Source organism: Thalassospira sp. (genome assembly GCF_040218635.1).
Taxonomy (GTDB): domain Bacteria; phylum Pseudomonadota; class Alphaproteobacteria; order Rhodospirillales; family Thalassospiraceae; genus Thalassospira.
In genome coordinates, this window is sequence record NZ_JAVJRB010000012.1 from 922746 (window position 1) to 980416 (window position 57671).

Here is a 57671-nt window from a genome sequence, read left to right on the forward strand (position 1 = left end):
CATTTCAGGCGCTTCCACAGATATGGTACGGCGCCAAGGTGATCTTCGTGCGCATGGGTCAGAACAAGGCCAAGCAGCTTGTCTTTGCGGTCTTCGATGAAGGCCGGATCAGGCATGACAACATCAACGCCCGGCAAGCCTTCCTCGCCAAAGGACACGCCCATATCGACCATAAGCCACTGATCATCATAGCCATAAAGGTTCATGTTCATGCCGATCTCGCCGGAACCGCCGAGCGGTACGAACAACACTTCGTCTTTTGGCAAATACAAATCCACGGACGGTAATCCTTTATCTTCGGCATTCTGATCAGGCGCGGGACATAGCATCCCCTACCCGGCGCAAGCCCTATTGAGCCTGATTGGCAGTCTTTTGGCTGTTGCGACGATAAATCATCAACAAGCCCAGCATGGTCAAATCGCCATTCAAATATTCAATCTCATCGACAGCCTTTGTAAATAACGGCGCAAGGCCACCAGTCGCAACAACCTTGATATGGTCGACATTCTGCTGTTTGCGGATACGCGACAGCAACCCTTCGATCATGGAGACATAACCCCAATAAACACCCGACTGCATCGCCTCGACCGTGTTCTTGCCGATGACATTGCGGGGTGCTTCGATGGCAACCATCGGCAATTGGGCCGCTGCCATGTGAAGTGCCTTGATCGACAGGTTTACCCCCGGTGCAATCACACCGCCAAGATAATCGCCATTGCCATCAACCACGTCAAAGGTCGTTGCCGTCCCAAAATCAAGAACAACCAACGGCCCACCAAACAACTCGTGCGCGGCAACCGCATTCACAAGACGGTCAGCACCGACTTCGCCGGGATTGTCCATAATGATCTTCATATCAAGATCAACATCCGGATCCCCGACCACCATCGGATCAACGTTGAAATAACTACGACACAGGGTCTTCAGGCTGAATTCTGCTGCTGGTACCACGGTTGCAATGATTGCACCAGTTATCGCATCAACCGGCACCCCTGACAGGGTAAACAGGTGATGAAGCCACACACCCAATTCATCGGCGGTGCGTTCGGTGGTTGTTGAACAACGCCATTGGCCTTTGATGGTATCGCCATCAAAAACCGCAAAGACAATGTTGGTATTCCCGGCGTCAATCGCAAGCAACATGATGCTTACAGGCCTCCGCTTCAAAGCAAGACAGGGTCATGACCCTGTTCATTCACGTCAGGTGGAAAAGAACACTTCTCCAGCCCCGATACGGTGCTCAACACCGCTATCATCTCTTAGGATAAGAGAACCATCATCATCAAGTCCGATGAAGGTTCCTTCAAGTTCGCGTTCGGTCAGGCGGGCAACAACCGGGTTGCCAATGCCATAACCGCGTATAAGCCACGCTTCGCGTATCGGTGTAAAGCCTTCGGTTTCCCATATCGGCAACCAATGTGCGACCCGCGCGATATAGGTCGAAACCAGATCATCAACCGAAACCGGCGCGCCAAGAGTTGCAAGCGAAGTTGCAGGGCGTTCGGAATCTTCGGGGAAGAAAGCAACATTCACCCCGGCCCCGATCACAAGATAATCGGTCGCCGATCCCTGATTTGAGGCACTTTCAAGCAAGATACCGCAAATCTTACGGCCATTGACCATCAGATCATTGGGCCATTTACAGTCCGGTCGCACCTGTTGTCCTGTTACGGTTTCAATCGCCTCGGCCATGGCAACCGCAATCAGGAATGTCAGGCGGGCTGCCTCGGCCAATGAACAGGTCGGGCGCAGTAACAAGGATGAATACAGGTTGCCAACAGGCGATGACCAATCCCGTCCGCGGCGTCCGCGGCCGGATGTCTGGCTTCTGGCTAAAACAAGGGCGCCACTTTGGGCGCCCTTGTCCGCGAGGCGCTTGGCCTCATCATTTGTGCTGTCGATCGCTTCCAGTTCGTGAAGGTAGAAACCTTCGGGAAGACGGATCGTTCGCGCTGTCATTCTTACTGTCCGAACAGTGAGGCGGCAGCAACAGCTGCGCTATCCATCAACGGATTCGGGAAGAAGACAAAGGCCAGAATGATGATCGTGGCAAACGCCATGATGACATTCATTTCCGTACCATTGCGATCAAACCCTTCGACCGGCTCATCGAAATACATGACCTTGATGATGCGCAGATAGTAATAGGCACTGACGACCGAGGTAACCAAACCAATGACAGCCAATGTCACAAGACCCGCATCAACCGCGGCCTTAAAGACATAGAACTTACCAAAGAAACCAGCCAGCGGTGGGATACCTGCCATCGAGAACATCAGAAGCGCGGTAACAGCAGCCATCAGCGGCTTGGTTTTGGCAAGACCGGCAAGGTCGGTAATTTCCTCGTTCATGCGGTTGTTACGACGCATGCACAGGATAACCGCAAAGGTGCCCAGGTTCATCACAAGGTAGATACCAAGATAAACCAGAATACCCGTCACACCGTCCCGCGTACCTGCCGCCAGACCAACAAGGGCAAACCCGACGTGACCGATGGACGAATACGCCATCAGACGTTTGATATTTTCCTGACGAAGGGCGGCAAACGAACCAATCACCATCGACAGGATAGAGATCAGAACAATGATCTGCTGCCAGTCTTCGACAATCCCGCCAAACGGACCGATTGCAACACGAATAAACAGTGCAAGACCGGCAATTTTCGGGGCAACTGCAAAGAAGGACGTGACCGGGGTCGGCGCACCTTCGTAAACGTCCGGGGTCCACATGTGGAACGGAACAGCAGAAACCTTAAAGCACAGACCGGCAAAGATGAATGCCAGACCAACCAGCGCACCAAGCGGACGTTCGCCACCCGAAAGGGTATCGGCAAGAACGCTGAAATTGGTGGTTCCGGTGAAACCGTAAACCATCGACATGCCATAGAGCAGAATGCCCGAGGCAATCGACCCAAGGATGAAGTATTTCAGGCCTGATTCCGTCGAACGCACCGTGTCGCGGCGGATTGCAGCAACAACGTAAAGTGCAAGCGACTGAAGTTCGAGACCAAGATACAGCGACAGCATATCGGTCGCCGATACCATCGCCATCATGCCAAGCGTAGCAAGAGTGATCAGGATCGGGAACTCGAACCGTGACATATTCTCACGTTCGGCAAAGTTCATCGCCATGATGATGCCGGTCGCAGAGCCAATCAGGATCATGACCTTGCAGAACTTGGCAAAAGCATCAGCACTGAACTGACCAAAGAAGGCATCGCCCCCCTCGCCGGTCACCACAAGGATAATCGTGATGACCTGGGCGGCAACCGCCAACCAGGACACAGTGCGGAACGCTTTGTCCTTGCCTGCGAAAACCCCAAGCATCAACAGAGCCAAGGCAGAAACTGCCATAAACATTTCGGGCAGTGCGGCCCCGAGGTTGAGCATAGAAACTCCCATGTTCATTCCCCTCAATTCGCGGCCAGCTGGGCGGCATTTGCCGCTGCAGCCTGGGCCGTTTCAACATGGTTGACGAGGTTCTCAACCGAAACATGCATGATGTCGAGGAAGGAGACCGGATAGACCCCCATCCAAAGGACGACAATCACCAACGGAGCAAAGATGATCCATTCACGCGGACTTAGATCGAGGATCGATTTCAGGTTTTCCTTGGTCAGGGCCCCGAAGATGATCCGACGATAAAGATACAGCGCATATGCCGCACCAAGGATCAGTCCGGTTGCCGCAAAGAACGCGACCCAGGTGTTGGCTTCAAACGCCCCCAACAATGTCAGGATTTCGCCAACAAACCCACCCGTCCCCGGAAGACCGACAGACGCCATGGTGAAGAACATGAAGATGAATGCGTATCCCGGCATCCGGTGAACCAGACCGCCATAGGCGTCGATTTCACGGGTATGGATGCGGTCATAGACAACACCAACACACAAGAACAGCGCACCGGAAACCACACCGTGGCTGAGCATCTGGAAGATCGAACCTTCGATACCATGCTGATTAAAGGTGAAAGCACCGATGGTCACGATCCCCATATGGGCAACCGACGAATATGCAATCAGCTTTTTCATGTCCTGCTGGGCGAGTGCCACCAGAGACGTATAAATGATTGCAACAATCGACAGCGTGAAGACAAGCGGCGCAAAGGTTTCAGATGCCAGCGGCATCATCGGCAGCGAGAAACGCAGGAAACCGTAACCACCCATTTTCAACAGCACGCCAGCCAGAATAACAGAACCGGCAGTCGGTGCTTCAACGTGGGCATCGGGAAGCCAGGTATGAACCGGCCACATCGGAACTTTAACAGCAAAGGATGCGAAGAAGGCCAGCCATAGCCAAAGCTGCATATTATAGTCGAACCCGTATTCCATCAGGGTCGGGATGTCGGTCGTGCCTGCTTCGAAATACATCGCCAGCAGCGCAACCAGCATCAGAACCGAGCCAAGAAGCGTATAAAGGAACAACTTGAATGCAGCGTAAACACGACGCTGACCGCCCCAGACACCGATGATGATAAACATCGGGATCAGAACGCCTTCGAAGAACAGATAGAACAACAAACCGTCAAGCGAGCTGAACATACCGACCATCATCGTTTCAAGAACGAGGAAGGCGATCATGTATTCCTTCACGCGCTTCTGAATTGCTTCCCATGCCGACAAAATACAAATCGGTGTCAGGAAGGTCGCAAGCAGGACGAACAGAACGGAAATACCGTCAACGCCCATGTGATAGGAAATGTTCAGACCCGGCATCCAGTCCGCCTGCTCGACGAACTGGAAATCTGCGGTCGTTGTGTCGAAATTCACCCACAGCATCAAAGATACAAGGAAGGTGAACCCCGAGGTCCAAAGCGCAACCCAACGGGAATTGCGGGCGACATTCGCCTCATCGCCATTGATCAGAAGCAGCAAGGCTGCACCGACCAGCGGCAAGAAGGTGACGATCGAAAGAATTGGCCAATCACTCATCGCCCGTTAACCCATCTTCCAAATTGTGTAGGAGACCAGCGCCGCAATGCCAATCAGCATCGCGAATGCATAGTGATAAACGAAACCACTCTGAATGGCGCTGACGCGACGTGCGATGTTACGGCAAGCCGCCGCCACACCATCCGGACCGCAACCATCAATGATGGCACCATCCCCTGACTTCCATAAGCCATAGCCCAGTGAAAAGGCCGGTTTTACGAAAATCTTGTCATAGAGTTCGTCAAAGTACCATTTGTTCAGAACGAAGCGGTACAGACCGTTAAAGGTGTTCGCCAACGTCCGTGGAAGCGACGGAACCAGTTTGTACATCACAACAGCAAGTGCAAAACCAGTGATCATCGCAACAAATGGTGCCAGCTTGACCCAGCCCGGAACATGGTGTGCATTTTCAAGCGCCTGATGGCCTTCTGCCATGAAGAGCGCGCCATTCCAGAAGGACAGCATTTCTTCATAGTCACCGCCACCGAACCAGTCTTTTGCAAACCAACCGGCAAAGATCGCACCGATGGTCAGGAACAAAAGCGGTCCCGTCATGATCGCCGGGCTTTCATGGACATGCGCCATGGTGCGTTCATCGGCACGCGGGGCACCAAAGAAGGTCATAAAGACCAGACGCCAGCTATAGAACGAGGTCATCAAGGCCGCAAGGATACCTGCCCAGAAGGCATAAAGACCAACACCGGTATGTGCCGCATAGGCACTTTCGATGACAAGGTCTTTGGAATAGAAGCCGGCAAGACCCGGAACACCGGTAATGGCCAACGTACCAACCATCATCACGGCAAAGGTCACCGGAACCATTTTCCAGATGCCGCCCATTTTGCGCATGTCCTGTTCATCCGACATTGCGTGGATGACCGAACCTGCACCAAGGAACAGCAGTGCTTTGAAGAAACCGTGCGTCATCAGGTGGAACACACCTGCCGAATAGGCCGACACGCCGCAGGCAAAGAACATATAGCCAAGCTGCGAACAGGTCGAGTATGCGATCACGCGTTTAATGTCGTTCTGCACACAGCCGATGGTCGCCGCAAAGAATGCCGTCGATGCACCGACAATGGTTACGATCATCAAGGTTGTTTCAGCATATTCAAAGATCGGCGACAGACGGGCGACCATGAACACACCAGCCGTCACCATGGTTGCCGCGTGAATAAGTGCGGAAACCGGGGTTGGGCCTTCCATTGCGTCTGGAAGCCAGGTGTGCAGGCCAAGCTGTGCCGATTTACCCATCGCGCCGATAAACAGCAGGAAGCAGGTAATTTCCAAGGCCGAGAACTCATAACCAAGGAACATCAAGGTCGATCCGGCGACTTCTTCGGCATTGGCAAAGATGACGTCGAACTGAACGCTATCGAACAGCACATAGACCGCAAAGATCCCCAGCGCAAAGCCAAAGTCACCAACACGGTTCACAAGGAACGCCTTGATCGCAGCGGCAGATGCCGATGGCTTGGAATACCAGAAACCGATCAGAAGATAGGATGCCAGACCAACGCCTTCCCAACCGAAGAACAGCTGGATCAGGTTGTCTGCGGTAATCAGCATCAGCATCGCAAAGGTGAACAGGCTGAGATACGCCATAAAGCGCGGCTTGTCCGGGTCATGCGACATATAGCCGATGGAATAGATATGAACCATCGAGGAAACGCCGGTCACAACAATCAGCATCACACAGGTCAGCGTATCAATACGCAGCGCCCAGGACGCATCAAAGTTGCCCGAAGAAATCCAGGTGAACAGTTCAATCGTTACCGGGTTACCGCCAAGGGCAACATCGACAAAGGCAAAGATGGAAATAATAAAGGAAATTACAACACCGCAAACGGTGACAAGCTGTGCCACGCGATCGCCGGACGAAACACCATGATGATGATGACCATGCGCATCATGCGGAGCATCCTTCGATGTCGACATGGCGCCAACAAGCGTGATGGTCCCGGCGATGGCTGCCGCGATCAGGGGCAGGAATACAATCAGCGGATACATATCTGCCTTACCCCTTCATCATGTTGATGTCTTCGACCGCGATGGTGCCGCGGTTACGGAAATAGACGACCAGGATCGCCAGACCAATTGCCGCTTCAGCCGCCGCAACCGTCAGAACGAAGATGGTAAAGACCTGTCCAACAAGGTCGCCAAGGAATGACGAGAACGAGACAAGGTTGATATTGACTGCCAGCAGCATCAGCTCGATTGACATCATGATGATGATGACGTTCTTACGGTTCATGAAGATGCCGAAGATCCCGAGCGTGAAAAGGATCGCCGCGACGGTCAGATAATGTGCAAGACCGATTTCCATCAGATCCCCCTTCCAACCTGGACTTTTTTGATTTCAAGCGTATCAGCGCGGGTACGCTTGATCTGCTCGGAGATATTCTGACGGCGGACACCTTCACGGTGACGCAGCGTCAAGACAATTGCCCCGATCATCGCAACAAGCAGAACCAGACCAGCCGCCTGGAAGATGTATACGTAATCGGTGTAAATCAATTGGCCGAGCGCCTCTACGTTGGTCACACCGACGGGTGTCGGCTGCGCAAGTACCGCGACCGCCTCATCGGTAAGAGTCCAACCTGCGCCAACAAGTGCCAGTTCGACAAACAGAACAACTGCGATCAGAACCCCGATCGGCAAGTAGTTCAGGAAACCCTGGCGCATCTCAACAAAGTTGATGTCCAGCATCATCACAACGAACAGGAACAAGACCGCAACCGCGCCGACATAAACGACGACGAGAAGCATGGCGAGAAACTCGGCACCCAGCAGAACGAAAAGTCCCGCTGCGTTAAAGAATGTCAAGATCAGCAACAATACCGAATGCACCGGGTTGCGAACGGTCACAACCGCAGTCGCAGACAAAACCGCGACGGTAGCAAACAAGTAAAAAGCCAAAGCCTGTACGACCATAAGGTACCCCCTTGGCGAGCCGTTGACGCCCTTTTGGCAAACAACGGCCCATAACTCTCTTTCTAACGATCAGACGCGACACTTACCGGTAAGGTGCGTCTGCCTCCAATCGTGCGGCAAGCTCGGCTTCCCAGCGCTCGCCGTTTTCAAGAAGCTTGTCCTTGTCATAGAACAGCTCCTCGCGGTTTTCGGTTGCGAACTCGAAGTTCGGACCTTCGACGATGGCATCTACCGGGCAGGCTTCTTCGCAGAAACCACAATAGATGCATTTCGTCATATCAATGTCGTAGCGGGTTGTACGACGCGAACCATCGTCACGCGGCTCCACCTCGATGGTGATGGCCTGTGCCGGGCAGATTGCTTCGCACAGCTTACAGGCAATGCAGCGCTCTTCCCCGTTGGGATAGCGGCGCAGGGCGTGTTCGCCACGGAAACGCGGGCTCAGCGGACCTTTTTCATACGGGTAGTTCAGCGTCACTTTTGGCTTGAACATATATTTCAAGGTGAGCGCCATACCCGATACGAGTTCCACGAGCAGGAAGCTCCGGGCCGTCCGATCAATAAATGACATCGTTTACCTCTCTCTTTCCGATGCGCGGCGATCAGGCCGGGACCTTGTCAAATACAACGAGGAACGTGGCAACCAGCATGACCCAGGCGAACGACAGCGGCAGGAAGATTTTCCAGCCCAGACGCATCAGTTGGTCATAGCGGTAACGCGGGAATGTTGCACGCACCCACAAGAAGATGAACAGAACGAAACAGATCTTCAGAATGAACCAGATCGCCCCGGGGATGAATTCAAGGAACGGCAACGGCGCGGTCCAACCACCCAGGAACAGAATGGCACAGAGGCCACTCATCAGGATCATGTTTGCGTATTCACCCAGGAAGAACAGCGCAAAGGTCATTGCCGAATAATCGACGTTATAACCAGATACCAGTTCGGCCTCAGCTTCGGGAAGGTCAAACGGTGCGCGGTTGGTTTCTGCCAGAATGGACACGATGAAGACGATGAACATCGGGAAGTGATAAACGAAGTTCCACTCCCACATGCCGCCAACCTGACCGCGGACGATGTCGCTCAAATTCAGGGAACCGGTGGTCAACAGAACCGAAATGATGATCAGGCCAATCGAAATCTCGTACGAAACCATCTGGGCGCCGGAACGCAGCGCGCCAAGAAATGCGTATTTGGAGTTCGATGCCCAACCGGCCATCACGATGCCGTAAACACCCAGCGAAGAAATCGCAAAAATATAAAGGATACCAACGTTCAAATCCGCCAGAACCATGCCCTCGTCGAACGGAATAACCGCCCAGGCAATGATCGCCAGAATGAATGTCAGCATCGGGGCGATGATAAACACGCCCTTGTTCGCGCTGCTCGGAATGATTGTTTCTTTCAGAAACAGCTTCAGACCATCAGCAAGCGGTTGCAAAAGGCCAAACGGCCCCACAACGTTCGGGCCTTTACGGAGCTGAATAGCACCGATGACCTTACGCTCTGCGTAGGTCAGATAAGCGACAGCAACCAGCAGCGGGACCACAATCGCCAAAATCTTGGCGACGATCCAGACTACCGGTTCAATATATCCGTCCCAAAGAAGTTCCATCGGTCAAACCGTATCTTTTGCGTTTCGTCCCTGAATTGGGACACCCCCTTGCGGGATGGGCGACGATCAGATCGCCGCCCCCCTTACTCAGGCAACCTTCTCGGCAGCCGCTTCTTTAACAAAGGCCTCAGTACATTTGGCCATTGTTACCGATGCACGACTGATCGGGTCGGTCATATAGAAATTGCGAACCGGCGATACGAAGCCTTCCGGCTTCATGTCACCTGCTTTACCGAAATCGGTCCATTCGGCCTTGGATGGAACATTCAGCGACGCAAAGGTCGGGCTGATTTCCACCATGCGGGCGCGAACAGCATCGATATTATCGTACGGCAGGGTCATATCCAGTGCGCCCGAAAGTGCACGAACAATCGTCCAGTCTTCACGTGCATCACCCAGCGGGAAGATTGCGCGCCAGCCCTGCTGTGCACGGCCTTCGGTGTTGACGTAAGTCCCGTTCTTTTCGGTATAGGCAGCACCGGGCAGAATGACATCTGCGGCCTGTGCGCCGGCATCGCCCATCGCACCCTGGTAAATGACAAATGCCTTTTCCAGTTTGCTGGTGTCGACTTCATCAGCCCCCAACAGATAGACAACTTTGACATCGCCTTTTGCAGCACCATCAAGAATGTCGTTGGTTGCCAGACCGCCCTTACCCGGGACAAAGCCCAGATCAAGGCCGCCGACACGCGATGCGGCGGTGTGCAGAACGTTAAAGCCGTTCCATTCACCAGAAACCATACCGAATTTCTCGGCAATCGCACGGGTAGCCGCCAGAACAGCATCGCCATCTTCACGGTTCAAAGCGCCCATGCCGACAATGATCATCGGTTTATCAGCCGCTTTGAGAAGCTTGGCGAAGTCGTTCTTGCCATCAAGAATTTCTGCAAGGGTGTCCGGACCTGCGCCAAGATAATCGGTCTTGAAGGTCGGATCCCATTTCTCGCCAATGATCCCGAGTTTGAAATCACCAGCCGTCGCACGCCAGCGCTTACGCAGGCGGGAATTAATGATCGGCGCTTCAGCACGCACATTCGCACCAACGACCAAGCAGACATCTGCTTCATCGATGCCCGAAATCGTGCTGTTGAAGATGTAAGAACCGCGTGGGCCACCAATTTTGGAGCCATCCTGACGGCAATCAAGGTTCGGCGAACCGAGTTTCCCCATCAGGTCTTTCAACGCAGTCATGGATTCACAATCAACCGTGTCCCCGGCGATGGCTGCAATCTGTTTGCCATCCAGCCCGGAAACCTTTGCCTTGATCGCGGCAAATGCTTCGTCCCAGCTTGCAGGCTGGAGTTTGCCATTCACGCGAACATATGGACGGTCAAGACGCTGACGCTTCAGACCATCAATGGCATAACGGGTTTTGTCCGAAATCCATTCTTCGTTGATGTCTTCGTTGGTGCGCGGAAGCACACGAAGAACTTCGCCGGTACGCGCATCAATACGAATGTTCGACCCAACCGCGTCCATCACATCGACGCTGTCGGTCTTTTTCAATTCCCACGGACGTGCGGTGAACGCATACGGTTTGGACGTCAAGGCGCCAACCGGGCAAAGATCAATCAGGTTCCCCGAAAGTTCGGAGTTGATCGATGCTTCGATATACGGTCCGACCTCGGTGTCTTCGCCACGATAGACAGCACCCATGGTGCCGACACCTGCGACTTCCTCGGAGAAACGAACGCAACGTGTGCAGTGAATGCAGCGCGTCATGATCGTTTTTACGATCGGGCCAAGTTCTTTGTCTTTGACCGCACGCTTTTTCTCAGCGTAGCGCGATGAACCACACCCATAGGCCATTGCCTGGTCCTGTAGGTCACATTCACCGCCCTGATCACAGATCGGGCAATCTAGCGGGTGGTTGATCAGCAGGAATTCCATAACGCCGCTGCGTGCTTTATGCACCAGCGGGGAATCCGTTTTGATCACCATTCCATCTGCAGCAGGCATGGCACAGGACGCGACCGGCTTGGGCGCGCGTTCCATTTCAACCAGACACATACGGCAGTTACCGGCGATTGACAGGCGCTCGTGATAGCAGAAACGCGGGATTTCCTTACCGGCCTCTTCACAGGCCTGCAGAACAGTCGCCCCGGCTTCTACTTCAACTTCTATACCGTCAACTGTTAGTTTCGGCATGTCTCAATCCCTCTCAACAGGCCCCTCTCAGGCCGCGATCCGCGCGCGATATTCCTTGATCCGACGTTCCATTTCGGGACGGAAATGTCGGATAAGGCCCTGAATAGGCCATGCGGCTGCATCGCCAAGCGCACAAATGGTGTGGCCTTCGACCTGTTTGGTCACATCCCACAACATATCAATTTCATCAAGCGTGGCCTGACCGCGAACCATGCGCGACATAATACGTGCCATCCACCCCGTACCTTCACGGCACGGCGTGCACTGACCACAGCTTTCATGTTTGTAGAATTCCGACAGACGCGCGATCGCGTAAACAATGTCCGTGGACTTGTCCATGACGATCACGGCCGCCGTACCAAGACCCGACCCCACTTCACGCAGGCCATCAAAGTCCATCAATACGTTGTCGCAAACATCTTTCGGCATCAACGGAACCGAAGAACCGCCCGGAATAACCGCCAGAAGATTATCCCAGCCGCCGCGAACGCCACCACAATGCTTGTCGATCAGTTCACGCAGCGGAATGCTCATTGCTTCTTCCACGGTGCACGGCTTTTCGACGTGACCGGAAATGGCAAACAGCTTGGTCCCGTGGTTATTCTCACGGCCAAAGCTTGAGAACCATGAGCCGCCACGACGCAGAATGGTCGGAACCGCTGCGATACTTTCAACATTGTTGACCGTGGTCGGGCAACCATACAAACCGGCATTCGCCGGGAATGGTGGCTTAAGACGCGGCTGACCTTTTTTACCTTCAAGGCTTTCAATCAGGGCTGTTTCTTCGCCACAGATATAAGCACCCGCCCCAAGATGGACGTAAAGGTCAAAGTCCCAACCAGAACCACAGGCATTCTTGCCAAGGAAACCGGCTTCGTATGCCTGATCAATCGCGATCTGCAGGTTCGATGCTTCGTGATAGAACTCACCACGGATATAGATATATCCGGCATGTGCGTTCATCGCGACAGCAGCCAACAGGCAGCCTTCAATCAATGTATGCGGATCATTACGCATGATCTCGCGGTCTTTACAGGTGCCCGGCTCGCCTTCGTCAGCATTGACGACAAGATAGCTCGGACGACCATCGGATTCTTTGGGCATGAACGACCATTTAAGGCCGGTCGGGAAGCCTGCGCCCCCACGACCGCGCATCCCCGATGATTTCATTTCATCGATGATCCAGTCGCGGCCTTTTTCGATCAGCCCCTTGGTCCCGTCCCAGTTACCACGTGCCTGTGCACCTTTAAGACCGAAGTCCTGAAAACCATACAGGTTGGTAAAGATACGATCCTTATCCTGCAGCATATCAGGCGTCCCCTTTGCTTGCATCGGCATCCTGCGGGGCTGCACCGCAGCCACAGAATGCTTTCAGAACCTTCGGACCATCAATCGGCTCACACCCTTTGCGGCCGCTTTGCGGGCCAACTTTAGGTTTCTCACCTTTTTTCAAGGTATCGAGGATTGCCTTGGTCGTATCGGCGGTCAGGTCTTCGTAGAAATCGTCGTTGATCTGCATCATCGGCGCATTCACACACGCGCCAAGGCATTCAACTTCAATCATGGTAAAAAGACCATCTTCAGTGGTCTCGCCGATGCCGATGCCAAGTTCCTTTTTGCAGGTCTCGACAACGTCGGCAGAACCGCGAAGCCAGCACGGCGTCGTGGTGCAAACCTGGATGAAATTCTTACCGACCGGGGCAAGATTATACATCGTATAGAAGGTTGCGACCTCGTAGACACGAATGGCCGGCATTTCGAGCATGTCTGCAATGTAATCCATTGCGACAGTCGGAACCCAGTTGCCTTCGGTCTGACGCTGGGCCAGATCAAGCAACGGCATAACCGCGCTCTGCTGGCGGCCTTCCGGATACTTGGTGATGATCTTCTTTGCTTTTTCCATATATTCCGGAGTGAAAGCAAAGCTGACAGGTTGAAGCTCTTTCGGAGCTGGTCTTCTTACATGGCTCATCGGTCAATCTCACCGAAAACGATATCTAGCGACCCGATATTGGCAACGACGTCGGCCAACATGTGACCTTTGGACATAAAGTCGATGGCCTGAAGGTGCGGGAACCCGGGTGCGCGGATTTTGCAGCGATACGGACGGTTCGAGCCATCCGAAACAAGATACACACCAAACTCGCCCTTTGGTGCCTCGACCGCGGCATAGCATTCGCCAGCCGGAACGTGGAACCCTTCGGTGAAGAGTTTGAAGTGATGGATAAGTGCTTCCATCGAACGCTTCATTTCGGCGCGCGACGGTGGAGCCACCTTGTTATTTTCAACAATAACAGGACCATCAGGCATATTTTTGATGGCCTGCTTGATGATTTTCAGTGACTGCCACATCTCTTCAAAGCGAACAAGGAAGCGATCATAGCAATCGCCGTTCTTGCCGACAGGAATGTCGAAGTCGAATTCTTCATACGAATCATATGGCTGCGATTTACGCAGATCCCATGCCAGACCCGATGCGCGAATGTTCGGACCGGTAAAGCCCCAATCAAGGGCCTCTTCCGCCGTCACAGTTCCGATATCGACCGTACGCTGTTTAAAGATACGGTTGCCGACCAGAACGCGATCAAAGTCATTCATGAAGATGTCGTATTGATCTGCCCACGCGTCAATGTCTTCAAGAAGACCTGCCGGAAGATCAGCAGCAACACCGCCCGGACGGAAATAGTTGGCGTGAAGACGGGCACCACAGGCGCGCTCATAGAATTCCATGAGTTTTTCACGTTCTTCGAAGCCCCACAGAAGCGGAGTCATCGCGCCAACGTCCAGTGCGAACGCGGTCAAGTTCAGAATGTGGTTCAGGATACGACCGATTTCCGCATACAGAACACGGATATACTGCGCACGCTTGGGCACTTCGATGCCCATCAGCTTTTCGATGGCCAGGCAATAAGCATGCTCCTGGTTCATCGGCGCAACATAATCAAGACGGTCGAAGTACGGCGTTGCCTGAATATAGGTCTTATATTCGATCAGCTTTTCCGTACCACGATGCAAAAGACCAATATGCGGGTCGGAACGTTCGACAACTTCGCCGTCCATTTCCAGAACCAAACGCAAAACCCCGTGCGCCGCAGGGTGCTGCGGGCCGAAGTTCATGGTCATATTTTTAATTTTTTGTTCGGACATCAGGCTTTGCCCTCCGCCTTTTCATCACCCGGAAGAACATGCTGGATGCCTTCCCATGGGCTTTCGAAATCGAAATTGCGGAAATCCTGAACCAGTTTCACCGGCTCGTAGACAACGCGCTTTTGCTCATCGTCATAACGAACTTCGACATAACCGGTCAGCGGGAAATCCTTACGCAGCGGATGACCTTCAAAACCATAATCGGTCAGGATACGACGGGGATCTGGATGATCGGCAAAGAAGATACCGTACATATCCCATGCTTCGCGCTCGAACCAATTGGCGGCGCTGAAAAGCGGAACACAGCTTTGTACCGGTGTTTCTTCGTCGGTGCGGACCTTCACACGAATGCGCAGGTTATGTTTAAGCGACAACAGGTGATACACGACATCAAAACGTTCAACACGTTCCGGATAATCGGCACCACAAACATCGATAAGCTGCTTGAACAAGCAGCCGGTATCGTCCCGAAGGAACGTCAGAACTTTTAGAATATCATCGCGCTTGGCGACGATGGTCAGCTCGCCGTAACGAATCTCGCTTTCGAGAATTTCGTTCGCAAGCTGGGACACCACAAGATCTTTAAGATCATTCAATGCGGCGCTGTTATCGCTGAGCAGTTCGCTCATGCAAGCCCCCTATTACGGATCAGCGTGTCAGAACACCAGTTCGGCGGATTTTCTTTTGCAACTGCATCACGCCGTAAATCAGCGCTTCGGCTGTCGGCGGGCACCCCGGAACATAAACGTCAACCGGGACGACACGGTCACAACCGCGAACCACCGAATAGGAATAATGATAGTAACCGCCGCCATTGGCGCACGAGCCCATCGAAATAACCCAACGCGGTTCTGCCATCTGGTCATAGACCTTACGCAGTGCCGGGGCCATTTTGTTGGTCAGTGTACCAGCAACGATCATAACGTCTGACTGACGCGGGCTTGGGCGGAAGACCAGACCATAACGGTCAAGGTCATAACGCGACGCAGCCGAATGCATCATCTCAACAGCACAGCAGGCCAGACCAAAGGTCATTGGCCACATCGAACCAGAGCTTGCCCAGCTGGCGAGTTTATCGAGATTGGCAAGGACAAAGCCCTTGTCGTTCATCTCGTCAAACACACCTTTAAGCAGGGTATCCTGATCCGTACCGGGTGCCAGGGGTGCGCCTGTATTGGTGCTCACTCCCATTCCAAAGCTCCCTTCTTCCATTCATAGATAAATCCGACCGTCAGAACAGCCAGGAAGATCACCATCGATACAAAGCCGAACGTTCCGATATCGCCAAGGGTAACAGCCCAAGGGAACAGGAAGGCGACTTCGAGATCGAAAATAATGAACAAGATTGCAACCAGATAGAACCGAACATCGAATTTGATGCGCGCGTCCTCGAACGGCGCAAAACCGCACTCATATGCGGATAGCTTTTCAACATCCGGTGCCTGCTTGGCAAGAACCAGTGACGCGATGACGATTAACGCCGACAAGACGACGGCGATCCCGATGAACACCAGGATCGGAAGATATTCCGAAAGAAGCTCTTGCATCTCTCTGACCTCTCAAGAACAGGCCTTCTGACCCGACCAGGTCCCCACCTGGCCCATTACGGCGCACCATAACGTATGCACCGCACAAGTTCCAGCCCTCAAGCAGGTTTAAGATGCTCTAAGACCGGAAACTTTCTAATCTTTTTACCGTTTACTATCGTCGGATATCGGGCTGAACGTCGAGATGATCAAGACCAAATCGTGCGAAGCTGCAAAAGCAACACATGAAAAGGCGATCGCGGAAAAGACGAAACGCCCGACATAAGACAACATTTGATGGGTCATGGCGCGAGCGACGAGACTTGAACTCGCGGCCTCCGGCGTGACAGGCCGGCGCTCTAACCAACTGAGCTACGCCCGCAAAATGACCATCAATCGGCGGGCCTTTGTTAGACCACACCCTAAACCAAGTCAAGCAGCTAGCAGTGTTTTCAACCCTTTCGACAATTGCACGGACGATCATCACCTTCTGAAATGCAATTTCGGTCAGAATTTGTACTGAATTAACCCTTTCTGTACATTTTCGACCGCCTATACGTGTAGGGCTTTGCAAAGGCGCGTCGGCTTTTATAGAATTGTTGACAAATTCCTCCTATCTTACGGTGCGATAGAGGGAAGTTTGCGCATTCAGGTGCCAATGCGAGACAGAGTCATTACGACGGAGAAGACCACCCGTGGGGCGCGTTAAAGAAGAATACAGATCACTGGCCGGACCTGAGAAGGCAGCGATTCTCATGCTTGCTCTTGGGGAAGAGCACGCGACCAAAATGTTCAGCATGATGGATGACGAGGAAATCAAAGAGATTTCCCAGTGCATGGCTGGCCTTGGCACGATCAGTTCCAACATCGTCGAACGATTGTTTGTCGAATTTGCCGATCAGCTTTCTTCGACCGGTTCCCTTGTTGGTTCGTTTGACACCACCGAACGCCTTCTGTCCAAAGTCCTTACCGAAGACCGTGTTAACGGCATCATGGAAGAAATCCGCGGCCCTGCGGGTCGTACCATGTGGGACAAACTGAACAACGTGAACGAAGCCGTTCTGGCGAACTATCTGAAAAACGAATATCCGCAGACCGTTGGTGTTGTTCTTTCCAAACTGAAACCCGGCCATTCTGCGTCGGTTCTTTCACTCCTGCCGGAAAACTTCTCGATGGAAGTTATCATGCGTATGTTGCGCATGGAGGCGGTGCAGAAAGAAGTTCTTGATAACATCGAAAAGACATTGCGGACCGAATTCATGTCGAACCTTGCGCGGGGCTCGCGCGGCGACAATCACGAACTTATGGCGGATATCTTCAATAGCCTGGACCGCCAAAGTCAGGACCGGTTCCTTACTGCGCTTGAAGAACGTAACCGTGACTCGGCTGAGAAAATCAAAGCCCTTATGTTCACCTTCGAAGACCTTGCACGCCTTGACAATAACGGTGTTCAGACCCTTCTGCGTCAGGTCGAAAAAGATAAACTTGCCCTCGCCCTCAAAGGGTCCACCGATCAGATGCGCGACCTGTTCTTCAAGAACATGTCCGAGCGTGCCGGCAAGATGATGAAGGAAGATATGGACGCCCTTGGCCCAGTCCGCTTGTCAGACGTCGAAGAATCGCAAATGATGATTGTTCAACTGGCCAAAGAACTGGCTGCACAGGGCCAGATCGTTATTTCCGAAGGCAGTGGCGAAGACGAAATGGTCTTCTAAGCAAAGCAATCGGTACAAACATCGTACATGTGCACCGCAGCACATATGGATCAAGGGACAGCTTTATTGCCGTCCCTTTTTCGTGCCATTACGCAAAAGACATTGTCTGAACGATCCCCAATAGTCCCTGCCCTATAGGCAGCACAAAGCCCATCACGCCGAGTCTTCTGTTAACTTTACACCGGGCAAATGAGGTGTCTGGTAGAACCTAGCCGATAATAACGTTTGGCACGGGGTCACTAATCGATTTGATTTCCCAGCGCAGACGGTTCTGCCCACCGATTTCCTTGAACTCGGCAGCATTGTGACTGCGAATGCCCGCTGTGGTGCGAAACTCGATTTTTCCGATCATTTGATAGCCAAGGGCATCCAGACGATCCTGATACTGGTCAGGAACGAAACCACCCCTGATTTCGACGGTGTTTCGATCTTTATGGAAGAACATTTCCAGTATGCGCGAATTACGGCGGACAAAGACGAAGCTTTTTTCGCGCATGATGTTGCCGCGTTTTTCATAAACCACATTAAAAACGCCCCGGCTGGTGTAGTTTATCTGTTTTATACCCGAATCACGCTTGAGATCGGCCAAGACAATTGCGACTCTTTCCTTTTCTGCAGTCGCATCCAGACTACCATCAAGCAAACCTTGGGTAATATTGGGTTGAACAAGCAGTCCGCGATAGCTTAGTCGATAATCGCCATTCCGCTCCATCGACAGGTCAATGGTAAAGGATTCCGGCAGATAGCAGCTGGTCAGGAGTATTGGCAACATTAACGCGATCAGCAGCCGTTTTATCCGGCCTACGGCCCCATCCCCGACATACTTGCGCCCGATACCTGCCAATCGCACGATATCGTTCGAAGAAAGTTCTGATCTCAGAATAGTCATGTCAGGGTTCCGATTCTCGTGACCGTTCATGCAACAGTGCCCGTCAGACACCCAAGCGTCAACTTTTACAGGTAGTTACCCATTATGGATCAAAACCGTGCTGAGGAATCGCGTTAAGTCACTTGGTTGAACCTGAGGATTGACCATCCCGCAGCGCGGATAAGGAAACTCCAGAACGCCATTTAAGCCCGTTAAAAGCTGCTCAGAGGCAACAAAGCGACTTTGTCACGAGACCAAGGGAATGCTGTAACAACGGCTCTACAGCGCCCGATGATGCGGCGCACAAGCACAGATCACTTCAGAAGCATTCCGGATCGATCTTGATGTCATTGGCGATGGAAAATCAGGCAAAGAAAAAGGCAGCCTTTAGGGCTGCCTTAATCGTGGTGGGTGATGAGAGATTCGAACTCCCGACCCTCTCGGTGTAAACGAGATGCTCTAACCAGCTGAGCTAATCACCCTTTGTTTCCGCACGCTGTATTGCGGAAGCGGGCGGAACTTACCATGCTTTTTACAAAAAGCAATGCCCACTTTGCATAAAAATGTAACTTCTATTTCTGGGCTATTTATCATCGGCATCTGGTCAACCTAAACCCGCCAAATTCCGGGATGATTTGGCATTTTTAGGACGATTTACATCGCCAAAGAAAAACCGGATATTTCATCGGCAAAGCCGATTTGATTCGGAATGAAGTCAAAAATGAAAAAAGGCAGCCTTTAGGGCTGCCTTTATCATGGTGGGTGATGAGAGATTCGAACTCCCGACCCTCTCGGTGTAAACGAGATGCTCTAACCAGCTGAGCTAATCACCCGTAATTTCGTGCTTCATTCTGCGGAAGCGGGCGGAAGATAACACGCTTTCTACAAAAAGCAATGCCGGTGACGCTTGTCACCGGCATTTTTTCGAAGAACGATGTCAAACTTAGTTGACGGCGTCCTTGAGGCCTTTACCAGCCTTGAACTTTGGCTGTTTCGATGCCGGGATGTCGATTTCTTCACCGGTGCGCGGGTTGCGACCTTTTGAAGCAGCGCGAGCAGCGACAGCGAAGGTACCGAAACCAACCAGACGAACTTCGTCGCCGGATTTCAAAGAATCGGTGATGGAATCGAAAACAGCGTCAACCGCTTTAGCAGCGTCAGCTTTGGACAGATCAGCTTTAGCAGCTACACTTCCAACGAGATCGTTTTTATTCACTTCCTGGCCCCCTTGTTTGGACGTTCGGAGTTATGAGGAAATTTGGTTTGCCCCAAACCTGTTGCATGGGCAGTGTAAGCGGGTATCAAACAACTCGTCAATGCGACACTCGCAGTTTTCTGCGGTTTTTGACGTTTTTTTCCATTTTTTACGCTTTACACCAACTCCGACATGCTCCTTTGCCGATTCTTGGGCAAAGTTATCCACAGAAAAAGGGGAGCGACATAGTCGCTCCCCTTGATTTCTGCCGGTTGTGACGGGTTTTAGTGAGTCGTCACACCGCCGATATCCGATTCTTCGCCGTCGCTGGATTTGACGCTGACATCATCATCGCCCTCTTCCCATTCGATCGGCACAAGCGGATTGACCAAAGCATGGCTGAGAACTTCGTCAACATGCGACACAGGAATGATCACCATGCCCCGTTTGACGTTATCGGGAATCTCTTCGAGATCCTTTTCGTTCTCCTGCGGGATCAATACGGTTTTCACCCCGCCACGCAATGCCGCCAGTAGCTTTTCTTTCAAACCACCAATCGCAAGCACACGGCCACGCAGCGTAACTTCGCCGGTCATTGCCACATCTTTGCGTACCGGATTTCCGGTCAGAACAGAGACAACCGACGTCACCATGCCAACACCTGCGGACGGACCGTCTTTTGGTGTTGCGCCTTCCGGGACGTGAACATGGATGTCACGTTTCTGGAACAAGGTTGGCTTGATCCCGAAATCAACCGCACGCGAACGAACGAACGATGTCGCCGCCTGAATTGATTCGGTCATGACTTCACCGAGTTTACCGGTGGTTTTCATGTTGCCTTTGCCCGGAACCGTCACAGATTCAATCTGCAAAAGATCACCGCCAAATTCGGTATAGGCAAGGCCGGTCACAACACCAACCTGATCTTCGCCCTCGGTTTCGCCATAGCGGAACTTGCGGATACCGGCATATTTACCAAGTGTCCGCGGGGTAACCCGAACCGACTTGATGCTTTCCAGCATGATCCGTTTTGTCGCCTTACGGGCAAGACGGGCAAGTTCACGCTCCAGACTACGCACGCCGGCTTCGCGGGTGTAATAGCGGATCAGATCACGCAACGCCTCGTCAGAGATGCTCCATTCATCTTTCCGCAGGCCGTTATCTTTGACCTGTTTCGGAATCAGGTGACGCTTGGCGATTTCGACCTTTTCGTCTTCGGTATAACCCGAAAGACGAATGACCTCCATACGATCGAGCAGCGGCTGCTGCATACGAAGCGAGTTTGCCGTCGTCACGAACATAACGTCTGAAAGGTCGTAATCGACTTCCAGATAATGGTCGTTAAAGGTCGAATTCTGTTCCGGATCAAGCACCTCAAGCAGGGCCGATGCCGGATCACCGCGGAAATCCGAACCCATTTTTTCGATCTCGTCGAGAAGGAACAGCGGGTTGGAATATTTCGCTTTTTTCATGCCCTGGACAATTTTGCCCGGCATGGAACCGATATAGGTCCGACGGTGACCACGAATCTCAGACTCATCACGTACACCACCAAGTGACATACGCACAAAGCTACGCCCCGTTGCATTGGCCATCGATTTACCAAGCGACGTTTTACCAACACCGGGAGGACCAACAAGACACAGGATCGGGCCTTTGACTTTTTTGGTCCGGGCCTGAACCGCTAAATATTCAAGGATGCGTTCTTTGACCTTTTCCAGACCGAAATGTTCTTTATCAAGAATTTTTTTGGCCTTTTTCAGGTCGTGCGACACGCGCGAACGCTTGTTCCACGGAATAGACACCATCCAGTCAAGATAGTTGCGCACCACGGTGGCTTCTGCCGACATCGGGCTCATATTGCGCAGTTTCTTGAGTTCTGCCTGTGCCTTTTCCTTTGCCTCTTTCGGCATTTTGGCCTTGTTCAGCTTCTCTTCAAGTTCAGAAGCTTCATCCTTGCCGTCTTCGCCCTCGCCCAGTTCTTTCTGAATGGCTTTAAGTTGTTCATTCAAATAGTACTCGCGCTGGGTTTTCTCCATCTGGCGTTTAACGCGGTTGCGGATTTTCTTTTCAACCTGCAACACGCCAATTTCAGATTCCATGAATCCGAAAATACGTTCCAGACGGTCACCGACAAGTACCGTTTCCAGCAATTGCTGTTTTTCGGAGATTTTAAGCGACAGGTGCGATGCAACCGTGTCAGCAAGCTTGGCCGGTTCTTCAATCTGATTAACCGATACCAGAACTTCTGGCGGAATCTTTTTGTTCAGCTTGATGTACTGTTCGAACTGCGTGACCACAGAACGGGCCAGTGCTTCGAGTTCGCTGTCATCTTCTTCAGCGTCTTCGCGCACAGCACCATAGGCCTGGAAGAAATTCGGATTATCAACATAGCCGGTAATTTCGGCACGTTTTCCGCCTTCAACCAATACCTTAACCGTTCCGTCCGGCAGCTTCAGAAGCTGCAAAACAGTTGCGACAGTACCAACTTCGTAAAGATCTTCGACAGCCGGATCATCAAGACCGGCGTCTTTCTGGGTAACAAGCAATATCTGCTTGTCTTCGCGCATCACATCTTCGAGTGCACGCACCGATTTCTCACGTCCGACAAACAGCGGAACAATCATGTGCGGGAACACGACAATGTCACGCAACGGCAGCACCGGGTATATTTCGCCACGCGCCAATTCGACCATTATGTTCTATTCCCTAATCTGAGCCAAAACGTTGCTGGGGTCCTGCCATAGGCCCCGCCAGTAACGCGAACATTTGATAGATAATCTGAAATTCCCGCACCGCAATAGTTGCCGGTGCGGGATTTACTATCAGGCAGTATTCTCAACGCCTTCATGACGTTCAGCATGGATCAGCAAGGGCTTTGCCTTTCCTGCAACAACATCACTATTGATGACGATTTCTTCGACACTTTCCATGGTCGGCAAATCGAACATGGTATCAAGCAAAATGCCTTCCATGATCGAGCGCAGCCCACGTGCACCGGTCTTGCGTTCAATTGCCTTGTCCGCAATGCCCCGCAGCGCCTCTGTCTGGAAGCTCAGTTTCACATCGTCCATATCGAACAGACGCTGATACTGCTTGATCAGTGCATTTTTCGGCTCGGTCAGGATTTTGACCAAAGCGTCACTGTCGAGATCTTCAAGCGTTGCCAGAACCGGCAGACGACCAATGAATTCCGGAATAAGACCGAATTTCAGAAGATCTTCAGGTTCGACTTCACGCAGAACTTCACCAGTCCGGCGTTCTTCGGAACTACGAACATCGGCACCAAAGCCGATTGCGCTGCCCTTGCCACGCTGGGAAATCACCTTGTCCAGACCCGCAAAAGCGCCGCCTACGATGAACAGGATGTTGGTGGTGTCGACCTGCAGGAATTCCTGTTGCGGATGCTTACGACCACCTTGTGGCGGTACGGAGGCAACAGTGCCTTCCATGATCTTGAGCAATGCCTGCTGCACGCCCTCGCCCGAGACATCGCGCGTAATCGACGGATTGTCCGATTTACGCGAAATCTTGTCGACTTCGTCAATATAGACGATGCCGCGCTGGGCACGTTCGACATTGTAGTCAGCTGCCTGCAGCAACTTCAGAATGATATTCTCGACGTCCTCACCGACATAACCGGCTTCGGTCAGTGTCGTGGCATCTGCCATGGTGAACGGAACATCAAGAATACGTGCCAGAGTCTGGGCCAGAAGCGTTTTACCGCAACCGGTCGGACCAACCAGCATGATGTTTGACTTCGCCAGCTCGATATCTTCGTTCTTGCTGGCGTGATTCAGGCGTTTGTAATGGTTGTGAACCGCGACAGAGAGAACTTTCTTCGCATGGCCCTGACCGATGACATAGTCATCAAGGACCTTGCAAATCTCTTGCGGAGAAGGCACCCCGTCAGCCGATTTGACGAGATGGGTTTTGTGCTCTTCGCGGATGATGTCCATGCAAAGCTCTACGCATTCATCACAGATGAATACGGTTGGACCGGCGATGAGCTTGCGAACCTCGTGCTGGCTCTTTCCACAGAAAGAACAGTACAGAGTGTTCTTGGAGTCCCCGCTATTCGATTTGCTCATACAAACCCCAATTACGTTTGACGTTATCTTTTATCGCCATGTTAGCCGGTAAACGATACCGATCTCAACGTTTAATCTGCGCTTTTCGGCCATTTGGCTATATGTTTGATATGGGACTGCAACTACGGTTGCGAAACCCCTTGCTATAATCATCCAAACGTATGAATGCGTCGCAAGTTCCAAACAGAACCAAAAAACCCAGTCACCCTCTTGTCTATGACTTAAAACTGCCATGAGGCAAGTCATAAAAAAACGCCCCGGCGTTTTACCGGGGCGTTTTCACCGATCATGATCACACAATCAGTCTTTCTTTGCATCGCTGTCCGTTTTCGGACGCGACGTCACCACCTCGTCGATCAAACCGAATTCTTTGGCCTGATCAGGGGTGAGGAAGTTATCACGCTCCATCGCATCTTCGATCGTCTTGAGATCACGGCCGGTATGTTCGACATAAATCTCGTTAAGACGTTGGCGCAGTGCCAGAATTTCGCGGGCATGGATTTCGATATCCGATGCCTGCCCCTGGAAGCCGCCTGACGGCTGATGGATCATCACGCGTGCATTCGGCAGGCAGTAACGCTTACCTTTTGCACCGGCCATCAGAAGAAGCGATCCCATGGATGCCGCCTGCCCCATGCACACCGTCGATACATCACAACGGATGTATTGCATGGTGTCATAGATGGCGAGACCCGAGGTCACAACACCGCCCGGAGAATTGATATAAAGCGAAATGTCCTTATCCGGATTTTCCGATTCGAGATGCAGAAGTTGCGCACAGATCAGCGACGACATGCCGTCATGGACCTGACCATTGATGAAAACGATACGTTCTTTAAGCAAACGCGAAAAGATGTCATAGGCACGCTCACCACGGCTGGTCTGTTCAACCACCATCGGCACGAGCGAGTTCATCTGTTCTCTAATCATCAACTGCAATCTCCCTGCATTATCCTAAACCGTGTCCGGCTGTGGATTACTTCTCTTCGGATTTGTCAGCTGCTTTTTTCTTCGCAGCCGGCTTCTTGGCAGCAGCTTTCTTGGCCGGAGCCTTTTTTTCTGCGTCCTTTTTCGCCGGTGCTTTCTTGGCAGCCGATTTCTTCTTCGGAGCTTCGTCTTCCTCTTCAGGCTTCAGAAGATCTTCGACCGAAACGGTCTTTTCTTCAACCTTGGCAAGTTCGACGATGTAATCCACGACCTTGTCTTCATATACAGGGCCCTGAAGAGCCTGCAAGGCCTGCGGGTTATTTTTATAGAATTCAATAACCTGCTGTTCCTGACCCGGATACTTCTGAGCTTCGGCAACAAGGACCTTGTTCACGTCTTCCTGGGTAACCTGGATGTCGTTTGCACGGCCAACTTCTGCCAACAGAAGACCAAGAAGAACGCGGCGTTCTGCGATTTCGCGGAACTCTTCGGTCAGTTCTTCTTCGGACTTGCCTTTGGTTTCGTCATCTTCCTGTCCAGCTTCACGGGCCTGTTTGATCTGGCCAATGATGCCCTGCAGTTCGTTTTCGACCAAAGATGTCGGCAATTCGAAGCTGTGGTTTTCAGCCAGCGCATCAAGCAGTTCGCGCTTCATTTTCTGACGGGAAACCGATTCGTACTCGCGGCCGAAATCCTTGCGGATTGCGTCTTTGAGCGCTTCGAAGCTTTCCTGACCAAGTTTTTTGGCCAGTTCATCATCCAGCTCAGCCGGTTTCTTTTCTTTGATTTCTTTGACGGTTACGTCGAACTCGGCATCTTTGCCTGCAAGTTCAGCCGCGCCATACTCTTCCGGGAATTTAACTTTGACGACGAGTTCGTCACCAACGTTGGTACCGGTCAGCTGGTCTTCAAAACCTTCGATGAACGAGCTTGAACCAAGTTCGAGTTCGTAATCTTCAGCCTTACCACCTTCAAAGGCTTCACCACCGATTTTGCCGAGGAAGTCGATGACGACAACGTCGCCGGTTTTCGACTTACGCTTGCGTGCCAAAGGTGCAGTCGTGCCCTGAGCAGCAGCAATGCGCTCGAGAGTTTCATTTACCTTGGTATCGTCAAGCTCAACAACTTCGCGGGTCAGCTTCAGCTTTTTGAAGTCCATTGCTTCGATTGCCGGGATGACTTCAACAGCGATGTCGAACTCAAGGTCCCCGCCTTCATCGAATTTGGTTACTTCGATTTTTGGCTGAACAGCCGGGCGCAGATCGTTGTCGGAAAGAACTTTACCGGTGTTTTCATTTACAGCGGCTTCAAGAACTTCACCCATGACGGACTGGCCGTAACGCTGACGCAGCAGTTTCGCCGGAACCTTGCCTGGACGGAAGCCCGGCAGGCGAACCTGATCTTTGATCTCGTCAAGTTTGGCGACGACTTTTTCTTCAATCTGAGCGGCGGGCACAACGACTTTGAACTCGCGCGCCAGGCCTTCGTTTTTGGTTTCAGTAACCTGCATAGATAACTCTTTTGCTTGGTTCGAATAATGTCCGTTACGCGACGCAGTCCGGACGTCAGAAAGTCAAAATGACTAAACGAATATGTAACCTGATCTAATTATCAGCCTGCAAGTGGTACGGGCGAAGGGACTCGAACCCCCACGTCTTGCGACACCAGGACCTAAACCTGGCGCGTCTACCAATTCCGCCACGCCCGCACACAAGCACACAAATCATTCCGGTTGGACCGAAATGAGTGCGCCTTAATACAAACTTCGATCACCTCATGCAAGCATCGCCTTTTCGTCAAACGCAATCTTCGTGAAATTAACTGCCTCAACGCAGAAAAACCGGGACTGTTCCGGGATTTTCAAGCGATCCAAAACCCAACGTAACAAGCGCTTTAAGGTGTTTTGGGGCGCAATTTCGCCCTGCCCGACATCGCTTTTTCGAATTTTTTTGATCATCGACAGTTCAAAAACACGGTCCACCACCATCCTGGATGACAGATTTCAGCCCTTTTCAATGCGTTTGGCGCGCTAGCTTCGACATACTGCACCACAATGTCAATCTATCGATCCATCCAGCTTTGCAAATCCGGAATCGGAGAAGGCAGATAACTGTTAGATAGACACGGTACAAACCAGCACTGGCAACAGGCCCCCCGCCTACCCCTTTTTACGCGATGCCAACCACAATTCGCGTAAGATCGCAGGCAGATGGTCGGGAATGTCTTCAGCGATCAGTCCCGGCCCGATATCTGCACCACATCGGGCATGCAACCAGACACCCATGCAGGCTGCATCAAACATTTCCATGCCCTGTGCCATCAGCCCGCCAATAATTCCGGCCAATACATCACCCGATCCGGCGGTTGCCAACCATGGTGCTTCCATTGCACTGATCGCGGCCCGGCCATCCGGGGCAGCAATGACTGTATCCGCCCCCTTAATCAGGACGGTCGCACCGCTACGCTTTGCCGCAGCACGGGCACGACATAGTTTATCGCCTTCAATATCAGGAAACAGACGGGAGAACTCACCCTCATGCGGGGTTAAAACTGTTGGGCCCTGAATGGCAAAACATAATGTAGACGGATCTTCGGAGAAGCTTGTCAGCGCATCCGCATCCAGGACCGTCGCGCGGCACAGATGTAAAAGCTGTATCACAAGGCTTTTGGTGCCATCGCCAACGCCGTATCCCGGCCCAATGACAAAGGCATTGTGCCGACAATCTTTAAGCAAGGCATCAAGCATCCCAATCGGGGCTGTCATATTGCCCGGCGCATCTGCGGCATAAACCGGCAATGCCGCAGGGTCAGACACAATCGTCAATAGCCCGACACCGGCCCTTCGTGCCGCACGTGCGACCAGGCGCGTCGCGCCGGTCATACTGCCCCCGCCAAAGGCCAGTAAATGCCCACGATGATATTTATGCCCATCAAGACCGGGCCAATGAATGCCTGCGCGCCACAAAACCGGATCATTGCGCCAGCAGGTCGGGCGGATTTCAGAAATTATCTTATCCGAAATCCCGATATCGCGTACGGAAAGCTCACCGCACATCAAACGACCGGGCAAAAGATAATGCCCCGGCTTGGCCCGGCAAAAGGTCACTGTCAGATCAGCCTTGACCCCGCATCCCCGAACCATGCCGCTATTGCCATCAACACCGGACGGCACATCAACCGCGACCACCGCACACATGCTTGAATTGATCGTCGTGATCAATTCTGCGAGATCCCCGGTAATATCGCGGGCCAACCCGGCACCAAAGATGCAGTCAACAATGAGGTCCGCCCCAACAACAAGGGCCGGAGAAAGACGTTCGGTCGCACCGTCCCATCGCCCGGAATGAAGGGCGGCATCGCCTTTTAGCGCATCGATATCCCCCAAAAGACCCAACCGCACCGACCAACCTTCATCGCGCAGCAATTTGGCGATAACAAAGCCATCTCCGCCATTATTGCCCGGACCACATAAAACCGAAACAGATCGGGGCGACCAATGACGGACAATTTCTTCAAACACCGCACGTCCGGCATTTTGCATCAAAATGTCGCCAGAAACCCCGCCTTCAATCGTGCGGCGATCGGCGTCATACATCTGATCAGTTGTCAGGATTTCAAACATTTCACCCCGTCAGCTTTCCCGTCACAGGCAGTCTCACGCAACAGTTACCCAAGACCGAAAAAGAGCAACAGTCACAGGTAGCCATTTGTTTTCCACATCAGTATATTGCAACCGATTTCGCAAGTCAGGTTGATACCACACAGGCATATCACCCTGACCAGCAACAATAACGCACTTTCCGCAACAAGGCTTCCTAATGCATGTTGTCGTAATGGGCGCTGGCGTCATCGGGACGACAGCCGCTTGGTATCTTTTGCAAAATGGCCATCAGGTCACGGTCATTGACCGCCAGCATGCAAGTGCGCAGGAAACAAGCTTTGCCAATGGCGGGCAAATTTCGGCATGCCATGCCACCCCGTGGGCAAATGCCAACACCCCGAAACAAATCATAAAGTGGCTGGGCCGCGAAGAAGCGCCGCTTCTGGTCAGGATGCGGTTTGACCCACAGCTTTTTGCGTGGGGTTTACGCTTCCTGCGCAATTGCACCGATGAACGTGCCAAAATCAATCTGGAAAAGGCATTGCGTGTGGCACTTTATAGCCGTGAATGCCTGCGCACCCTGCGGGATGATCTTGGTCTTGATTATGATCATAGCGAACGGGGTATTTTGCATATTTGCCGGGATGCGCGTGAAATGGCATCTGTCGCCACCGCAACCGAACAGATGCAACAGTTTGGCCTGAACCGCAAAACCGTTACCGCAGATGAATGCTATGAAATTGAACCGGCTCTGCGCCAAAGCAACGCGCCGATTGTTGGCGGCAGTTATACCCCTGATGATGAAAGTGGCGATGCCCGCAAGTTCACCGAACTTCTGACCGAACACTGCATTGCCAGGGGGGCGACGTTTAAATTCAACACAGCCATTAAAGCCTTGAAAAAGGACAACGGCAAAATCGTATCTGCTCAAACCGATCAGGGCGAAATTGCCGCAGATGCCTTTTTGGTGTGCCTTGGCAGTTACAGCCCGCTTTTGGTCAAACCACTTGGCATCGATTTGCCAATCTATCCGTGCAAGGGATATTCGATCAGCATCGATACCACAGGCTATAACGGGGCACCCAAAACCGCCCTGATCGATGACAGCGTTAAAATGGTGTATTCACGGCTTGGTCAACAGCTTCGCGTGGCGGGAACTGCCGAACTTGATGGTTATAACCTGCGCATGTCGCCAAAGCGAAAACAACTTATCGTCGATAAGGCATTAGAATTGTTCCCGAATTCCGGCGACAAATCGAAAATCGCGTTTTGGTCAGGCCTGCGGCCCGTTACGCCTGATTCTGCCCCTATTCTTGGGGGTACAAAATATGGTAATCTGTTCGTTAATACGGGGCATGGGACGCTGGGTTGGACGATGAGTTGCGGATCAGCAAAAGCAATGGCCGATTTGATCAGCAACCAAGAACCTGACATCCCACTTACAGGGCTGGGTATCGAACGTTTCAATCGAACGGTACTTTGAAACTATGGGACCAGGGGCTGAAATGACCAGCAATACACGGATTGGCACGACGAATGTGCCATTGGCCGATCAGGTTGTCCTGAACGCGCTTCCGTATGCGGCAGTGATTTGTGACCGCAATGGTTTTGTTCTGCAATGTAACGAAGCCATCGCACGCATGATTGGTGTTTCCCGCGACCGGATGATGGGCCGTAAGGCAGGTTTCCTTTCCAAGGGCCTGATGAATGACATTGAAGATGTCTTTGCCTCCGGCCGATCTTGGCGGGGTGATATCATCCTTGTCGGGGCATCCAAGGAAAGCCACGTCTGCGACCTGTCCATCGCACCGCTCGAATATTTCCAGAATAATGAAACCCGCACCGCCGTCTTGATGACGCTTCTGGAAAACAATCGTCAGCAACAGGCCGAGCGGTCCCTGATCGAACAAAATCGCAATCAGTCCGATGCCAATGCCTCAAAATCCGACTTCATTGCCAATATGGGCCATGAATTGCGCACCCCTTTAAATGCAATTATCGGAAATTCCGAATTGATTGCCAAAGGCGTTCTTGGCGACATTCCTGATGGATACCGCGATTGCGGACGTGATGTGTATGAAGCTGGCAAGCACCTGCTTGAACTGGTCAACAACGTTCTTGATGTGTCCAAGCTTTCAGCAGGCTCCATGACACTTCAGCTTGACGACGTTGATCTTGGCGCCGTGATCACGGAGGCAGGGAAGCTTGTGCGCGGTGATCTTATTCATCATGGCCACAGCTTGAATTTCGACCTGCCGCAGAAGGTCGTTACACTACGCTGTGACAAGCTGAAACTTAAACAGATCCTGATCAACATCTTAAGCAACGCCGCCAAGTTCACCCCGGACGGCGGGCAGATCAAGATCGGACTGTCGATGACGCTCGACGATATTACCATTGCGATCGAAGATAATGGTGTCGGCATGAGCCCGAATGACATTCCCCGCGCCCTTGCCCGGTTCTCGCAGCTTCATCCATCCGGGGTAAAGGAAAGTGCCGGAACGGGTCTTGGCCTTCCGCTGGCAAAGCTTCTGGTCGAACTGCATGGCGGGCGGCTTAGCATCGAAAGCGCGCTTGGCAAAGGCACAACGGTACGCATTACCCTGCCTCGCTAAGATCAAACCTCAGTACAGCACACCTGATACAACAAAGCCCGCATGGCACAACCAATGGTCCAATACGGGCTTTCTTATTTACCGTCATGTCTGGCTATTGCGTTGCAGACTGATTGATCTGATCGTGGCGCAACCTGATGTCATTTGGCCATCGGCTTTTGATGTAAGACAGGCTTGCCAGAATTTCTTCATCGCTCAGCACATCGGCAAATCCCGGCATGGCTGATTGATAATCGTCACCCGCCATCGCGCCCGGACCAAATTTGGTCAAGGCAAACAACACAGCATCCGGGTGATGCCAAGTATGGCCGGTTTCGTCATGTGGGGGTGCCGGAAGCAATCCATCAGGCCCGCGTTCGCGCCAGTTTGCTTCGCCTTCAAACTTAACCCCGTGGCATGATGCACAGTTCGCGTCATAAACCTTCTTGCCCAGAGCGACGAGTTTCAAATCATCGGGCCGCAATTGCACAGATGGATCAACCGCTGCCGCAGGGGCAAAAAAGGTAATGATGCCATACATAATCGCACCACCGGCCAACGCACCAAACGCCATAACACCTTTGTTCTGCACTGTATTAGTTCTCTCTCTAATCGTTTTGTCGGGCTTCCGCGTTAACGTGCCAGATCATTGATAATGGGACAGTTCGGACGATCATCGCCGTGACAGGCATGAACAAGGTCCGACAATGTCTTTTGCAGACTTTGCAGTTCCGCAATCTTGCGCTGGATTTCAGCCAGATGGGTTTTGGCGATTTCCTTCACATCGGCGGATGCGCGGTTACGGTCTTCGTAAAGTGACAATAACCCCCGGCAGTCCTCGACCGAAAAGCCAAGCCCGCGCGCACGCTGTAAAAACCGTAATTTGTGCAAATCGTCATCCCCATAATCCCGGTATCCGTTGCTTAAACGCCCGGGATTCACAAGGCCGATTTCCTCGTAATACCGAATGGTTTTGGCCGGAAGGCCACATTCAGTCGCCGCATCAGAAATATTCATATTTCTATTCCTTACCCCCTGCTTTCCAGGCGCGCAGGGTCAATGAATTCCCCACAACCGAAACAGAACTCAGCGCCATCGCCGCCCCCGCGATCGCCGGGCTCAGAACCCCAAAGGCCGCAAGTGGTACACCAACCACGTTATAGGCAAACGCCCAAAACAGGTTTTGCGCAATCTTACGTCGGGTCGCGATCGATATATCAATGGCAGCAGACACTAGTGCCGGGTCCGAACGCATCAACGTGATCCCGGCCGTTTCCATGGCCACATCGGTCCCGCCCCCCATGGCAATCCCAACATCGGCCGCGGCCAGTGCCGGGGCATCATTGATACCATCACCAACCATGGCAACATGACGGCCCTGTTTGCGCAGCTTTTCAACCTCAAGCGCCTTGTCTTGCGGACGAATGCGCCCTTCTCCACGTTCCAAATCCAATTCGCGGGCGACATAACTGGCAACGTCCTGACTATCGCCGGACAGCATGATCGATGAAATGCCGCGTGCCTTCAGATCGGCAATCGCCTGTTTGGCCGTTTCGCGAATGCGGTCCTCAAGGGTGATGTAACCGGCAAAGACACCGTCAACCGCAATCAGAATGACGGTACGCCCCTCACCTTCATGCTTTTGAATTGCCCTAGCAGTCTCATCATTTGGTTGCTTGATCCCTTGGTCGGAAAGCAAGGCCTCGCTGCCAATCGCGACTTTGCGGCCATCGATTTCTGCCATGACACCGGCACCGGTTTTCCCTTTGAAGTTGGTAATTTCGGGAACTGTCATTTCTTCATCACGGGCAAGCGATACAATCGCCCGTGCCAATGGATGTTCACTGGCGGCTTGCACCCCGGCAGTCAGCCGCACCAATTCATTGCGATCCATGCCATCAACCGGGCAAACATCGCGCACGGTTGGTGTACCTTCGGTCAGGGTGCCGGTTTTATCAAAAATGACCGTATCGACGTTATGGGCCTGTTCAAGCGCATCAAAGTTCCGGATCAGGATACCATTGCGTGCAGCACTCCCCGTTCCTGCGACAAGGGCCGTCGGCGTTGCCAGCCCCAACGCACAAGGACATGCGATCACCAACACAGAAACCGCCGCCACAATGGATGCTTCGCCGCCAAAGCCCGCCAATAGCCAACCGATCATGGTCGCGAATGCAATGGCGACAACAACCGGCACGAACACTGCAGATACACGGTCAACAAGCTTTTGCACCGGGGCCTTGCCTGTCTGCGCCTGTTCGACCAGACGAATGATACGCGACAATGTGGTGTCATCACCAACAGCACGGACTTCGATATCAAGCCGCCCTGTGCCATTGACAGCACCGCCAACAACCGCGTCACCGGGCACACGGGCAACCGGGCGGGTTTCCCCGGTAATCAGGCTTTCATCAAGATCACTTTCACCAGAACGGACTGTGCCGTCGACCGGTAGACGTTCGCCGGGAAGAACCCGGACGATATCACCGACCGCAAGGCTTTCGATGGCAACGTCTTGTTCGCCCTCGCCTTCAGTCAGCTTACGTGCCCGACGTGGACGTAGCGCCATCAATTCACGAATGGCCGCAGACGCCCCGCGTTTGGCGCGTTCTTCCATAATCTTACCGGCAAGGATCAGGGTGATGATGGCTGCAGATGCTTCGAAATACAGATGTGTTTCCGAACCACTGCTTAGTGCCATGTTATAGATACTCAGGAAATAAGCAGCCGACGTCCCAAGTGCGACGAGAACATCCATATTCGCACTTCGATGACGAAGGGCGGCCCAGGCACCTTTGTAAAAACGTCTGCCGATTATAAATTGAACCGGTGTCGCCAATGCAAGTTCGACCCACGCAGGAAGATGATACGCGACACCAAAGTTCATCCACACCATCTGCAACACCAAAGGTGCCGTCAGAAGTGCTGATATGGCCAAAAGGATCAATGATCTGTCGATTTTGGCAGCAGGCGCTGTGTCCCCCGCATCCGGTCCATCGCTACCATCGCCGGCATCCGAATTGGACTTATTTCGCGATGTTGCATGATAACCGGCATCTTCAATCGCCTTGATCACCGCTGCATCCGTGATTTTACCCGGCAATGCCGAAATATCAGCACGTTCCAGCGCGAAATTCACACTGGCTGATGTCACATCAGGCATCGCCGACAACGCCTTTTCAACGCGAAGTGCGCAATTGGCACAGGTCATGCCATCAATATCAAATGACAATTGGCTTTGCTGTACGCTGTAACCGGCATCTTTGATCGCATCGGCAATCTTGGCAGTATCAAGTTTGTCGCGATCAAAGCGGATATGGGCTTTATTCAGCGCAAGGTTGACGTCAACCTCTGCCACACCATCCAGTCCCTTAACCGCCTTTTCCACACGGCCCACACAGCTTGCGCAACTCATACCGTCAATCTGCAGACTGATGTCGGCTTGATTCGAGCCGGTTGGTTTCCCGGACGCAGCACCGCCATTTGCGGTCTCAAATGTTTCTGTCCGACTGTCCATATCACGTAACCTCAAACTGGCTTCCTATCTGATATGGCAGAAGATAGACCTTCCAGCAACTGGAAGGTCAAGGCGAAAAGACACGCCTGCGATAAATCATTCAACCACCCGGGAATTCGCCACAAAAAAAGCCCCGGAACATTTCCCGGGGCTTTGACCATTCATCACAGATCGCATTTACGCGTGTGGGCTTGGCTCACCCGCCGCGCGGAACTGGATGTAGTTCGGCAGGCCCATCATTTCGATCAGGCGGATCTGCTGTTCGATCCAGTAGGCGTGATCTTCTTCGCTATCATCAAGCAAGCCGACAAGCATCTGACGGGTCTGGAAGTCGTCTTCCTTTTCCGCGATCTTGATACCTTGTTTCAGAAGGTTGATCACGTGATATTCGTGTTCGAGATCATTCTTCATCATCTCGGGTACGGTTTTGCCGATCTTGATCGGTTCACGTGACGCGGTATCTGGAACACCTTCAAGGAACAAAATCCGCTCGATCAGGCGCTTTGCGTGTTCAAGCTCTTCGTCCTTTTCGTGGTGCATGCGTTCATAAAGCGAATGCAGCCCCCAATCGGCATACATTTCGGCATGCGTATTATACTGGTCGGCCGCAGACAGCTCAGCAGTGAGCTGCTTATTCAATGCGGCAATAACCTTTTTACTACCCTTCATGGCATAACGCTCCTGGTCTGATTAGTCGCCGTCGCCTGAACGGCTCTGAATGTAATTATGGATACCGACATTTTCGAGCTGCCATTCTTCGGTCTCAAGCCAGTCGACATGTTCTTCCTGATCTTCAAGGAATTTCACCAGAAGATCGCGGGTGACAAAATCCTCTGCCGTTTCACAGGCCGTGATTGCTTCGCGCAGCAGTGGCAAAGAGGCCAGTTCGAACTTCATGTCGCAACTGACGATTTCCGGGACATTCTCACCGATCATGAGTTTGTTGAGGTTTTGAAGATTGGGCAGGCCTTCAAGAAACAGAATGCGCTCAATCGTGTCATCGGCGCGTTTCATTTCCTTGATGGAAAGTTTGTATTCGTATTCGCCCATTTCTTCGACGCCCCAGTCTCGCAACATACGGGCATGCAGGAAATACTGGTTAATCGCGGTCAACTGATTTGTCAGAACGCGATTAAGGTATGTGATGATCTTTGGATCACCTTTCATCATGGCTCTCCTGATGGTTGGGCTACCCAGATATTGGGAACACAGCATACTCGTTTCAAGGGAAAAGCGCGAGTTTGATTACCATTATCAGTAATTTAGGCGTTTTTTTTGAATACTGCCATTCAAACGCAATGACTAAAAATCATTCGCACAAAAAAGCCTGCGAATGCAAATCGCTTCAGCGAAAACAACCGGACCTGCAATCTTTTATCTGCTCGATTACGTACGACTCGTACATGTCCTGAAAACCAATCACAAAGAATGCGATGTCACGTTTTAAAACCATCCGTTTCGTTCTGGGCGATCAACTGACACGCGGCATATCAAGCCTTGCCGATGCGAGCCCCGACAAAGATCTTATTGTCATGGCTGAACCGGACGCGGAAACAAACTATGTTCCCCATCACCGTCAGAAAATCGTTTTTATTCTCTCCGCCATGCGCCACTTTTCCAACATGTTGCAGGCCGAGGGATTTGAGGTGGCGTATTTCGATTACAAGCAACACCCGACGAAAAGCTTCACTGATGCCCTGAAAGCTGCAATCACAAAACACCCAATTAACACCGTCATCATCACCGAACCGGGCGAATGGCGTGTTAAACGAGAACTGGCGACATGGGAAAATGACCTTGATGTGTCACTTGAAGTACGGACGGATGACCGCTTCTTCGCCACGCTTTCTGCGTTTGAGCGATTTGCCGAGGGTCGCAAAGAACTTAGAATGGAATACTTCTACCGCGGTTTAAGGCGCGAAACAGGAATCTTAATGAAATCTGACGGGAAACCGGTTGGCGATCAATGGAACTTTGATAAAGACAACCGCAAACGCCTTCCTGATGACGTTTCACCACCAGCGGGGAAAACCTTTCCACCTGACGCCATCACGACAAGTTTTATTGAGACCGTTGAGGAGGATTTCCCCGATGCCCTTGGTAGCGTTGACTCTTTTGGTTGGGCTGTAACGCGCTCGGATGCGCTGATTGCACTGAAGCACTTTATTGACAACCGGCTGGCGAGATTCGGTGATTATCAGGACGCAATGACTGTCAAAAGCGCTACGGTTTATCACTCGTTACTCAGCCCCTACATCAATGTAGGCCTACTGTTGCCTCAAGAAGTATGTCATGCAGCAGAACGGGCATATTATGATGGAATTGCGCCACTAAACGCTGTCGAAGGGTTCATTCGCCAAGTTCTGGGCTGGCGAGAATATGTTCGAGGGCTTTACTGGTTCATGGGCCCCCACTACAGCGAAGACAACTATCTCAATGCCACACGTCCAGTCCCCGACTTTTTCTGGAATGCCGACGTTGGACTGAATTGCCTGCATCAAGCGATTGGGGAAACCCTTGAAAACGCATATGCACACCATATTCAACGCCTTATGGTTATTGGCAATTTCTCTCTACTTGCAGGTCTTGATCCAAAGCAAGTGTGTGATTGGTATCTTGCCGTTTACATCGATGCATTTGAATGGGTAGAGCTCCCAAATACATTGGGAATGGCTCTTTATGCCGATGGCGGAAAAATAGCGTCAAAGCCCTACGCTGCGAGTGGTAAATATATTGACCGTATGTCTGATTACTGTGAGGGTTGCCAATACAATCCGCGCAAGAATATTGGCCCGGACGCTTGTCCTTACAATGCGCTTTATTGGTATTTTCTCAACCGAAACGCCGACATTCTTGGGAAAAACCCGCGTCTTGGAATGCCCTATAGAAATTGGGCACGAATGGCAGAAGACACCAAACGCAATCTAATCAGCCAAGCTGAAGGTTTTCTTGAAAAACTGGAAAGCGATGGCGGAAATTCAAGCGACCTTCGCAACCTGCAACCCAGACTTTTTTGAAAAGCACTTTCTGGTGCACGATAAATAAGCCCAAAAACACAAAAAGCCGGACTGATGTCCGGCTTCCGCATTGGCATTCCCGATAAAGGGCGCCTAGGTCGTTCTGGCGTTATGCAATCGCTTCGCGAGCTGCTTTACGAGCAACGTCTTTGATCTGCCACTGGGAAATCCCGACATCATCAAGATCGCGCTTATCAAGGCCGTAAAGTTCATTCGCGACCGAGCGTGCATAGGCCCAACGGCGAACAGCAACAAAAATACTGGACAGGAACATGTTGAACCTCCTTGGGTTTCAGAGAATGAATGCTGCCTTGGAAAGCACTTCCAACTGTCTGGCGCATTCACCGTAGTAGTTTCGCTATGCAATATGCCTTCATGTTCCAGAATCCTCAATTCCCTAACTTTGCATATCATCTATTCCATTTTGTCACAGGTAAACATATCCGAGCCTGCCATCCACCACGGAAAGCCCGAATGCAAGGCAAACCCCAACCCTTTCCTCGCCATCATCAGGCAAGAAATCGCACCGCGCCGCACAATTAATTGCTATTCAGGATCATATTTCGGTTATTGGCAGCATCACTTAACAGTCAAAATGCCGACCTGTTACATTTCAGCAGTGCGATTCATCGTTTGAAAACATCTGGCAACTTTTAAAACTGCCTTCCTCTTTGGGCGGTTTCAGCAAATTTCAGGCTGCGTTTCTTCGGCACCTTGCCCGTTTCGCTACTAAAACCGTATAAATAGGCATTCAATTCGCGTCATTCATGGCCCTACGTCACAGCTTTAATGCACATAAACGCCCTAATTGTTTTTGCTGCCCTGCAATATAGTTACAGACACCCTATTAAATTTGTAACAGATTGTTTCAGTTCGCATTCTGGAAACGCCCTGTTACAGTTTTGTGGATGCATTGAAGGCCCTCTCACAGCATGGTGTCGCTGCAATTGGTTTAAAGCCAGGGAGGAAAACCTAAATGTATCTGCGCAAAACCATTCTCGCCACAGGTGTGGCTCTTTCAGCACTCGCAACTGCCAGCTTCGCTCATGCCGAGCCGACCGCTGAAGTCCTGCATTGGTGGACTTCGGGCGGCGAAGCAAAAGCTGTCGCAGCTCTTAAAGAAGATTTTGAAGCCAAAGGCGGCAAATGGGTTGATAGCCCGGTTGCAGGCGGCGGCGGCGATGCAGCCATGACCGTTCTGCGTTCGCGCGTTCTGTCTGGTGATGCACCGGCAGCTGTTCAGCTTAAAGGTCCGGCAATTCAGGATTGGGCCGAACAGGGCGCTCTTGCTGATCTTAATGACGTTGCTGCAGCAGAAGGCTGGGATGACGTTATCCCGGCAGCTATTCAGGACGTTATGAAATATGAAGGCGACTATGTTGCTGTTCCGGTAAACGTTCACCGCGTTGACTGGATCTGGGCAAACCCGACCCTTCTTGCAAAAGTCGGTGCCGATAGCGTTCCGACCACCTGGGACGAATTCAACGCCCTTGCTGACAAACTTCAGGCTGCTGGCATCACGCCGGTTGCCCATGGTGGTCAGCCTTGGCAGGACGCAACCGTGTTCGAGACCGTTGTTCTTGGTCTGGGCGGTTCAGAGTTCTTCCAGAATGCACTTGTTGATCTTGACGAAGACGCGCTGAAATCCGACACCATGAAAGCGGTGTTTGACCAGATGCGTAAAATCCGTGGCTATGTCGATGCCGACTTCCCGGGGCGTGACTGGAACCTTGCAACTGCAATGGTCATGAATGGCGATGCCGCCATGCAGATCATGGGTGACTGGGCAAAAGGCGAATTCCTTGCTGCTGGTAAAGTACCGGGCAAAGACTTCATCTGCTCCCCGACCCCGTCTGAGAACGGCTACCTGTTCAACGTTGACAGCTTTGCCATGTTCAACGTTTCGGGCGACGATAAAGTCGAAGGCCAGAAACTTCTTGCCGAACTGATCGTCGGTGAAAAGTTCCAGGAAACCTTCAACCTTCTCAAAGGTTCGATCCCGGCACGTTCGGGCGTTTCGCTCGACAAGTTCGACGATTGCGCCAAGAAATCCGAAGCTGACCTTCTTGCAGCTCAGGATGCTGGCGGCTTCCTTCCGTCCATGGCACATGGCATGGCGCTTCGTGGTCACCTTTCGGGTGCCATCGTTGACGTTGTGACCGCGCATTTCAACTCCGACATGTCGTCTGACGAAGCCGTCTCGCGTCTGGTCGAAGCTGTTGAACTGGCCAAAGACTAATCTCATCTTATCAGAACAGTCTTACTGTCTGAATAGCGCGCAGGCCCCGGATTTTCCGGGGCCTGCTTCCCACTACTTTAACTTTTGAGGCAAAGGGTATGGGGGCTTCTCAAAGCACCGAAAGCAACCTGACGGCCAGCATCCAACGCCATCTTTCCAAGATCGTTGTTGCACCGTCCTTTGCTGCGTCCCTGTTTTTCGTCTACGGGTTCATCCTGTGGACGGGCTATATGGCGTTTTCCAAGTCGCGCATGCTTCCCGTATGGGATTGGGCAGGGCTGCGACAGTATGAACGCCTGTGGCAAATGGAACGCTGGCATGTTGCCATTGAAAACCTTCTGGTCTTTGGCGGTCTGTTTATTGTGACCTGCCTGATCATCGGGTGTTTCCTGGCTGTACTTCTCGATCAGCGTATTCGCGCCGAAGGCGCACTCCGCACGATCTTCCTGTATCCGATGGCCCTGTCCTTCATTGTGACCGGGACCGTTTGGAAATGGCTTCTTAATCCGGGCCTTGGCCTGGAAAGCATGATGCATGATTTTGGCTGGACGAGCTTTAAGTTCGACTGGCTGGTCAATTCGGATATGGCGATCTACACCGTGGTAATCGCAGCCGTCTGGCAGGCATCCGGTTTCATTATGGCAATGTTCCTTGCGGCATTGCGCGGCGTCGATCAAGACATCATTCGCGCAGCCTATATGGATGGTGCCAGCCTGCCCCGCATCTATTTCGGCATTATCATTCCGTCAATTCGCCCGGTTTTCCTGAGCGCGATTGTCGTTCTGGCCCATCTGGCCGTTAAAAGCTTTGACCTGGTCATCGCCCTTACGGGTGGCGGACCGGGTTACTCATCGGATCTTCCGGCAACCTTCATGTACACGATGGCATTCCAGCGCAACCAACTTGGTGTGGGTGCTGCCAGTGCGATGATGATGCTGGCAACCGTTATGGCAATCATTGTGCCGTATCTGTATTCCGAACTGCGCGGAGGCAAGAAAAATGGCTGACCTTCAGACCTACAGCCACGACGCGGGTTGGAAAAACACAATACTGCGTGGTTTGCTGTATCTCGTCCTGATCCTGTTTGCTGCCTATTACCTTTTCCCGCTGATCGTCATGGTCGCGACGTCGCTAAAGTCGCTTGACGAAATTCGTGAAGGGTCCCTGATTTCACTGCCACGTGTCGTCACGTTTGATGCATGGAACTATGCATGGAACGAAGCATGCATTGGCGTGGAATGTACAGGCATCAAAATCTATTTCTGGAACTCGGTCAAAATGGCAATTCCCGCCGTTCTGATTTCGACCTTCCTTGGTGCGATCAACGGCTATGCCCTGACCAAATGGCGTTTCAAGGGTGCAAACATCGTCTTTGCCCTGCTGCTGTTTGGCTGCTTCATTCCGTTTCAGGTCGTGCTGCTGCCGATGTCACAGGTTCTTGGCAAGATCGGTCTTGCCAGCTCGACCCCGGGCCTTGTTCTGGTCCATGTCGTGTATGGCCTGTGCTTCACCACCCTGTTCTTCCGGAACTACTATGTTTCGATCCCGGATGAACTTGTCAAAGCAGCCACCATCGACGGTGCGGGTTTCTTCACCATCTTCTGGCGCATCATTCTGCCGATCTCGACCCCGATCATCGTGGTTTCGGTCATCTGGCAGTTCACCCAGATCTGGAATGACTTCCTTTTCGGTGCTTCTTTCGCCTCTGGCGCAAACGCACCGATGACAGTCGCACTCAACAATATCGTCAACACCACTACCGGCGTGAAACAGTACAACGTTGATATGGCCGCAGCCCTGCTGACCGGTCTCCCGACGCTTCTGGTTTACGTCCTGGCAGGCAAATACTTCGTCCGCGGCCTGACCGCCGGTTCGGTGAAGGGATAAGCAAATGGCATCACTCACCCTAGATAAAGTTCGCAAGGCTTTTGGCCCTGTCGAAGTTCTCAAGGAAATCAATCTGGCAATTGACGATGGCGAGTTTCTCGTCCTTGTTGGTCCGTCAGGTTGCGGTAAATCGACCCTTCTGAACCTGATTGCTGGTTTGGAAAGCTCGACAGACGGGGAAATCCGCATCGGGGACCGCGTAATCAACGACGTACATCCAAAAGACCGTAACATCGCAATGGTGTTCCAGTCCTATGCGCTGTACCCGAACATGACCGTTCGCAAGAACATCACCTTTGGTCTGGAAATCCGCGGCGTCTCTAATCAGGAACGCGACAAGGCAGTCGCCGACGTTGCCAAACTGCTTCAGATCGAGCCACTTCTGGATCGTAAACCATCCCAGCTTTCAGGTGGTCAGCGTCAACGTGTTGCCATGGGCCGTGCGCTTGTGCGTGACCCGGACATCTTCCTGTTTGACGAACCGCTTTCAAACCTTGATGCCAAGCTGCGCGTTGATATGCGCACCGAGATCAAAAAGCTACATCAGCGTCTTGGATCAACCATCGTTTACGTGACCCACGATCAGATCGAAGCCATGACCCTGGCTTCAAGAATCGCTGTCATGAAAGACGGTATTTTGCAGCAATTCGATACGCCGCAGAACATCTATGAACGCCCTAACAACATGTTTGTTGCGGGCTTCATCGGTTCTCCGTCAATGAACTTCGTGAACGCGACATTGGTTGAAGAAAACGGTCAGCTTGCGGTTTCCATCGCCCGCGAAGGCAGCCCGATTACCCTGCCGCTGTTTGAAGCACCTGAAAGCTACAAAAACTACGCTGGCAAGAAAGTTGTCTTTGGCATTCGTCCAGAAGCCCTGACCCATAAACGTACGGGTTCAGAAGCCTCTGGCAGCCAGTATGTCAATTTCGATAGCAAAGTCGAAGTGATCGAACCAACCGGTGCCGACACGATGACGGTTATTGAAATTGCCGGTAAAGAAATCGTCGCACGTGTCCGTCCTGACCGGGCACCGACGCCGGGCGAGAGCATGACGTTCTCGGCCGATATGTCTCAGATCAGTCTGTTTGACCCGGATACCGAGTTGCGGATCTGATCTGATTGGCGGGTGGTTCTGGGGGCCACCCGCCATTCTTCTTTTTGGGGCCTTTTCACAGCCCCGACCCTTTCCCCACACCCACGCTATTTAAACTGTGTAGATGCCAATTTGATCGAACCGGACACACAGAAGTCGGTCGATGTAAATCCGCGTGAAAATAACAATAATTTCACGTAGTTAGGGAGGATGGTCTATGACGACCACTAAAAAAGAAACATCAAACGCGACCCGAAAATCCAAAGGACTGGGCATCCGTTTCAAACTCGGTGCTTCATTTGGCGCGATTGCAGCTATGACCGCGATTGCAGCCATTGTTGGCATCGTTTCGATTGAACGGATCAGCTCCGCACTTGATACCGTGACCAAAACATCATCCGTGGCACAGGCCCTGCGCGCCGCAGAAGAAAGCAGCGCGATTGCCGTCCTTGCATCGGAGATGGCAACCAATCCCAATGCAGATATCCAGTCCCTGTCCAGCATGGCAAAAAACCGTATGCAGGACCTGAGCGACGCAACGCGTAATTCACCGCTGTCAGAAGTGGCTCAAACGCTTGGACCAGATTTGGCATCCCTGATCGATGCCGCCTTAAATCGCAAACAACTCGACACCAAAGTCAGTGATGCGATCAATGATTTGCGCAATCAGCATGACGGGTTTCTTAAAACCATCGAAGGCAAGGTCAGCACGGCCAATCGCGAACTGATTGACGGCAGCAATGACGTTATCGGGTCGGCCGCCGAAAACCTTAACACCCTGATTACCGATCAGGTGGGGACATTGCGATCTGCATTGACCCTGCAGGCTGAGGGCAACTTGTTGGTCAGCATCCTGATTGAAGCTGCCAATGCAAGTAATGCCGAAACCATTGATGCCCTTAAAGCACGGTTTGATACGACAAGGACGACACTGTCCGAACTTGGCGCTGCATCAGGATCAGAAGACCTTGCGCAGATCACCGAAAACCTGCTTGGCTTTGGGGTTGGCGATAACAATATCTTTTCGATCCGGCGCAATGAACTGACCGCCACCACGCAATCAAGCGAGGTCTTTCGCAAGGCCCGCATTGGCCTTGAAGGCCGTCTGCACGAAGCATATGGCGAACTGATAGCCATCATTGATGCAGCACCCCTGCCCGCAGCGGACGGTTTCCAGATGAAAGCCATCATATCGCAAAGCTATGCCATGATGGTTTCGGGCATTGCCGCCAACGATATTGAAACCGTCAAGGCCACCAAGGAAAAGTTCAGCGCGTTTTACAAAGAAAACCGCAAAATTCCAGAATCCATCAGTGCCGATTTCAAAAAGCCCGCCAGCGACTTTTTCCGTCTTGGTATGATGCGCGGCGCGCTTTTTGACCTGCGAAAACAGGAACTCGAAGCCATCCAGCGGGCCACTGAAACATGGTCGCGTTTGGCAACAGAACGCAAAGACCAACTGTTCGTTGCCCATCAGGCGTTCCGCGACGCGATTGCCCCGGTGGTCGAGGCCGCAGATAGCGGCCTACGTGATCGATCCGCCGCGATTCAGGATCAAAGCCGTTCAGCCATCAGTGGGTTGATGGAAAAGGAACTGGCAGCCCTGATCACGATGGTACGTCTCGAAGCGGCTGGCAACCTTGCCATCGGTTATCAGAATCAGGCTGCAGCGGCCGTTGACATTGATACGCTTGATCAATTAGCAAACCGTCTTGCCGATGTCGCCAAATCAAGCAAATCCATCGCTGCCAATGTTCCCGATGCAAGCACCATTGCCCAGACGGCACAAACCCTGACGGGTCTTTCGGTTGTCACACCCAAACGTGACGCCATCACTGCCCAGAAATCCGCGACCACAGCCCTTGATGATGTCCGGGTTGCCGTTGAAAAGATGGGTGTGCAAGGTGTCGCAGGGGCAGCAAGCAAGCAATCGGCGGCTGTCACCGTTGAATCGGCTGAGGCCATCACCCAAGGGCGTATCATCCTGATTGCCCTTGGAATCGGGTCGCTTGTTCTCGCCGGGCTTCTGGCATGGATCTATGTCGGGCGTGGTTTGATTGCCCGTCTTGAACGCATCCGTATTGCAATGGCTGAAATTGCGGTCGGAAACACCAATGTTGCGATCAACGACAATGGCAATGACGAACTGACAGAAATGAGCAAGACGCTTGAAGTCTTCCGCTCTAACGCTGCTGAAATCGTCGAATCCCAAAAACGCGAAACCCAACAACGCCAAGCAGCCACCCAGGAACGCCAAGCTGCCCTTAATGCCCTTGCCAATGACTTTGAAAGCCGGATTAAATCATTGGCTGAAGACATCGCAAAGGCATCTGAAGGCATGCACAAGTCTGCACAGACCTTATCTGAGCGCAGCACAACCAGTGCAGATCGTTCTGAAAGTGCGGCAACAGCAACCCAGGCAACTGCCCATAGCGTTGAAACCGTTGCGGCAGCAGCGGAAGAACTTGCGGCATCAATCAGCGAAATCCGACGCCAGACAGAGGATTCAACGCGCATCTCGCGCGATACATCCGAACGGGCAACCCAAAGCGCGCAAAGCGTTCAGGCCTTAAACAAACTGGCCGATGAAATCGGTGATGTGGTCACTTTGATTTCAGACATTGCCGAACAGACCAATATGCTGGCCCTTAATGCCACGATCGAGGCAGCCCGCGCCGGTGATGCCGGCAAAGGGTTCGCCGTTGTCGCCAACGAGGTCAAACACCTTGCCGATCAAACGGCAAAGGCGACAGCCGATATTGGGGGTCGGATCAAGGCGGTTCAAAATGCAACCCAGCATGCCAGTGATGAAATCGATGCCATTAGCTCATCCGTAAGCGCGTTGGATAGCATCACCACTGCCCTTTCAAGTGCGGTGGAACAGCAGGCATCGGCAACACAGGAAATTACCCAGAATGCCCAAGCCGCCAACGACACCACCCGCCGCGCGGCAGATGATGTAATGGCGGCGAAATCGGTTGTGATCGAAACCGGTGAGATTTCCAATAACGTGTTGGTTTTAGCCAAGGATCTGAGCAATCAAGCCACCAACATTCAGCGCGAAGTCGATAACTTCCTAAGCGACATTCGCCAAGGGTGATCACAGCACGGATCTAAAACACCGATCCATTGCCTTAACATATCTTCCAACCAGAGCGGCCCGGTCATCCGGGTCGTTTTTGTTTGGTTCTTATGTGCTGCTATTGACCCGTCTGGGAATGGATATGATGACTTCAAGCCCCTTGCCCGGCATGTTGCGCAGCTTTATCTCGCCGTCATGGGCATCAATCACTGTTTTAACGATTGAAAGGCCAAGGCCACTGCCGCCGGTACTCCGCGCACGTGATCCTTCAACCCGGTAAAATGGCAGAAACACTTTATCCTGATGTTCCACCGCGATGCCCGGCCCTTCATCACGAATAACGATCAAAATCGTGTCTGCGGTTGCCTCCAGACTGACCTTGGCCCGATGGCCGTATTTCAACGCGTTTTCGATTAGGTTGGTGAAAGCCCGCTTTAACGTGCCCGGTCGGCAAGACAACCGAATACTGCGCTTCCCATCAAAGGAATGCGGCTCGTCCCCACCGCCAAAGACCGTGTGGACCGAACTAAATTGCAGCGGCTGTGGCCCTGCAAAACTTACAGGACGGCCAAGGTCGGCGTAATCATCACAGATCGCTTCAAGAACCGAAACGAAATCGACCGTGCGTTCTTCTTCCTTTTGAATCCAGTCACCAAGGAAATCGAGCGCATCGTTTAACAGGCTGTCCATTTCATCAAGATCACGCAAAACAGTTTCGCGCAGTTCGTCATTTTCAATGAATTCGGCCCGCAGGCGCAACCGCGTGCTGGGTGTGCGCAAATCGTGCGAAATCGCTGCTAACATCCGGGTCCGATCGCCCAGCATCCGTGCAATACGTTCACGCAAATCGTTATAGGCAGCGGCCATTGAACGGGCTTCGGTCGGGCCACGTTCTTCGACCGGCAGACCTTCAACTTCATCGCCATGATCAATGATCGCGTTGGTCAGTCTCTTAAACGGCCCGGCCAGCAAATCGGCAAGGGCGGCAAACACTGCAAGAACGGCGACCACACCCAACAAGAACATCAAAAACACAAGTGATGGTGATGAATAGTTTGCCCATAATTCATCATGGCGCACCAAAACCCGCTTACCCGACGGCATCGTGATTTCGATCTGGGCTTCAAGCCCCAAACGGGCAATCTCACGCGACAATTCGGCGAAAAACAGACTGGGGTTTTCGGCGGCCTCAATGACAGCACGTTGTTCGGAACTCAGGCGCCCACGCACGAAATGGACCTTGACCGATATCGGCCAACCGGTATTGGCCAACCGGACCGGCAGGGCAATATGCTGTGCCGGACGTGAAAAAAGCAGCAAGGTCCCGAAATCATCTGGTGGCAGCAATCGCAATGCCATGCCATCACGTGCGGCAATGTCGACAATGTTGGCTTCAAATTCGGGATTTTCGGCAATCCGCAACAATTCGCGAATGGTAAAGCCCAGTGTATAGGCCCGACTGATCCGCTCATCACGTTCAATGACGTAATAGGATGCCATGGCACTCAGCACGGCGATGATCACCCCGCCCAGCATCATCAGCGAAAAGATACGCCCACCCAAAGTGCGCGGTTTATAGCGACGAAGATAGTTGCTGAAATCTGCAAACATGCCCGCCATCAACCGACCTTAAATCGTTTGGGTATCTGCGCAGAATTGATAGCCAATGCCGCGCACAGTTTTGATCAGTTTGGGATTTTTGGCATCTTTTTCGATCTTGCGGCGCAGGCGGCTGATCTGAATATCAATGCTGCGATCAAACGGAAGCGAGCTTTGCCCACGCACAATATCAACAAGCTGTTCACGCGAAATCGCCCGCTTGTTGTTTTTCACCAGTGCCAAAAGCAGCGAAAATTCCCCGGTTGAAAGATGTACCGCAACATTATCGGCATCCCGCAATTCACGTGATCCGATATCAAGCGTCCAATCACCAAAGATGACTTTCTGTGTCGGGACAACTTCATTATCAACCGGGCCAACCGAGCCCGTTTCAAACCGGCGAAACACCGCCCGGATACGGGCGAGCAATTCACGCGGGTTAAACGGCTTGGTCAGATAATCATCGGCCCCCAGTTCCAGACCAAGAATACGGTCGGTATCTTCGCCAACAGCAGTTAGCATGACAATCGGCACCTTGGATGTACGGCGCACATCACGGCACAAGGCAAAGCCGTCTTCACCGGGAAGCATGATATCAAGAATGACAAGATCGATCTTCCAGTCGCGCAAGGCACGGTGCATTTCGTTCCCATCCGAAACGGTGGTGATGCGATAACCGTGCTGCAGCAGGAATTTCTTCAAAAGCTTCTGGATTTCCTGATCGTCATCAACAACCAGAATATGTGGTTCACGTCGCGTCGTCAGTGTCCCGAACTCCCCTATTTATCAACCGGCCATGTTCCTGACCGTCGGCGGAGTTTAGTCGATATCGTCAAAGGTTTGAACCATTTTACCATTTCACGAATGTAAAAGAAAAAGCCGGGCAAAACCCGGCTTTCTCAGATCGAAATATGGCGCGTTATTCTACGCTTATTTCAGGTCATAAACCTTGGTACTTCCCGACACTTCGGATGCAACCACCAGCATCGCATTGCCCGTCGGGCTGTCTGATGCATTTACAAACTGCATGCCTTCCGGGGCCAGTTCACCGGCCGTGTCATGTTCCGGGCTGCCCGAGAACCGGCGATCGCTGTGATAGGTGACAAATTGCGGGTTGGTCGGGTTGGTCAGATCATAGACCATAAAGCCACCCTGACGCTCCAACCCGATAAAGGCATATGGCGTGCCGTTGACATAGCCTGCTGCGATGCCTTCTGGTTCCGGGCCCTTGTCATCGGATCGGTTGTCACGGCTGTAATTTTCCGTGTCAGACGCGTTGAAGACATTGCCGTAATTCGATGCCAGAAACTGTTCAAACGCATCACCACTATCAAAGACCATGCTGCCATTGGCATCAAGGACTGAGAATGACCGTGCGCCATAGCTATAAATCACGTCGACATCGCCGTCACCATCGGTGTCACCCTGTGCCGTCGTGGTTTTCAAACGACCAAGGTTTTCATCTTTCTGAAGGCTGCTTGCCGTCGGGAACGCTACCGGATCAAGGGTCAGTTTACCAACGCGGGTTTCTTCGCTGTAACCGTCATAATCACGTGAATCGCCTTCATTAGCGATCAGGATCCAATCCTTGCCACCGATTTCAATCGCCTCAATCGTATCAGGCATATACATGCCCATAACCGGCCATGTGCGGATATTGACTTTTCCGTCCTTGTCGCTGGCGTCAAAGGCATGAACCGAATGATCCTTGAAACCAAGACCGGCAATACGTTTTACGGTCGCGGTTTCAATATCAATAATCGCAATGGCATTGTTTTCCTGCAACGACACATAGGCGGTTTTGCTGTCTTTGGTCACCGCGATATATTCCGGCTCCACATCCTGGGCAACGCTTGACGTGCCCGGATTTGATGTCCGCATTCCGTATGGAAGTTCACCGTCATTCATAAAGGCAAAATCAACGGTGCGAACATCACCGTCCGTCAGATCATCCACCCCGCCTGCCAGTGAAATGATCGAAACACTGCCTTCCGGGTCATTGGTGAAATCACCATTCGGTTCACCTTCATTGGCGACCAGAACATATTTTCCATCCGGGGAAAATTTGATCATGTCGGGCAATGCACCGACGCTAACAGCCGAAATGAAATTACCGTCCGTGTCAAAAAACACAGCCTGCCCGGCAGCCTGCTTGTCCGCATTTTCAACGGCCACTGCTACAATACCGTTATGGATCGCGACGCTGTTGGCACCCTTGCCCCAGGTTGAAAGTTCCACCGTACCGATTTTGGTCAGCTCGGACGGGTTCGACATATCAAGAATATCGATGACCTTGTCTGCACCATTCACGACAAAGATGCGTTTTGAAACAGGATCAAATGCCGGAATTTCAGCCGCACTTTCATCAAGCATTCCGGTGCGATATTCGCCCATCGGAACAATCGTCAATGAATGGGCACCGGCATTGGCGATACCATCAGCCATCATGGCCTGGTTGTCAGCCGTGCCTGCACAGGCACTTAGAAGTACGGAAACGGCAGCAGTTGCCAAAAGTGAAGAACGCATAATTTCCCCCAAGATCAATGTTTCATCAAAGCAGAGAACTTGCTGATTTGTTGTAACTGTTTGATGACCAGGCGGTGACAGTTTCATAAATATCTTGTGGCACTGACTGCTCCAACCGGGACTTCTGAACGTAACAATTAACAGAACACCATCGCTTCACGTCCCCATCGAAACAGGAAATGCCCATGCCCCCGATCAAAATCGCTGTCATTGGTGCTGGTATGGCGGGTTTAAAAGCCGCCAGCACGCTCCACAAAGTCGGTATGGATATTACGGTCTTTGAGAAAAGCCGTGGCCTTGGCGGACGATTGGCATCACGCCGGACGGAGTTCGGGCATTTCAATCATGGTGCGCAATATATCACGGCCCGTCATCCGGGTTTTAATACCTTCCTGCAACAGGCCACCGACCATAACGCCGCACAGGAATGGCAACCTAATCTCCATCGCGGAACCCCGCCCGATGCGACCCCATCAGATGCGCCCACACATGCTGGCAACCTTGCGCTTGATCCGTGGTATCAGGGCGTGCCGCAAATGAACAAGCTGATCCGCCCATTGGTCGAACCATTTGAAATCCAGAAACAACACCGCATCACATCCATCGAACCGCTGACGCCACAAACCTTCATGCTTCATGATGATCTTGACGGGGAATTCGGTCCGTTCGATGGGGTGATTGTCACCGCACCGGCCCCGCAAACTGCGGAACTTTTACGCCCGCTTTCATCGCGGTTTGATCCGATTGGTGATGTTGTCATCGCCCCATGCTGGAGCGTGATGGCAGCGTTTAAAAAGCCCCTGCCAACCGCGTTTGATGCCATGCTTTATCCATCACCGGAAATAAGCTGGGCCGCACGCAGCACGCAAAACAAAGACATTTTCCATCGTCGCACACCGGATCATTGGGTCTTGCATGCCAGTCCGAACTGGTCGCGGGATCATCTGGAAGAAGACAAGGACCGCGTGATCGAAAAACTGCTAAGTGCGCTTCGCACAGCAAGTGGTATCAAGCTGCCTGATCTTCAAACCGTTCAAGCCCATCGCTGGCGCTATGCCCGGACCGAAATCCCGCTTGGCCGAAGCCACCTGAATGGCATGAATGGCCGCGTCATTGCGGCAGGCGACTGGTGCCTTGGCGCACGGGTCGAAGCCGCATGGCGAAGTGGTCAGTCGGCTGCACATGCCATGATTGAAACCCTGATCGGATAATCCGCATTTCATCAGAAAACATGCCATGCCCCGCAATGCCAATGGATATCGCCACAACAAGTCGGATCTTCCCGAAAAGACCTGTATTGTTTGTAAACGCCCTTTTTCATGGCGCCGCAAATGGAAGGATTGTTGGGAAAGTGTGCGCTATTGTTCGGATAAATGCCGCACAGACCGTAATGCAGCCAACCTACCAACATCACAGCACTCACCACCGTGATGTTCTGTCGTTACAAAATTGGCGGTATCAGCCATAGCCAATGCCGCCCTTCTTGGAAACATTGTTTGTGTGTGTGGCCTGATCCGCCAATCCTAGCCGCGCAGGGATTGCATCCGCTTGATCAGACCGGCCGTTGACGCATCCCGCGTGCTGGCATCTTCTTTGCCCTCAACCATCGGCAGCAATTCCTTGGCAAGCTGCTTGCCAAGTTCAACGCCCCACTGGTCATAGGAATTCACATTCCAGATGATGCCCTGAACAAAGATTTTATGTTCATACATCGCAACCAACCGGCCCAGCGTGAACGGATCAAGCTGCTTATACAGGATCATGGTGCTGGGTTTATTCCCGGCAAAGACCTTTTGCGGGGCCAAGACGTCAATCTCGGCCGGTGACAGATCACTTCCCGAAAGTTCTTCGCGCACTTCGGCTTCGGTCTTGCCGCGCATCAATGCTTCGGCCTGCGCCAAGCAGTTCGCCACCAGCTTGTCATGATGGTTGGATAATGGATGAAGCGCATTGGCCGCCATGATGAAATCAACCGGGATCAGTTCCGTTCCCTGATGGATCAACTGATAAAACGCATGTTGACCGTTGGTGCCGGGCTCGCCCCAAATGATCGGGCCGGTTTCATAGGCAATCGGTTTGCCATCACGGGTGACGGATTTGCCATTACTTTCCATATCGGCCTGCTGCAAATAGGCCGGCAGGCGCGATAAATGCTGATCATATGGCAAAATTGCTTGGCTAGAGGCACCCAGAACATTGCGAGACCACACCCCGATCAGAGCAAGAATCATGGGGATGTTGGTTTCGACCGGTGCCGTTTTGAAATGATTATCCATTGACTGCGCACCGCGCAGAAGTTCTTCGAATTTCTCATAGCCGACGGCCAGAATGATCGGCAATCCAATTGCCGACCACAGGCTATAGCGCCCGCCAACCCAATCCCAGAACCCAAAGGCATTGTCGGTATCAATGCCGAATGCCGCGACCTTTTCAAGGGCGGTTGAAACAGCGACAAAATGCTTGGCAACCGCAGCTTCATCACCAAGCGCCTTGATCAGCCAATCGCGCGCGGAATAGGCATTGGTCAGGGTTTCATCCGTCGTGAAAGTCTTCGATGCGATGATGAAAAGCGTCGTTTCCGCATCAAGGTCTTTAAGCGTATCGACAATATGGGCACCATCAACGTTCGACACAAAATGGCAGCGAATGCCGTCAATGTGGAACGGACGCAGGGCTTCATTGACCATGACCGGGCCAAGATCGGATCCACCAATGCCGATATTGACAACATCAGTGATCTTTTTACCGGTATGGCCTTTCCATTCGCCGGAATGAACCCGCGCAGCAAAGGATTTAAGCCGTGCCAGAACGTCTTTGACCGCAGGCATAACGTCTTGCCCGTCAAACTCAACCGGCGCGCCATCAAGGTTACGAAGGGCGGTGTGCAGCACGGCGCGGTCTTCGGTGACATTGATTTTGTCCCCGGCAAACATCCGGTCGCGCCAAGCTTCAACATTGGCAGCCTTTGCCAGCTTACCAAGGGCGACCATCACGTCATCAGTGATCAGGTTTTTCGAATAATCAACAAACAGGTCATCTAGCGCTGCGCTAAAGCGGTCAAACCGTGCCGGATCATCGGCAAATGCGCGGCGCAGGTTCAGTTTCTCGGAAACTTCCGCGCCAAGACGATCCAGTTCTTCCCAGTTTGCAGTCAATTTATCAGCGGACATAACCATCCTCGGCCAAATTCAGTTCATTACACATCAAGACAACGCAGTTGCGATTTTGCACGCAGACTAGCATCTTGATCAAACCATGTGTGGGACAGTTTGCAGACTGCGGCGGCAAGATTATGGCCGCCGCATAAATTCAATTTAACGGGTCGCAAGAAACGCTTCGACCTCTTTTTCGGTCGGAAGCGCATTAATGGCCCCGCGTTTGGTCGCCGTGATCGCCCCCACCGCATTGGCAAACCGGCAAGCGGCAACAAGCTTTTCTTCCGATGCCAAAAGATCAGGATCCTTGAGAAGACGCGACAGGAAACCTGCCGTGCAACCATCCCCGGCCCCGGTTGCATCAACAGCCGTGATGTCAAAGGATGTTACAAACCCGTCAAATTTCGGGGTGATAAAACGCGATCCCTTGGGGCCATAGGTCACAATCAATGCACGCCACCCGTCACACCACAGGTCTTTGATGCCTTCTTCAAGGTCATCCTTGCCTGAAACGAATGTAATTTCCTCGTCCGACATTTTAACAATATCGGCCTGGCTGATCGCAAGGCGCAGGATTTCGCGGGCCTTCTCAACGCTTGGCCAAAGCGGCAAGCGAAGGTTTGGATCGCACGAAATCACCGCACCATTGTCACGGGCAATTTTGATTGCCTCAAGCGTTGCCGCACGCGGATCATCATCAATCATGCAAAGCGTTCCGTAATGGAACAGATTGGTTGATTTCAGCATGTCCTGATCAAGATCGGCCGGGCACAGCAGCATGTCGGCAGACGGGCTGCGGTAGAACGAAAATTCGCGTTCCCCGTCGGCCCGCAATGACACAAAGGCAAGCCCGGTCAGGGCTTCTTTGGTCAAAACAATGCCCGATGTATCGACATCGGCATCTTTAAGCGTATCAACCAGAAAATGGCCAAAGGCATCATCGCCCAATTTGCCGATAAAACCGGTTTCAATGCCCAATCGCTGGAGCCCCACCGCAGCATTCCCCGGCGCACCACCCGCCGCCTTGGCAAAGGCCGGTGCATCGGCAAGGCCGGTACCGGTTACTGTCGGGACAAAATCAATCAGCAATTCCCCAAGACAAACAGCTTTAGCTGTCATTGCGTTTCTCCGTTCGGATTGTCCGCTTTAATGCGCGGACCCGTTATTCAAAATCAGTGTTGCGGTCTGTGGGACGGAACGCTTTTAAATCGATTCAATTTGACACGCAAACCAAAATAACCCCGGTCTGCGATAGTCACCTAGACAGATGTCTTTTGCGGCATGATTGCGCGGCCAAATTCGACCTCGCGCCCACGTTCAAGATCGGTCATCCAACCTTCAAACATTTTATCTCGTGCCAGTTGGGCTGCGTAATGACGATGAAGGGCTGCGGTAAGGCGCCCTTTCCGACCAAGCATTTCATCAGCAAGGGCAATCATGACCGAATTTGGCCATGCAATCGGACGGATAGCGCGGATGGTGGTGAAAATGCTGTCTTCGTCACGGTCGGGTTCACATTGCGCCATCAGGGTAATCATCGCGGCGGTCGAACGCGACACGCCCATGTGACAATGCACCAGCAAATGGCCATCGCGGCGTTCTTCCCGACTGTTTTTAAGTCCCTCACCATATTCAAGGATGGCCTCGACATTGGCCTTTATCGGGGCCGGACGGCCTTCCTTGTCATCAATCACGTCATGGAATCGCAAAATCGTGCGTTCATGCGGTGCGTAATCGGAAAAGATGGCAGGGTCTTCCCGATCAGGGTCCAGCACAGACAAAACATGGGAAACCCCGTGATTGCGATGGGTCGGCAACTCGTCAATGCCACAGATCGTTAAACGTGAAATCGCAATCGGCTTCATCTTTCGTTCTCCTCATACATATCTTTTCTTTTCATCGCGCTATCAGAGCACAGGAAAAAGAAAAAACAAGGGCCAGCACCCGAAAAAGGTACCAGCCCGAAAATTTTCGCCAAACTGACATATCAAATTGGTGACAGATGACCTGCGATGATCTGACGCTTATTTCGCCCGGTTCACCGCATGAATATTGAGCATTTCCCACGCCATGGTCGCCCCGGCAAGGGCGGTAATGTCCGAAACATCATAAGGTGGGGAAACTTCCACAACGTCGCTGCCAATCAGATTGATGTGACCGGCAAGACCGCGCAGGATCGATACGGCCTGATGGGTGGTCAAACCGCCCAGAACCGGCGTTCCGGTGCCTGGTGCATAGCACGGATCAAGCCCGTCAATATCAAAGGTGATATAGGCCGGGTTATTGCCAACTGTTGCTTTGATCTTTTCAACAATCGCGTCAATCGACATTGACTGAACATCCGGGCCATAAAGGATATTGAACCCGTGGGTCGATTCATTGTGGGTCCGGATACCGACCTGAATCGATTTCGACGGATCAACAATGCCCTTTTGGGCGGCATGCCAGAACATGGTGCCGTGATCGATACGGTCCCCGTCATCTTCCCACGTATCGGAATGGGCATCGAACTGGATCAGGGAAATACCATCACCGTATTTTTCAGCATGTGCTTTCAACACTGGATAGGTGATGAAGTGATCCCCACCTATGGTCAACATCTTGGCACCGGACTGAACGATATCGCGGGCATGATCTTCGATCATTTCCGGCAGTTTTTCCGGGTGACCCGGATCGATAACCATGTCGCCATAATCAATGACCGAAAGTTCGGCAAAGATATCGCGACCGGACGGGAAATGCGGTGCCCATGCAAGATTGGCCGACGCACGGCGCACACCTTGCGGGCCAAGACGCGTTCCCGGTCGGCTTGACGTTGCAAGATCATAAGGAATACCGGTCACGGCAATATCAATGCCGTTCAGATCGCGCGAATAAATGCGGCGCATGAAGGACAGCGCACCGGAATACATCGGTTCGCTGGTGTTCTGATGCACAGATTTCGCGGTAAAGGCGTTATCACCGCCCTTGGTGTCAATGACGCCGGTGCTGCTCATTTTTCTTCCCTTATCTCCGAATGAGAACCTGCTTTAAAATCAGGCGTCGCCCAGTGCAATCCAGGTCGACTTAATTTCACAATATTTATCAAGCGCATGCAACGAACGGTCGCGACCGGTACCGGACTGCTTGTATCCGCCAAACGGCATGGTGATGGATCCACCGTCCCAGCAATTGACCCAGACAAGACCCGAACGCAGTTTCTTTGCGGTCATGTGGGCCTTGTTGATATCGCGCGTCCAAACCGCAGCGGCCAGACCATATGGTGTATCATTTGCGGTCTGAACAGCTTCTTTCCAGTCCTTGACCGAAATAACTGACAGAACCGGGCCAAAGATTTCTTCCTTGGCAATCGTCATGTCATTTTTGATGCCGTCAAATACCGTCGGCTCGACATAATACCCACCCGATTCTGTACGCGCACGTTTACCACCAGAACGCAGAACACCACCTTCTGACGCACCCTTTTCGATATAGCCCAGAACGCGGTTCATCTGATTTTCATCAACAATCGCACCCATCTGGCTTTTCGGATCAAGTGGATCACCCGGCTGCATTTTGGCACCTTCGGCGATGACCTTTTCGATGAATTCATCCTTGATGCTTTCTTCGACAATCAAACGTGATCCTGCGGTGCAGACTTCACCCTGATTATAGAAAATGCCACCTGCTGCCGCCGAGGCCGCCGCATCCATATCCGGGCAATCGGCCAGAACGATGTTCGGGCTTTTGCCCCCACATTCAAGCCAGACGCGCTTCATGTTTGACAGACCGGCATATTGCAAGAACAGCTTGCCGACTTCGCCAGACCCGGTAAAGGCAATGCAATCAACATCGTCATGCAGACCAAGCGCCTTGCCCGCCGTCGGGCCAAAGCCCGGGATCACGTTCAAGACACCTTCGGGAATGCCTGCCTCGACCGCGATTTCAGCAACACGCAGCGCGGTTAATGGGGATTGTTCCGCAGGCTTGAGGATGATCGAATTGCCCATCGCCAATGCCGGGCCAAGCTTCCAGACCGCCATCATCAGCGGGAAGTTCCATGGCACCACAGCAGCAACCACACCAAGCGGCTCGCGGGTGATCATGCCAATGGCATTAATCTCCGATGGCGAAATTTCGTCATAAACTTTGTCGATCACTTCGGCGTACCAACGAATGCACTTGTAAGAAAGCGGGATATCATCGCGGGCTGCCATCGTGATCGGCTTACCCATATCAAGGCTTTCAAGAAGGGCCAGCTCGGCGGCATTCTTTTCCAGAA

General features: G+C 52.3%; 49 protein-coding genes and 4 tRNA genes (2 of these 53 cut by a window edge). 11 read left to right on the forward strand and 42 right to left on the reverse strand.

Translation table 11 applies throughout. The annotated features are described in order from the left end of the window. The 18 genes from RIC05_RS18255 to RIC05_RS18340 form a co-directional block, all read right to left on the reverse strand. Nucleotides 1-278: the start of a ribonuclease J gene (locus RIC05_RS18255; RefSeq protein ID WP_350044204.1), read on the reverse strand. It extends 1399 nt beyond the left edge of the window; 278 of the gene's 1677 nt are visible here — the first part of the coding sequence; the start codon lies at nucleotides 276-278; its stop codon lies off the left edge, out of view. A 70-nt stretch (nucleotides 279-348) separates the two neighbouring features. Continuing rightward, nucleotides 349-1143: a type III pantothenate kinase gene (locus RIC05_RS18260; protein WP_350045986.1), complete on the reverse strand. Its 795-nt coding sequence runs from the start codon at nucleotides 1141-1143 to the stop codon at nucleotides 349-351. Between the two features lie 57 nt (nucleotides 1144-1200). Beyond that, entirely contained in the window at nucleotides 1201-1959 is a 759-nt protein-coding gene (locus RIC05_RS18265; RefSeq protein WP_350044202.1) for a biotin--[acetyl-CoA-carboxylase] ligase, read from the reverse strand. Nucleotides 1960-1961: 2 nt separating this feature from the next. After that, nucleotides 1962-3401 (reverse strand): NADH-quinone oxidoreductase subunit NuoN, encoded by a 1440-nt coding sequence (gene nuoN, locus RIC05_RS18270; RefSeq protein ID WP_502989558.1) that lies wholly within the window; start codon nucleotides 3399-3401, stop codon nucleotides 1962-1964. A gap of 11 nt (nucleotides 3402-3412) precedes the next feature. Continuing rightward, the gene (locus RIC05_RS18275) at nucleotides 3413-4930 is read right to left on the reverse strand and encodes an NADH-quinone oxidoreductase subunit M (protein ID WP_350045987.1); all 1518 of its coding nucleotides are present in this window, start codon (nucleotides 4928-4930) and stop codon (nucleotides 3413-3415) included. A gap of 6 nt (nucleotides 4931-4936) precedes the next feature. Then, nucleotides 4937-6940: an NADH-quinone oxidoreductase subunit L gene (gene nuoL / locus RIC05_RS18280; protein ID WP_350044200.1), complete on the reverse strand. Its 2004-nt coding sequence runs from the start codon at nucleotides 6938-6940 to the stop codon at nucleotides 4937-4939. 7 nt (nucleotides 6941-6947) lie between these two features. Next, complete coding sequence (gene nuoK, locus RIC05_RS18285; RefSeq protein ID WP_350044199.1) at nucleotides 6948-7256, reverse strand: NADH-quinone oxidoreductase subunit NuoK; 309 nt, start codon at nucleotides 7254-7256, stop codon at nucleotides 6948-6950. Then, nucleotides 7256-7864, reverse strand: coding sequence for an NADH-quinone oxidoreductase subunit J (locus RIC05_RS18290; RefSeq protein WP_350044198.1), 609 nt, complete (start codon nucleotides 7862-7864; stop codon nucleotides 7256-7258). Before RIC05_RS18290 ends, nuoK begins: the two co-directional genes overlap by 1 nt. 82 nt (nucleotides 7865-7946) lie before the next feature. Next, entirely contained in the window at nucleotides 7947-8435 is a 489-nt protein-coding gene (nuoI, locus tag RIC05_RS18295) for an NADH-quinone oxidoreductase subunit NuoI (protein WP_350044197.1), read from the reverse strand. A gap of 31 nt (nucleotides 8436-8466) precedes the next feature. After that, nucleotides 8467-9480 (reverse strand): NADH-quinone oxidoreductase subunit NuoH, encoded by a 1014-nt coding sequence (gene nuoH, locus RIC05_RS18300; RefSeq protein ID WP_350045988.1) that lies wholly within the window; start codon nucleotides 9478-9480, stop codon nucleotides 8467-8469. Between the two features lie 87 nt (nucleotides 9481-9567). Beyond that, on the reverse strand, nucleotides 9568-11628 hold the full coding sequence (gene nuoG, locus RIC05_RS18305) for an NADH-quinone oxidoreductase subunit NuoG (protein ID WP_350045989.1): 2061 nt from the start codon (nucleotides 11626-11628) through the stop codon (nucleotides 9568-9570). Nucleotides 11629-11655: 27 nt separating this feature from the next. Then, nucleotides 11656-12936, reverse strand: a complete 1281-nt coding sequence (nuoF, locus tag RIC05_RS18310) for an NADH-quinone oxidoreductase subunit NuoF (RefSeq protein ID WP_350044194.1) — start codon at nucleotides 12934-12936, stop codon at nucleotides 11656-11658. 1 nt (nucleotide 12937) lies between these two features. Next, nucleotides 12938-13600: an NADH-quinone oxidoreductase subunit NuoE gene (gene nuoE / locus RIC05_RS18315; RefSeq protein ID WP_350045990.1), complete on the reverse strand. Its 663-nt coding sequence runs from the start codon at nucleotides 13598-13600 to the stop codon at nucleotides 12938-12940. Then, a complete protein-coding gene (locus RIC05_RS18320) occupies nucleotides 13597-14775 on the reverse strand; it encodes an NADH-quinone oxidoreductase subunit D (RefSeq protein ID WP_350045991.1) in 1179 nt (392 codons plus the stop codon). Before RIC05_RS18320 ends, nuoE begins: the two co-directional genes overlap by 4 nt. Further along, complete coding sequence (locus RIC05_RS18325) at nucleotides 14775-15404, reverse strand: NADH-quinone oxidoreductase subunit C (RefSeq protein ID WP_350042341.1); 630 nt, start codon at nucleotides 15402-15404, stop codon at nucleotides 14775-14777. Before RIC05_RS18325 ends, RIC05_RS18320 begins: the two co-directional genes overlap by 1 nt. Nucleotides 15405-15423: 19 nt before the next feature. Next, on the reverse strand, nucleotides 15424-15966 hold the full coding sequence (locus RIC05_RS18330) for a NuoB/complex I 20 kDa subunit family protein (RefSeq protein ID WP_350042340.1): 543 nt from the start codon (nucleotides 15964-15966) through the stop codon (nucleotides 15424-15426). Further along, nucleotides 15957-16322, reverse strand: coding sequence for an NADH-quinone oxidoreductase subunit A (locus RIC05_RS18335; protein ID WP_350045992.1), 366 nt, complete (start codon nucleotides 16320-16322; stop codon nucleotides 15957-15959). Before RIC05_RS18335 ends, RIC05_RS18330 begins: the two co-directional genes overlap by 10 nt. Nucleotides 16323-16606: 284 nt before the next feature. Next, nucleotides 16607-16683 (reverse strand) — tRNA-Asp (locus RIC05_RS18340). 313 nt (nucleotides 16684-16996) lie between these two features. Between RIC05_RS18340 and fliG the strand changes: the two genes are divergently transcribed. Continuing rightward, nucleotides 16997-18016 (forward strand): flagellar motor switch protein FliG, encoded by a 1020-nt coding sequence (gene fliG / locus RIC05_RS18345; protein ID WP_350042338.1) that lies wholly within the window; start codon nucleotides 16997-16999, stop codon nucleotides 18014-18016. A 208-nt stretch (nucleotides 18017-18224) separates the two neighbouring features. Here the strand turns inward: fliG and RIC05_RS18350 are convergent, their stop codons facing one another. From RIC05_RS18350 to RIC05_RS18395, 10 genes are all read right to left on the reverse strand, one after another. Further along, nucleotides 18225-18905 (reverse strand): hypothetical protein, encoded by a 681-nt coding sequence (locus RIC05_RS18350; protein WP_350045993.1) that lies wholly within the window; start codon nucleotides 18903-18905, stop codon nucleotides 18225-18227. Nucleotides 18906-19289: 384 nt separating this feature from the next. Beyond that, nucleotides 19290-19366: transfer RNA gene (locus tag RIC05_RS18355), tRNA-Val, on the reverse strand. Between the two features lie 274 nt (nucleotides 19367-19640). Next, nucleotides 19641-19717: transfer RNA gene (locus RIC05_RS18360), tRNA-Val, on the reverse strand. 110 nt (nucleotides 19718-19827) lie between these two features. Continuing rightward, a complete protein-coding gene (gene hbs / locus RIC05_RS18365) occupies nucleotides 19828-20100 on the reverse strand; it encodes a non-specific DNA-binding protein Hbs (RefSeq protein ID WP_008891813.1) in 273 nt (90 codons plus the stop codon). Nucleotides 20101-20363: 263 nt separating this feature from the next. After that, nucleotides 20364-22775, reverse strand: a complete 2412-nt coding sequence (gene lon, locus RIC05_RS18370; RefSeq protein ID WP_350042336.1) for an endopeptidase La — start codon at nucleotides 22773-22775, stop codon at nucleotides 20364-20366. Nucleotides 22776-22904: 129 nt separating this feature from the next. Further along, the gene (clpX, locus tag RIC05_RS18375; RefSeq protein WP_350042335.1) at nucleotides 22905-24170 is read right to left on the reverse strand and encodes an ATP-dependent Clp protease ATP-binding subunit ClpX; all 1266 of its coding nucleotides are present in this window, start codon (nucleotides 24168-24170) and stop codon (nucleotides 22905-22907) included. A 300-nt stretch (nucleotides 24171-24470) separates the two neighbouring features. Further along, nucleotides 24471-25100 (reverse strand): ATP-dependent Clp endopeptidase proteolytic subunit ClpP, encoded by a 630-nt coding sequence (gene clpP, locus RIC05_RS18380; RefSeq protein WP_350042334.1) that lies wholly within the window; start codon nucleotides 25098-25100, stop codon nucleotides 24471-24473. Between the two features lie 46 nt (nucleotides 25101-25146). Further along, a complete protein-coding gene (gene tig / locus RIC05_RS18385) occupies nucleotides 25147-26607 on the reverse strand; it encodes a trigger factor (protein ID WP_350045994.1) in 1461 nt (486 codons plus the stop codon). 113 nt (nucleotides 26608-26720) lie between these two features. Continuing rightward, nucleotides 26721-26805: transfer RNA gene (locus RIC05_RS18390), tRNA-Leu, on the reverse strand. 450 nt (nucleotides 26806-27255) lie between these two features. Then, nucleotides 27256-28719, reverse strand: coding sequence for an NAD(P)H-hydrate dehydratase (locus RIC05_RS18395; protein ID WP_350045995.1), 1464 nt, complete (start codon nucleotides 28717-28719; stop codon nucleotides 27256-27258). A gap of 196 nt (nucleotides 28720-28915) precedes the next feature. On the opposite strand from RIC05_RS18395, the gene RIC05_RS18400 reads away from it, so the two are divergent. Both RIC05_RS18400 and RIC05_RS18405 read left to right on the forward strand, forming a co-directional pair. After that, complete coding sequence (locus RIC05_RS18400) at nucleotides 28916-30181, forward strand: D-amino acid dehydrogenase (RefSeq protein ID WP_350045996.1); 1266 nt, start codon at nucleotides 28916-28918, stop codon at nucleotides 30179-30181. A 22-nt stretch (nucleotides 30182-30203) separates the two neighbouring features. Next, nucleotides 30204-31313 (forward strand): ATP-binding protein, encoded by a 1110-nt coding sequence (locus RIC05_RS18405; RefSeq protein WP_350045997.1) that lies wholly within the window; start codon nucleotides 30204-30206, stop codon nucleotides 31311-31313. A 94-nt stretch (nucleotides 31314-31407) separates the two neighbouring features. Here the strand turns inward: RIC05_RS18405 and RIC05_RS18410 are convergent, their stop codons facing one another. The 5 genes from RIC05_RS18410 to bfr (RIC05_RS18430) form a co-directional block, all read right to left on the reverse strand. Continuing rightward, nucleotides 31408-31884 carry a cytochrome c gene (locus RIC05_RS18410; RefSeq protein WP_350045998.1) on the reverse strand — a complete coding sequence of 159 codons (477 nt, stop codon included), beginning with the start codon at nucleotides 31882-31884 and terminating at the stop codon, nucleotides 31408-31410. A gap of 41 nt (nucleotides 31885-31925) precedes the next feature. Beyond that, a complete protein-coding gene (cueR, locus tag RIC05_RS18415) occupies nucleotides 31926-32309 on the reverse strand; it encodes a Cu(I)-responsive transcriptional regulator (RefSeq protein ID WP_350045999.1) in 384 nt (127 codons plus the stop codon). A 4-nt stretch (nucleotides 32310-32313) separates the two neighbouring features. Then, entirely contained in the window at nucleotides 32314-34809 is a 2496-nt protein-coding gene (locus RIC05_RS18420; RefSeq protein WP_350046000.1) for a heavy metal translocating P-type ATPase, read from the reverse strand. 177 nt (nucleotides 34810-34986) lie between these two features. Further along, nucleotides 34987-35478, reverse strand: coding sequence for a bacterioferritin (gene bfr / locus RIC05_RS18425; protein ID WP_350042326.1), 492 nt, complete (start codon nucleotides 35476-35478; stop codon nucleotides 34987-34989). 21 nt (nucleotides 35479-35499) lie between these two features. Further along, nucleotides 35500-35976: a bacterioferritin gene (gene bfr / locus RIC05_RS18430; protein WP_350042325.1), complete on the reverse strand. Its 477-nt coding sequence runs from the start codon at nucleotides 35974-35976 to the stop codon at nucleotides 35500-35502. A 266-nt stretch (nucleotides 35977-36242) separates the two neighbouring features. Between bfr (RIC05_RS18430) and RIC05_RS18435 the strand changes: the two genes are divergently transcribed. Further along, the gene (locus RIC05_RS18435; protein ID WP_350046001.1) at nucleotides 36243-37826 is read left to right on the forward strand and encodes a cryptochrome/photolyase family protein; all 1584 of its coding nucleotides are present in this window, start codon (nucleotides 36243-36245) and stop codon (nucleotides 37824-37826) included. A gap of 109 nt (nucleotides 37827-37935) precedes the next feature. Here the strand turns inward: RIC05_RS18435 and RIC05_RS18440 are convergent, their stop codons facing one another. After that, the gene (locus tag RIC05_RS18440; RefSeq protein ID WP_350042323.1) at nucleotides 37936-38100 is read right to left on the reverse strand and encodes a DUF1127 domain-containing protein; all 165 of its coding nucleotides are present in this window, start codon (nucleotides 38098-38100) and stop codon (nucleotides 37936-37938) included. Between the two features lie 702 nt (nucleotides 38101-38802). On the opposite strand from RIC05_RS18440, the gene RIC05_RS18445 reads away from it, so the two are divergent. From RIC05_RS18445 to RIC05_RS18465, 5 genes are all read left to right on the forward strand, one after another. Next, complete coding sequence (locus RIC05_RS18445) at nucleotides 38803-40065, forward strand: ABC transporter substrate-binding protein (RefSeq protein WP_350042322.1); 1263 nt, start codon at nucleotides 38803-38805, stop codon at nucleotides 40063-40065. Nucleotides 40066-40163: 98 nt separating this feature from the next. Continuing rightward, on the forward strand, nucleotides 40164-41072 hold the full coding sequence (locus tag RIC05_RS18450) for a carbohydrate ABC transporter permease (protein WP_350042321.1): 909 nt from the start codon (nucleotides 40164-40166) through the stop codon (nucleotides 41070-41072). Beyond that, nucleotides 41065-41952: a carbohydrate ABC transporter permease gene (locus RIC05_RS18455; protein ID WP_350042320.1), complete on the forward strand. Its 888-nt coding sequence runs from the start codon at nucleotides 41065-41067 to the stop codon at nucleotides 41950-41952. The genes RIC05_RS18450 and RIC05_RS18455 overlap by 8 nt, the downstream gene beginning before the upstream one ends. A gap of 4 nt (nucleotides 41953-41956) precedes the next feature. Continuing rightward, entirely contained in the window at nucleotides 41957-43069 is a 1113-nt protein-coding gene (locus RIC05_RS18460) for an ABC transporter ATP-binding protein (protein WP_350042319.1), read from the forward strand. A gap of 196 nt (nucleotides 43070-43265) precedes the next feature. Next, nucleotides 43266-46148, forward strand: a complete 2883-nt coding sequence (locus tag RIC05_RS18465) for a methyl-accepting chemotaxis protein (protein ID WP_350046002.1) — start codon at nucleotides 43266-43268, stop codon at nucleotides 46146-46148. Between the two features lie 90 nt (nucleotides 46149-46238). Here RIC05_RS18465 and RIC05_RS18470 read toward each other — a convergent pair whose 3' ends face one another. The 3 genes from RIC05_RS18470 to RIC05_RS18480 all read right to left on the reverse strand — a co-directional run bounded on the left by RIC05_RS18470 (nucleotide 46239) and on the right by RIC05_RS18480 (nucleotide 50255). Then, entirely contained in the window at nucleotides 46239-47741 is a 1503-nt protein-coding gene (locus tag RIC05_RS18470; RefSeq protein ID WP_350042317.1) for a sensor histidine kinase, read from the reverse strand. Nucleotides 47742-47759: 18 nt separating this feature from the next. Next, a complete protein-coding gene (locus RIC05_RS18475; protein ID WP_350042343.1) occupies nucleotides 47760-48494 on the reverse strand; it encodes a response regulator in 735 nt (244 codons plus the stop codon). 165 nt (nucleotides 48495-48659) lie between these two features. Beyond that, a complete protein-coding gene (locus RIC05_RS18480) occupies nucleotides 48660-50255 on the reverse strand; it encodes a choice-of-anchor I family protein (protein ID WP_350046003.1) in 1596 nt (531 codons plus the stop codon). Between the two features lie 185 nt (nucleotides 50256-50440). Between RIC05_RS18480 and RIC05_RS18485 the strand changes: the two genes are divergently transcribed. Together RIC05_RS18485 and RIC05_RS18490 are read left to right on the forward strand one after the other, a co-directional pair. After that, the gene (locus RIC05_RS18485; RefSeq protein WP_350046004.1) at nucleotides 50441-51466 is read left to right on the forward strand and encodes an NAD(P)/FAD-dependent oxidoreductase; all 1026 of its coding nucleotides are present in this window, start codon (nucleotides 50441-50443) and stop codon (nucleotides 51464-51466) included. Nucleotides 51467-51491: 25 nt separating this feature from the next. After that, nucleotides 51492-51686, forward strand: a complete 195-nt coding sequence (locus RIC05_RS18490) for a DUF2256 domain-containing protein (RefSeq protein WP_350046005.1) — start codon at nucleotides 51492-51494, stop codon at nucleotides 51684-51686. Between the two features lie 92 nt (nucleotides 51687-51778). On the opposite strand, the gene pgi is transcribed toward RIC05_RS18490, so the two are convergent. The 5 genes from pgi to RIC05_RS18515 form a co-directional block, all read right to left on the reverse strand. Beyond that, on the reverse strand, nucleotides 51779-53425 hold the full coding sequence (gene pgi / locus RIC05_RS18495) for a glucose-6-phosphate isomerase (RefSeq protein ID WP_350046006.1): 1647 nt from the start codon (nucleotides 53423-53425) through the stop codon (nucleotides 51779-51781). A gap of 144 nt (nucleotides 53426-53569) precedes the next feature. Further along, the gene (locus RIC05_RS18500; RefSeq protein WP_350046007.1) at nucleotides 53570-54529 is read right to left on the reverse strand and encodes a PfkB family carbohydrate kinase; all 960 of its coding nucleotides are present in this window, start codon (nucleotides 54527-54529) and stop codon (nucleotides 53570-53572) included. A gap of 140 nt (nucleotides 54530-54669) precedes the next feature. Then, on the reverse strand, nucleotides 54670-55275 hold the full coding sequence (locus RIC05_RS18505) for a tyrosine phosphatase family protein (RefSeq protein ID WP_350046008.1): 606 nt from the start codon (nucleotides 55273-55275) through the stop codon (nucleotides 54670-54672). A gap of 159 nt (nucleotides 55276-55434) precedes the next feature. Next, nucleotides 55435-56406, reverse strand: a complete 972-nt coding sequence (gene speB / locus RIC05_RS18510) for an agmatinase (RefSeq protein WP_350046009.1) — start codon at nucleotides 56404-56406, stop codon at nucleotides 55435-55437. A gap of 39 nt (nucleotides 56407-56445) precedes the next feature. Beyond that, a protein-coding gene (locus tag RIC05_RS18515) for an aldehyde dehydrogenase (protein WP_350046010.1) crosses the window boundary here: on the reverse strand, nucleotides 56446-57671 show its 3' portion. Its footprint extends 280 nt past the window's final position; only the last 1226 of its 1506 coding nucleotides appear in the window; its start codon lies beyond the right edge, outside the window; the stop codon is at nucleotides 56446-56448.

Coding starts and splice junctions, on each gene's coding strand:
- RIC05_RS18260 (WP_350045986.1), bottom strand. CDS start 1,143: ATGTTGCTTGCGATTGACGCCGGGAATACCAACATTGTCTTTGCGGTT.
- RIC05_RS18265 (WP_350044202.1), bottom strand. CDS start 1,959: ATGACAGCGCGAACGATCCGTCTTCCCGAAGGTTTCTACCTTCACGAA.
- nuoN (WP_502989558.1), bottom strand. CDS start 3,401: ATGGGAGTTTCTATGCTCAACCTCGGGGCCGCACTGCCCGAAATGTTT.
- RIC05_RS18275 (WP_350045987.1), bottom strand. CDS start 4,930: ATGAGTGATTGGCCAATTCTTTCGATCGTCACCTTCTTGCCGCTGGTC.
- nuoL (WP_350044200.1), bottom strand. CDS start 6,940: ATGTATCCGCTGATTGTATTCCTGCCCCTGATCGCGGCAGCCATCGCC.
- nuoK (WP_350044199.1), bottom strand. CDS start 7,256: ATGGAAATCGGTCTTGCACATTATCTGACCGTCGCGGCGATCCTTTTC.
- RIC05_RS18290 (WP_350044198.1), bottom strand. CDS start 7,864: ATGGTCGTACAGGCTTTGGCTTTTTACTTGTTTGCTACCGTCGCGGTT.
- nuoI (WP_350044197.1), bottom strand. CDS start 8,435: ATGTCATTTATTGATCGGACGGCCCGGAGCTTCCTGCTCGTGGAACTC.
- nuoH (WP_350045988.1), bottom strand. CDS start 9,480: ATGGAACTTCTTTGGGACGGATATATTGAACCGGTAGTCTGGATCGTC.
- nuoG (WP_350045989.1), bottom strand. CDS start 11,628: ATGCCGAAACTAACAGTTGACGGTATAGAAGTTGAAGTAGAAGCCGGG.
- nuoF (WP_350044194.1), bottom strand. CDS start 12,936: ATGCTGCAGGATAAGGATCGTATCTTTACCAACCTGTATGGTTTTCAG.
- nuoE (WP_350045990.1), bottom strand. CDS start 13,600: ATGAGCCATGTAAGAAGACCAGCTCCGAAAGAGCTTCAACCTGTCAGC.
- RIC05_RS18320 (WP_350045991.1), bottom strand. CDS start 14,775: ATGTCCGAACAAAAAATTAAAAATATGACCATGAACTTCGGCCCGCAG.
- RIC05_RS18325 (WP_350042341.1), bottom strand. CDS start 15,404: ATGAGCGAACTGCTCAGCGATAACAGCGCCGCATTGAATGATCTTAAA.
- RIC05_RS18330 (WP_350042340.1), bottom strand. CDS start 15,966: ATGGGAGTGAGCACCAATACAGGCGCACCCCTGGCACCCGGTACGGAT.
- RIC05_RS18335 (WP_350045992.1), bottom strand. CDS start 16,322: ATGCAAGAGCTTCTTTCGGAATATCTTCCGATCCTGGTGTTCATCGGG.
- RIC05_RS18350 (WP_350045993.1), bottom strand. CDS start 18,905: ATGACTATTCTGAGATCAGAACTTTCTTCGAACGATATCGTGCGATTG.
- lon (WP_350042336.1), bottom strand. CDS start 22,775: ATGGTCGAATTGGCGCGTGGCGAAATATACCCGGTGCTGCCGTTGCGT.
- clpX (WP_350042335.1), bottom strand. CDS start 24,170: ATGAGCAAATCGAATAGCGGGGACTCCAAGAACACTCTGTACTGTTCT.
- clpP (WP_350042334.1), bottom strand. CDS start 25,100: ATGATTAGAGAACAGATGAACTCGCTCGTGCCGATGGTGGTTGAACAG.
- tig (WP_350045994.1), bottom strand. CDS start 26,607: ATGCAGGTTACTGAAACCAAAAACGAAGGCCTGGCGCGCGAGTTCAAA.
- RIC05_RS18395 (WP_350045995.1), bottom strand. CDS start 28,719: ATGTTTGAAATCCTGACAACTGATCAGATGTATGACGCCGATCGCCGC.
- RIC05_RS18400 (WP_350045996.1), top strand. CDS start 28,916: ATGCATGTTGTCGTAATGGGCGCTGGCGTCATCGGGACGACAGCCGCT.
- RIC05_RS18405 (WP_350045997.1), top strand. CDS start 30,204: ATGACCAGCAATACACGGATTGGCACGACGAATGTGCCATTGGCCGAT.
- cueR (WP_350045999.1), bottom strand. CDS start 32,309: ATGAATATTTCTGATGCGGCGACTGAATGTGGCCTTCCGGCCAAAACC.
- RIC05_RS18420 (WP_350046000.1), bottom strand. CDS start 34,809: ATGGACAGTCGGACAGAAACATTTGAGACCGCAAATGGCGGTGCTGCG.
- bfr (WP_350042326.1), bottom strand. CDS start 35,478: ATGAAGGGTAGTAAAAAGGTTATTGCCGCATTGAATAAGCAGCTCACT.
- bfr (WP_350042325.1), bottom strand. CDS start 35,976: ATGAAAGGTGATCCAAAGATCATCACATACCTTAATCGCGTTCTGACA.
- RIC05_RS18435 (WP_350046001.1), top strand. CDS start 36,243: ATGTCACGTTTTAAAACCATCCGTTTCGTTCTGGGCGATCAACTGACA.
- RIC05_RS18440 (WP_350042323.1), bottom strand. CDS start 38,100: ATGTTCCTGTCCAGTATTTTTGTTGCTGTTCGCCGTTGGGCCTATGCA.
- RIC05_RS18445 (WP_350042322.1), top strand. CDS start 38,803: ATGTATCTGCGCAAAACCATTCTCGCCACAGGTGTGGCTCTTTCAGCA.
- RIC05_RS18450 (WP_350042321.1), top strand. CDS start 40,164: ATGGGGGCTTCTCAAAGCACCGAAAGCAACCTGACGGCCAGCATCCAA.
- RIC05_RS18455 (WP_350042320.1), top strand. CDS start 41,065: ATGGCTGACCTTCAGACCTACAGCCACGACGCGGGTTGGAAAAACACA.
- RIC05_RS18460 (WP_350042319.1), top strand. CDS start 41,957: ATGGCATCACTCACCCTAGATAAAGTTCGCAAGGCTTTTGGCCCTGTC.
- RIC05_RS18465 (WP_350046002.1), top strand. CDS start 43,266: ATGACGACCACTAAAAAAGAAACATCAAACGCGACCCGAAAATCCAAA.
- RIC05_RS18470 (WP_350042317.1), bottom strand. CDS start 47,741: ATGTTTGCAGATTTCAGCAACTATCTTCGTCGCTATAAACCGCGCACT.
- RIC05_RS18480 (WP_350046003.1), bottom strand. CDS start 50,255: ATGCGTTCTTCACTTTTGGCAACTGCTGCCGTTTCCGTACTTCTAAGT.
- RIC05_RS18485 (WP_350046004.1), top strand. CDS start 50,441: ATGCCCCCGATCAAAATCGCTGTCATTGGTGCTGGTATGGCGGGTTTA.
- RIC05_RS18490 (WP_350046005.1), top strand. CDS start 51,492: ATGCCCCGCAATGCCAATGGATATCGCCACAACAAGTCGGATCTTCCC.
- pgi (WP_350046006.1), bottom strand. CDS start 53,425: ATGTCCGCTGATAAATTGACTGCAAACTGGGAAGAACTGGATCGTCTT.
- RIC05_RS18500 (WP_350046007.1), bottom strand. CDS start 54,529: ATGACAGCTAAAGCTGTTTGTCTTGGGGAATTGCTGATTGATTTTGTC.
- RIC05_RS18505 (WP_350046008.1), bottom strand. CDS start 55,275: ATGAAGCCGATTGCGATTTCACGTTTAACGATCTGTGGCATTGACGAG.
- speB (WP_350046009.1), bottom strand. CDS start 56,406: ATGAGCAGCACCGGCGTCATTGACACCAAGGGCGGTGATAACGCCTTT.